We start from the raw sequence: 57,671 nt of genomic DNA on the forward strand, positions 1-57,671 counted from the left end.
GCTGACGCAACGCTCAGCACCAGTAGCACCGAAGCGGTGAGCGGCAAGCAGCTCAATGCGACGAACGTGGAAGTGGCGTCGGTTCGCACCACGGCCACCAGCGCGCAGACGACGGCCAACGCTGCCAAGACGACCGCCGATAATGCGCTGGGGAAAGCGGATGTGCTCGGTGGATTGGTCAGTCAGGTGTCGGCCACGGGCAACGTGCGCTTGGGTGGCGAAAACACGGGTACGGTGCTGGACGTGCGCAACAAGTCCAATGCAAATCGCAAGGTGACAGGCGTGGCTGATGCAACGCTTAGCACAAGCAGCACCGAGGTGGTGACGGGCAGGCAGTTGTTTGCCGTCGATCAGAAGGTCACTGCGAATCAGTCTCTGCTGGCCAGCCACGCCACCGAGCTGGCCGGACACGAGGCGCGTATCGCCGGTAACCGGCGGGATCTGGATGACCTGCGTACCGAGTTTGACAACTTCGATCCCGACCTGGAAGGCGTGGTCCGTTACGCAGCCGACGGTTCGGTCGATATGGACGGCGGCAAGGTAAGGGGCGTGGCGGCGGGTGATATCAGCTCGGCGGGGAGTAGTGATGCTGTGAACGGTGGGCAATTGTTTGCCACTAATCAGCGGATGGAGGCCATTGAACACCAACGTCGATTCTTCAAGATTGGAACGGATTCGCTCAGTGAGAATGCAGATGCAGGGTGGTTCGGCGTTGCTATCGGTGAGTCTGCAGAGGCATCGCCTGCGCCCGGAAAGGAGGGAGGCACCGCGGTGGGGAGCTTCTCCAAGGCAATGGGTACCAATTCCGTGGCGCTTGGCAGAGCGGCCCACGTTCTTGTGAATGCCACAGAGGGGTTTGCCCTCGGACCCAGCTCACGGGTCGAAATTGAGGGCGGTGTGGCCTTGGGCGCGCACGCTCAGGTCAAGGCAACGGCTACCAACGGGGTCGCGTTGGGCTATGGCTCTTATGTAGACCAGCCCAACACTGTGTCAGTGGGTAGTGAATGGGTGAAGCGTCGTATCGTCAATGTCGGCCGCGGCTTGGGGAGTGGAGACGCATCGACCGTAGAACAGTTGCACGAAGCGCTGGGTACGTTGGGTGGCGGTGCAGGAATGGATGCAAGCGGCAACGTGGTTGCGCCTACCTATCGCATGCAAGGAGCTACGCAGAACAACGTGTCCGACGCGTTGGCCGTCCTCGATGGTGCAGTGATCACCGCTGGCACCCGGGTTGATCAGGTCGAGAACCAACTGCGCTCGGTCTTCCAGGAAAGCCCCGCCACCCGCAGCGATGGTCTGGGCCAGCTCAACCTCGCCGGCGCCAACGGCATGGTCCTCGGCAACGTGGCCAACGGCCTGATTGCTCCGGGCAGCCGTGATGCGGTCAACGGTGGTCAGCTGCATGCCATGGAGCAGCGCCTGGACGGTCGCATCGATGGGCTGGAACAGCGCGTTGGTGCCACGCCAGAGGGTCGGGCGCTGGCATCTGCCAGTGCACCCACGTCGCCGGCCGCGCCGGAGGCCGAGGGCCCTGCCGGCGCATCGGGTGAACCGGCGGCGGCCTCCGCAGGCCGTGCCGGTGGCGGCATCGCCAGTGCTGACGGCGGTGGCACGCCTGCGCCGGTCGACGCGCCGGCGCCGACCCCGCAGGTGAACACCGCCGATCTGGAGAAGATGCTGGCCCGCGCCAACGAGTACACCGATGGGGCGATCAGCAATTTTGAACGTCGACTGGACAAGATGGACAAGCGCTTCAACCGCATGGCGGCGATGAGCAGTGCGCAGACGGCGATGGCGATGAACACGGCGGGCCTCGCGACGTACAACCGCCTGGGCGCTGGCGTGGGCTACGCCGAGGGCGAGTCCGCCATGGCGGTGGGTTACCAGCGCGTACTCAACGACAAGGGCTCAGCCACCTTCAGCCTCAATGGTGCGTTCACCAACAGCGGTGAACGCAGCATGGGCGTGGGTGTGGGCATCGGCTGGTAAGGCATGACGCCCCGGCGTGGTGCGCGTAACGAGCCCCGCCGCGCCGGGGCCATTGCAGAGGAGGTTGCGATGTACAACTTCATGAGCCGTTTCATGAGCTACCGGCGCTACTACCTGTGGCGCGCCCGCATCCGCTACGTCACCCACGACATGGATACGTGGACGCTGGCGTGTCTGGTGCTGATGATCTGCATGGGGCTGATGGTCTGGGGATTCTGGCGTGTGGTGAACGTGCCGCAGCCGCGCATCCATCCGGAGGCTGCAGCGGTGCGTGTGGAAATGCTCACCGACGAGGCGATCCATCGCATCGTGCTGGTACGCCATGGCGGCATGACGCCAGGTGAGCCCTTCTACAGTGCCGCAGAGATCCGCGGCAGCACCCAGCGCACGCTGCGGGTCCGGCAGACGTTGCAGGACCCGGTAGCAATGAAACTGCAGGCGGACATGTACGCCGACGTCGCCGACTACATCAACGCGACGGGCACCTGCATGCCCTTTCCCTGCCGCCGCGTGAGTCTGCGCATCGAACAGCTGCAGCGGTCGGGACGCGAAAGTGCCGTACGCAACAAGGCCCTGAGCGAGATCCTGCAGGTGCCGTGGTACCTGGTGCCGAACCTTGACGGCGAACGCATGCGGGTGCGCAGTGGCTGGGCGGATGATTTCCAGGACGTGTACTCGCACACCTGGCACTTGCACGACATGCAGAAGATGCATGCGCGCATGATGGCCGAGTATCCACACCGTGCGGCGGTGCCGTGGCTGGCGCGATTGGCGAGCCCGTCCGAGGAAAAGCTGATCTTCCCGTAGAGCCGAGCCATGCTCGGCTCTAGGCCGGTCAACAGCCGATGTAGGCGGTGATCTCCATCTCTGCCAACAACTGCCGCAGCTGCGTGGCCGATGCCCGGCGCATGGGTTTTTCATCCACCGGCGACAGTGGCGCCTGACGCAGGGCGTCGTAGGGCAGGACTGCCAGGTCGAAGGTCAGTTCTTCGGCACTGAACACCCATACCGGCACATCCAGGTTGCGTTCGCGGTCCATCCGCAGGCGCCGCGTACGCGATTCCGCGGGGATGCGATGTTCGTCCAGGAAGCGATGCACGGCTTCCGGGTCGTCACTGTGCAGGTGCAATTGCACGGGGCTGTTGGCATCGGCGGTGCCGTCCAGCACCGGTCCGGCCAGGCGCGGCGAAAACCCGTGCAGGAACTCCAGCGCCCGCAACGCAGATTCGCGCCGCCGCTGCAGCTCGCTGCCGTGCTGTGGGCCGGAGAACAGCCGCTGGTACTCGCGCAGGGCCTGTTCGATCTCGACGTTGCGGGGCAGGGAGGCATCGTCGTGGATGCCAAGGCGGCTGGCGGCCTTGAGTTTGGCTTGGTGGAAGTCGCGGATTCCGCCTTCGGCCATCAGCCGGGCGGCTTCGTGGGCGAGGCGATGACGCCGTTCGCGGGTCTGGCTGGCAGCATGCTGGTGAGCGCGGTGCATGCGATGACTCCCTGTTGCGACCTGGCTACAGACTAGCGCAGGCATGTGACATCTGCGTGGGTATTTGACGCGTGCCCGTGCGCCTGCCAGATGCGAACCGCTCTGGTAGATGCCGACCTTGGTCGGCACAGGGCGTCAACCAAGGTTGGCGACTACCCAAGCAGCGCCGGGCCATGCTCGTCGGAGCACTGCGCCTGTCGGATGCCATCGTCTTGGTAGATGCCGACCTTGGTCGGCACAGGGCGCCAACCAAGGTTGGCATTTACCAAAGCAGGGCAGGGCCAACCGGGGTTGGCACCCACCGATCCTGCGGCCTTAGAAGATATCGAACGCGGCCGCGTCCGCCTGCGGGGTGCTCTGCAGGTTGAGGTCGTAGTCGGTCAGGCGGTCCATGTCTTCCACCTTCACCCACTCCACCGCACCGTTGAGGGTGGCCTGGACCATGCCGCTCGGGGGTTCGTTCTGCGCGATCGGGGTGTCCTTCAGCGCGGTGCGCATGTAGTCGATCCAGATCGGCAGGGCCGCCTTGCCACCGTATTCGCGGTAGCCCAGCGAGCGGAAGTCGTCGCGGCCCACCCACACGGTGGTCACGTACGGGCCGCCGAAGCCGGAGAACCAGGCGTCACGGTGGTCGTTGGTGGAGCCGGTCTTGCCGCCCACGTCCTCGCGGCCGAGCACCTTGGCCTGCGCGCCGGTGCCGCGCTGGACCACGTCGCGCATCATCGACACCAGCTGGTAGGCGGTACGGGCGTCGATCGCACGCGGTGCGGTACGCGCATCCGGGTTGACCGGTGCGGCCGGCGTTTCGGTCTTGGCTTCCGCCTTGGCGGCGGCGGTGGCGTCAACCTTGGGTGGCGGGGCGCCGAAGTTGAAGCCATCCACCACCTGGTTCACCGGCTGGTCGCTGCTGCCAGCGCAGTCGCGGCAGGCCATCGCCGGGTTTTCCTTGAACACCAGGTTGCCATCGCGGTCGAGCACCTGATCGATCAGCCAGGTGTCCACGCGCGAGCCGCCATTGGCGAACACGGCATAGCCACGGGCCACCGATAGCGGGGTCAGCGAGGCGGTACCCAGCGACATCGACAGGTTCGGCGGAAGCTCGGATTCGGCAAAGCCGAACTGGCTGATGTACTTGCGCGCGTAGTCCACGCCCATGCCATCCAGCAGGCGCACCGAGACCAGGTTGCGCGACTGCACGAGCGCTTCACGCAGGCGCATCGGGCCACGGAAGCCACCGCCGTCGTTCTGCGGCGCCCAGGTCTTGCCGCGGCGGTCGCGGAACACGACCGGGGCGTCGAGCACGATCGAGGCCGGGTTGTAACCCTTGTCGAAGGCGGCCGCATAGACGAACGGCTTGAAGCTCGAACCCGGCTGGCGACGGGCCTGGGTGGCACGGTTGAACTTGTTGCCGGAGAAGCTGAAACCGCCGACCAGGGCCTTCAGTGCACCGCTGTGGGCGTCCAGCGAGACCAGCGCGGACTGGCCGCGCGGCAGCTGGTCGAGCAGCCATTCGCCTTCCTTGGCACCGGCGCGCACGCGCACGATGTCGCCGCGCTGTACCAGCTTGGCCGGGCTCTTGTTGGCCCACTTGGCGGCACCGGCCGGCAGCACGATCTCGCTGCGGTTGGCCAGCACCACGGTGGCACTGCCATCGGCACCGGTGCTGGCGACGATCGCCGGCAGCAGGCCAGACTGCGAGAACGTGCCGCGCAGATGCTCGGCCAATGCCGCGGCATCATCGCCCGCACCCAGCTGCACCTGCTTCTCCACGCCGTGCCAGCCATGGCGGTGGTCATACAGCAGCAGGCCGTCGCGCACCGACAGGTTGGCCGCGGTCTGAAGCGTCGCGTCGATGGTGGTGGTGACGTGGTAGCCCTTGTTGACCACGTCGCCGCCGAAGCGGGCGATCATTTCCTGGCGCACCAGTTCGGCTACGTAGGGCGCATCGACCTGCACCGGCGGCTCATGCGCGGTGGCGTGCATCGGCACGGCCTTGGCCGCGTCGGCCTCGGCCTGGCTGACGAACTTCAGGTCGGCCATGCGCTGCAGCACATAGTTGTCACGGCGCTGACGGGCGCGCTCCGGGTTGGAGATCGGGTTGCCCGAGGACGGGAACTTGGGGATGCCGGCCAGCGAGGCCATCTCGTCCAGGTCCAGTTCGCCCAGCTTCTTGCCGTAGTAGAACTCGGCGGCGGCGGCCACGCCGTAGGCGCGGTTGCCGAAGAAACTCTTGTTCAGGTACAGCTCGAAGATCTCGTCCTTGCTCAGCTCGGACTCGATCTTGCGCGCCAGCAGGATCTCGGCCAGCTTGCGGGTGTAGCTGTACTCGGAGCTGAGGAAGAACTGGCGGGCCACCTGCTGGGTGATGGTGGAACCGCCGGGCACGCGCTTGTCGTTGGTGGTGGCCAGCAGCCACACCGCGCGACCGATGCCCTTGTAGTCCACGCCGCCGTGCTCGTAGAAGCGGGCATCCTCTGTGGCCAGGAACGCCTGCTTCAGCTTCTCCGGCACGTCCTTCATGGTGATGGGGGTACGCCGGGTCTCACCGAACACCGCCATCAGCTTGCCATCGGCAGCGTAGACGTACATCGGCTCCTGCATTTCCACGTCGCGCAGGGTCTGCACGTCGGGAAGCTTGGAAGAAACGGCGTAGTACAGGCCGCCAACGGCGGCAGCTCCGACCAGCGCCAGGACCAGGACAACAAGGAAGATCCAGCGCAGCCAGCGGCGGAGACGGGTCATCGGTGTCAGATTCCGATTGCGAATTTCGTGGTCGCAGAGTATAGATTACGCAAGGTGGCGGCTGGGGCCGGCACTGGGGAGTGCAAGGGGACGCCAGGGGCTGCGTGTTCATCCTGTGAGGGATGTCACAGCAGGGCGGTTGCCATTTGCTAAGAATACGTTATTAATGCGCGGACGCAGCTCTTGCGTCCAAGTGCCCGTCGGCAGGGGAGAAACCGTGGGGCTCATCCCAAAAAGTCAGTCGCCGCTCATTGGCGTCGACATCAGTTCGACTGCGGTAAAGCTGCTGCAGCTTTCCCGCAGCGGCAACCGTTTCCGTGTGGAACATTACGCCGTGGAACCGCTGCCGCCGAACGCGGTGGTAGAGAAGAACATCGTCGAAGTGGAGGCCGTGGGAGAGGCCATCCGCCGGGCGATGAACCGTTCCGGCAGCAAGGCCAAGCTGGCCGCTGCGGCCGTGGCCGGTTCGGCGGTGATCACCAAGGTGATCCCGATGCCGGCCGACCTGGACGAGAACGACATGGAAGCCCAGATCGAGCTGGAAGCGGTCAACTACATTCCGTATCCGATCGAGGAAGTGAACCTGGACTTCGAGGTGATCGGGGCGATCCCGAACAACCCGGAAATGGTCCAGGTGCTGCTGGCTGCCTCGCGTTCGGAAAATGTGGAGCTGCGCCAGTCCGCGCTGGAACTGGGTGGCCTTCAGGCCAAGGTGATGGACGTGGAGGCCTTCGCGGTCGAGAACGCCTTTGCCCTGGTGGCCAGCGAGCTGCCGGTTTCGGCTGAGGGCGTGGTTGCGCTGGTCGATATCGGCGCCACCATGACCACCCTCAACGTGTTGCGCGGTGGCCGTAGCCTGTACAGCCGCGAACAGGTGTTCGGTGGCAAGCAGCTGACCGACGAGATCATGCGCCGCTATGGCCTGAGCTACGAGGAAGCCGGTCTGGCCAAGCGCCAGGGCGGGTTGCCGGAAAGCTACGAGATGGAAGTGCTGGAGCCGTTCAAGGAAGCCACGGTCCAGCAGATCAGCCGTCTGCTGCAGTTCTTCTACGCAGGCAGCGAATTCAACCGGGTCGATCACATCGTGCTGGCTGGCGGCTGTGCCGCCCTTGCAGGCCTGCCGGAGATGGTCGAGGAACAGCTGGGCGTGCCGACCGTGGTCGCCAACCCGCTGGCACAGATGACCCTGGGGCCGAAGGTGCAGGCGCACGCGCTGGCCCAGGACGCCCCCGCGCTGATGATCGCGACCGGTCTGGCGCTGAGGAGCTTTGACTGATGGCACGCATCAATCTATTGCCCTGGCGCGCCGAACGGCGCAAGCAACGCCAGCGCGAGTTCGGCATCATGCTGGGCATGGCCGGCCTGGGTGGCCTGCTGCTGTCGCTGTTGATCTGGTTTTACTACGACATGCAGGTCAGTGGGCAGAGCGATCGCAACGCCTACCTGCAGACCGAGATCGAGAAGGTCAAGGAGCAGAACAAGGAAATCGACCGCCTTGACGAGCAGAAGAATCGACTGCTTGCCCGCAAGGCCGTGATCGAGCAGTTGCAGGCCAAGCGTTCGCAGATGGTCCACCTGTTCGATGCACTGGTCCGCACCATCCCCGATGGCGTGGTGCTCACCGCCCTGCAGCAGGAAGGCGACGTGCTGACGCTGGAGGGCCGCACCCAATCCAACGCCCGTGTCTCGGCCTACATGCGCAACCTCGAAGTCTCTGGCTGGATGACCAATCCGGAGCTGGCGATCATCGAGGCGCGTGAGCCTGACAAGGACAAGGATGGGCGCGCGACCGGACCGGTAGCCGACATCAAGGCATTGCCGTACGTGTTCAAGGTCAAGGTCAAGCTGCCTGCGCAGAGCGAGGAAGCGGCGGCCACGCCGGGCCTGAACCCTGATGGCAGTGTGGCCAGCACCGCGCCGGCTGCACCGACGGTCGCACCGCTCAGTGCCGGGCCCGACGCCGCAGCGCCTGCCGCTTCCGCACCGCAGCCGGGGACGGCTCCGGCACCGGCTGTCACGCCTGCATCGGCACCGGCGCCGGCGGCAACACCTGCGCCGGCCAAGCCCGCCGCACCGGCAACCAAGCCTGAGGGCAGCCGCCTGGCGCAGCCGCCGCAGGCCTTCCACGCCCCGCTGCAGGGGGATCGCGCATGAGCAAGAAAGTCGACATCAAGAACCTCGATTTCAACGACATCGGCAATTGGCCGCAGAAGGCCAAGATCGTTTTCTGCGCATTGCTGGCGGTGGTGATCATGTTCGTGGCGTGGATGCTGCTGATCAGTGGCAAGCGCGATGAACTGGCCGGTCTGGAGTCGCAGGAAACCACGCTGCGCGAGGAGTTCACCAAGGAACAGAAGCGCGCGGTCAACCTGGAGCCGCTGAAACAGCAGCTGGCACAGATGGAGCAGGTGCTGCAGCAGATGCTGCGGCAGCTGCCCAGCAAGACCGAAATGCCCGACCTGATCATCGACATCTCGCAGACCGCGTTGTCCAGCGGCCTGTCCAACGAGCTGTTCGAGCCGGAGCAGGAGCAGATCAAGGAGTTCTACGCCGAAAAGCCGATCAAGCTGCGGATGGTGGGCAGTTACCACCAGTTCGGCGCCTTCGTCAGTGGCGTGGCCTCGTTGCCGCGGGTGGTGATCCTGACCATGCACGACATCAACCTCAAGCCGAAGGACAAGACCAGTGGCAATGTCCGCGCCGGTGCGCTGGAGTTGTCCGGTACGGTCAAGACCTACCGTTACCTGGATGAGGCCGAGGTCGAGGAACAGCAGAAGGCTGAAGCGGGCAAGGAGGAGAAGAAGTGACCGGTTCCTTCATTGCACGCGGTGGGGTGGTATTGACGGTGTTGCTGCTGGCCGCCTGCGGTCGCGGCGTGACCAGCACGCCGGGTGATGCACCCAACCTGGAAAAATGGGTCGAGAGCGAGCGCGCACGACCGGCGGAGTCGATTGAGGCCCTGCCGGTGATGCAGCAGTTCGAGACCTTCGAATACTCCGCGCAGGGCATGCGCGATCCGTTCACCGATGCCTGGACCAACCCGCAGCAGGGGAATGGGGGACTGCGGCCAGATCCGAACCGGCGCAAGGAGCCGATGGAAGGCTTCCCGCTGGACGCGCTGGACATGGTCGGCACCATCGGAACAGGCGCCGGCACCGTGGCGCTGGTGATGGGGCCGGACAAGGTGACCTATCGGGTGCGTCCCGGCGGTTACCTGGGACAGAGCGACGGGCGGGTCACCGCGGTCTTCGAAGACCGTGTGGAGCTGATCGAACTGGTGCCGGATGGCGCGGGTGGCTGGCTGGAACGTCCAGCAACGCTCGCGCTGGAAGATCAATGATCGTTTACTGGGGATAGCACGATGACCTTTCACCAAGCCAAGGGGCTGCGTCCCATCCGGCGCTCTACCTTGAACCGCATCAGCGCGCTGGGAGTCGCGTTGATGTTGGCCTGCGCTCCGGCGCTGGCTGCCGCACCGTCGGAAAAGCCGACCGGCACGGCGCTGGCGGCCACGCCAGCCGCTGCACCGGCAGGCCTGTCGGTCGCACGCATCGACTTCAAGCGCGGCGATGACGGCGCGGGCCGTCTGATCCTGCAGTTCGACGGCCAGGGCGCCATGCCCGACCTGCGCAGCCAAGGCAACAGCGTGGTGGTCGATGTCGGCAACGCGCGCCTGCCGGCCAACCTGCAGAAGCCGATGAACGTCACCGACTTCGCCACCCCGGTGCAGCGCATCGACGCCAAGCCGTCCGGGGCCGGCACCCAGCTTGTGCTGAGCACGGGCGGTCCGGTCGAGTCGCTGGCCTACCAGAGCGGCAACGAGTATGTGGTGGAGATCAGCCCGCGGCAGGCCCAGGCCGCCGTTGGCGCAGTCACTGCCGGCAGCGTGACCCAGGCTGCAAAGGGCGTCCCGCAGCGCGGCTTCGCCGGCAAGCCGGTGACGTTCAACTTCCAGGACGTGCCCGTGCGCACCGTGCTGCAGCTGATCGCCGAAGAGTCGAATCTGAACGTGGTGGCCTCTGATTCGGTGCAGGGCAATGTGACCCTGCGTCTGGTCAACGTGCCGTGGGATCAGGCACTGGATATCGTGCTGCGTGCCAAGGGCCTGGACAAGCGTCGTGACGGCAGCGTCGTGTGGGTTGCGCCGCAATCCGAGCTGGCCAAGTTCGAGCAGGAGAAGGAAGACGCGCGCATCGCGATCGAGAACCGCGAAGACCTGATGACCGACTATGTCCAGATCAACTACCACAGCGCCACGCAGATCTTCAAAGCGCTGACCGAGGCCAAGGGCATCGGCGGTGGCGGCGGCGGCGGTGGTGGCGCTGGTGGTGGCAGTTCACAGGAAGAAAGTGGCTTCCTGTCGGCACGCGGCCGCATCGTCGCCGACGAGCGCACCAACACGCTGATGATCAGCGACATTCCGAAGAAGATCGCGCGGATGCGCGAGTTGATCAGTGTCATCGACCGCCCGGTCGACCAGGTACTGATTGAAGCGCGCATCGTCATCGCTACCGACACGTTCGCGCGTGAGCTGGGCGCCAAGTTCGGCATCAGCGGCAGCCGTGACAACGTCTACTTCAGCGGTGACCTCGCATCCAATGCGAAGAACCGCGAGTCGGAAGTGACTACGTCCATCGCCAACCAGACCGCATTCAACCAATGGGTGGCCGGTGGCAGGACCGGGCCGGCACCGGTGCCGGTGGGTCCGACGATCACCCGTGGCCTGAACTGGAACCTGCCGGTGGCAGCGGCCAGCAACCCGGGTTCGCTGGCACTGTCGATCCTCAACGCGGGCTATCTGCTTGATGTGGAATTGTCGGCCATGCAGGAAGAGTCGCGTGGTGAAGTGATTTCCAACCCGCGCGTGGTGACCACCAACCAGCGCGAGGCGCTGATCAAGCAGGGCAAGGAAATCGGCTATGTGACCATCAGTGGCGGCGGTACTGGCGGCGCACAGACCCCGAACGTGCAGTTCAAGGAAGTGGTGCTGGAGCTGAAGGTCACTCCGACCATCACCAACGACAACCGCGTGTTCCTCAACATGGCGGTGAAGAAGGACGAAGTCGATCAGCTGATCCAGTTGCAGGGCTACGGCACCGTGCCGTCCATCAACCGCCGCGAGGTCAATACCGCCGTGCTGGTGGAAGATGGCCAGACCGTGGTGATCGGTGGCGTGTATGAGTTCACCGACCGCAACAGCGTCAGCAAGGTGCCGTTCCTGGGCGATGTGCCGTTCCTCGGTAACCTGTTCAAGAAGCGTGGTCGCAACAAGGACAAGGCCGAACTGCTGGTGTTCGTGACCCCGAAGGTCCTGCGCGTGGCCCGCCAGAACTGAGGCGCCGGAACTGCTGTATCCGACGCGGGGCCGCCACGTGCGGCCCCGCGTCGTTTGCGCCAGTAGATCCACGCCATGCGTGGATGCTGTTCAGCCGTTCTTGATGCCAGCAGCCGGGCGGCCTGCGATGATGTGGGGAACCCGAGCCATCCTGCGCCGGTCAAAGGCCCCCATGAACCTGCCTCCGCCGATGCCCGAATCCATTTCTCCACCGCCTGCCCCCGTCACCTCGCGCCTGCATGCGGCCTTCAGCAACCTGCGCGACGCGCTGTCGGCCGAGATCGTTGGCCAGGCGGCGCTGGTCGAACGCCTGCTGATCGCCTTGCTGGCCGATGGCCACCTGCTGGTGGAAGGTGCCCCGGGCCTGGCCAAGACCACGGCCATCCGGGCCTTGGCGGCACGGTTGGAAGCGGACTTCGCGCGTGTGCAGTTCACTCCGGATCTGCTGCCTTCGGACCTGACCGGCACCGAGATCTGGCGCCCGCAGGAAGGGCGTTTTGAGTTCGTGCCGGGGCCGATCTTCCACCCGATCCTGCTGGCCGACGAAATCAACCGTGCACCGGCCAAAGTGCAGTCCGCGCTGCTGGAAGCGATGGGCGAACGCCAGGTCACCGTCGGCCGTCACACCTACGCGCTGCCGTCGCTGTTCCTGGTGATGGCCACGCAGAATCCGATCGAGCAGGAAGGCACCTTCCCGCTGCCGGAAGCGCAGCTGGATCGTTTCCTGATGCATGTACGCATTGGTTATCCGGACCAGGCGGCCGAGTCGGAGATCCTGCGGCTGGCCCGCGAGCGTGCCCGGGGTGCGCTTGGTGAGGCCGCAGCGGCGCCGGAAAAGCTGCCGATGCAGGATGTCTTCGACGCGCGCCGCGAGGTGCTGGAGCTGCACATGGCCCCCGCGCTGGAGCGCTATCTGATCGAACTGGTGCTGGCCTCGCGCGACCCCTCGCGCTACGACTCCTCGCTGGCGCGCCGCATCGCGTGGGGCGCCAGCCCCCGTGGCTCCATCGCACTGGAACGGTGCGCACGGGCGCGGGCGTGGTTGGCTGGGCGTGATTTCGTCACCCCCGACGACGTGCGTGCCGTGGCTGCCGATGTACTGCGCCACCGGGTCCTGCCCAGCTATGAAGCCGTCGCCGAAGGGTGGGATGGTGAGCGCCTGGTGCAGGAGCTGCTGGCCCGGGTACCGGCACCCTGAGTGCGCGCATGAGCGGCACGACCAACGGACCTGCTCCGGGTACCAGCGATGGCGATGGTCTGCGACCGCAGCTGGCCGAGCTGGTGGCATTGCGCTGCTTGGCACAGCGCCCGCCGCCGCCTCGTCGAGGGCGCGCGGGCAGCGCAGGCCAGGCACCTTCGCCGCTGCGCGGACGCGGCATGGAATATGCAGAATCGCGCGAATACGTGGCGGGCGACGACGCGCGCCACATCGACTGGCGCGTCACCGCGCGCACGGGTCGCACGCACACCAAGCTGTTCCAGGCAGAACGCGAGCGGGTCACCCTGATCGTTGCCGATACGTCGCCTGCGCTGTACTTCGGTACCCGCGTGCGCTTCAAGTCGGTGCAGGCGGCGCGCGCCGGCGCCGTCGCGGCATGGTCTGCACAGCGTCGCGGCGACCGCATCGGTGCATTGCGCGGCAGTGATCGTGAGGCGCCGATCGCACCGGCCGGCGGTGCGCGCGGTGTACTGCGCGTACTCGACGCCCTCACGCGCTGGTACGCGCAGCCACCCGCCGATGATCTCGGCCTGGAGCGCGCGCTGGATCATGCCGGACGGGTGCTGCGCCCCGGCGCGCGGATGCTGGTGCTGGCCGATCCGCAGCAGGCGATCCGCATTCCGCCCGCGCGCTGGAGCGCATTGGCCCAGCACCATGACCTGAGTCTGCTGCTGCTGGTGGACCCGCTGGAGCTGCAGCCGCCAGCGTCTCCTCTGCAGTTTCTCGCCGCACAGCAGCGCATCGGTTTGGACCTGCGCCGCAGCGATGTGCAGGCGCACTGGCAAGCGCATTTCGTCGAACCGCTGCAGCAGCTGCGCACCCAGCTTGCTGCGCGTCGCGTCGATGTGCAGGTGCTCTCCACCGATGCGGCGAGCGACGCCTGGCTGGCACCGGTACCGACGGAGGTGCCGGCATGAGCGCCTCCCTGCCGCTGCGTGATGTGCAGTTGCCGGCCTCGCCAACGTGGTGGCCGCCGGCACCGGGCTGGCTGATGCTGATCGCAGCGGTTCTGCTGTTGCTGGCAATCGTTGCTGCGGTGGCATGGCGTCGTCGCCGCCGCCGGCAACAGTGGTTGCATGTGTTCGACCAGGAGATTGCAGCAGTGACCGGCGCGCCGTCGGAACTGGCGGTCATCGCCAGCCTGCTGCGGCGTGCAGCACGTCAGGCACGCCCCGGCAGTGAAGCACTGCGCGATGACGCGTGGTGGCAGTACGTCGACCCCAAGGACACACTTCCGGCTGCGCAGCGCCATCTGCTGGCCGAGGGGGCCTATCGTCCACACGTGGATGCCGCCGCCGTGGCCGATGTCCGCACGTGGGCGCGGGCGCGCTACCTGGCGTTGCTGCAGGAGCGCCGTCGATGAGCGCGCTGGCAGCTTACTGGCCCTGGCCGGATCTGCAGCTGGCGTGGCCGCTGGCACTGCTGGCACTGCCGTTGCCGATCCTGATGTACGCGTGGAAACGGCGTGCCGACCCCGGCGCCGCGCTGCGCGTGCCTTATGCCGCTGCCGAACTGGAAGCACTGGCCGGTGGCGGTCGCATCGGGGTTTCCTGGCTGCGCAGCAGCTTGCTGTGGTTGGCCTGGCTGGCGCTGTGCGTGGCGATGGCGCGGCCGCAGCAACTGGGTGAGGCGATCACCCCGCCGCAGGAAGGCCGGCAGATGATGCTGGCGATGGACGTTTCCGGCAGCATGAGCGAGCCGGACATGGTGCTCGGCGCACAGGCGGTGGAGCGGCTGACCGCTGCCAAGGCGGTATTGGCTGATTTCCTCGACCGTCGTGCCGGCGATCGCGTCGGCCTGCTGGTGTTCGGCGACCGTGCCTACACCCTCACGCCGTTGACCGCGGATCTGTCCACCGTGCGCGATCAACTGCGCGACAGCGTGGTCGGCCTGGCCGGGCGCGAGACGGCCATTGGTGATGCCATCGCGCTGGCGGTCAAACGCCTGCGCAATCAGCCCGAAGGGCAGCGTGTACTGATTTTGCTGACCGACGGTGTCAGCAACGCCGGTGTGCTGGAACCCCTGCGCGCGGCCGAGCTGGCACGTGCCGAAGGCGTGCGCGTGCACACCGTGGCCTTTGGCAGCGACGGTAGTGCGCGGTTCTTCGGCATTCCCGTGGCCGCCGACCGCGACCCGGTGGATGAGGCAACGTTGCGCAGGATCGCCGAGATGACCGGCGGCCGCTTCTTCCGCGCGCGTGACACCGACCAGCTGGTCGGCATCTATGCCGAACTGGACAGGCTGGAGCCGATCGCCGCGAAGGGACCGACACTGCGTCCGCGCAACGAGCGCTATGCGTGGCCGCTGGCTGTCGCGTTGCTGCTGGGTGCGTTGGCGTGGGTATGGCCGGAGCGTCGCCGATGAGCGCCACTTTCCTGAAGATGCCCGACTGGAGTGCGTTCGACCTGAGCGCGTTCGATTGGAGCGCGCTGCATTTCCTGCGCCCGGACTGGTTGTGGATGCTGGCGGTACTGCCGCTGATCGTGGCGGTGGCCGTATACCGGCAACGGCGCAGCGATGCGTGGCGGCAGGCGGTCGATGCTCACCTGTTGTCGCACTTGCTGGCTGGCGAGGGAAAGCGACGCGCGCGCCTGCCATGGGCGTTGCTGCTGGGCTGGACCCTGGCTGCACTGGCGATGGCGGGCCCCAGCTGGCGGCAGCAAGCGCAGCCGGTCTATCAGGCCAGCGCGCCGCTGGTGGTCGTGATGGATCTCTCCAGCCGCATCACCGCGACCGATCTTCCTCCCTCGCGCCTGCTGCAGGCGCGGGCAAAGATCGGTGCTCTGCTGCGCGCCCGCCAAGGCGGGCAGGTGGCTCTGGTGGTGTATGCCGAAGATGCCTATACCGTGGCGCCGTTGACTGACGACGCTGCAAACGTGGCGCTGTACCTGGATGCGCTGGCGCCGGAGGTGATGCCGCGCGATGGCCAGCGCGCTGACCGCGGCATCGACTGGGCGGTGCGGTTGCTGCGGCAGACCGGTGCCCTGCGCGGCCGGATTCTCCTGGTCAGCGACCAGGCTGACAGCGAAGCGGTGCTTGCGGCAACGCAGGCGCGCGGCCTCGGCCTGCAGGTGTCGGTGCTGGGCCTGGGCACGCCGTCCGGTGCCGCCTATCGCGATGGTCAAGGCCAGATCGCACAGGCCGCTCTGGATGAAACCAGCCTGCGTGCCGTCGCCACTGCAGGCGGCGGGCGCTACCAGCGCATCGCCAGCGATGATCGCGATCTGCAGGCACTGGACGTGCTGGATGCCAGCGAAGGCGGCGCACTGGAGCGGCCCGGGCAGGCCCGGCAATGGCAGGACGAAGGCTATTGGTTGTTGCCGCCGGTGATGCTGTTGGCACTGCTGGCATTCCGTCGTCGCGCGGTACTGGCGGCGGTGCTGGCCGTGGGTCTTCTGCCTTTGAGCGGGCAGTTGCAGGCGCAGCCGCGCGTGCCGACACCTGCACCGGCACCTGCAGCCGGCACGTTGTGGGAACGTGCCGACCAGCGTGAGCATGCGCGCCTGGCTGCGGGCGTGCAGGCCTACCGTCAAGGTGATTTCGCTACTGCCCGCAAGCAGTTCGAAGGCATCGACAGCGACGCTGGCTGGTACAACCTCGGCAACGTGCTTGCCCGTCAGGGCGACTACGACGGCGCCATCGCCGCCTACGACAAGGCCCTGACGCGCCACCCGCAGATGGCCGACGCCGTCGCCAACCGTGCCGTGGTCGATGCTGCGCGCAAGCGCAAACCGCCACCGAGCAACAGCCCGGGGCAGGGCAAAGGGCAGCAGAAGCCGCAGCAGGGCCAGCAGCAGAATCAGCAGGGCCAGCAGGGCCAGCAGGGTCAGCAGGGTCAGCAAGGCCAGCAGCAGAACCAGCAAGGCCAGCAAGGCCAGCAGAACCCGCCGCAGCAAGGCACGCAGAGTCCGCAACAAGGCCAGCAGCAACCGCAGGACCAGAAGGGCCAGCAGAACCCGACATCTGCAGGTTCCGGCCAGCAGGGTGCGAAGCAGGAGCCGCCGCAGGCGTCCGACGCGCAGGCCCAGGCTCAGGCCGATGCCCAGCAGCGACAGCGGATGCAGCAGGCCCTGCAGCAGGCGCGCGCCGGAGAAGCCGGCAAGGCAGCAGCACGCGGCGACGGCGGCACGCCGCAACAGCGCGAGGAACAGCAAGCCGTCGAGGCGTGGATGCGGCGCGTACCGGATGATCCGGGGGCATTGCTGCGGGCCAAGTTCCAGTTGGAAAAAGAACGTAGAAAGAGGGAAGGGCGATGACAGGCATGGCGAGCAGGCAATTCCCGTGGCCTCTGCCTGTGCTGGCGATGCTGTTGATGTGGCTGCCGATGGTGGCTATGGCGCAGACGCGTGCCTGGCTGGAACAGGACAGCATCGCCGCCGGTGATGCCGTCACCCTGCACATCGAGACCGACCAGGGGGCGCCGGACTATGCACCGTTGAATGCCGATTTCGCACTCAGCGCGCAGAGCAGCAATCGCCAGGTGCAGTGGAGCAACGGCGGCGTCCAGCAGCGCAACCTTTATACGGTTGCGTTGACACCGCGCCGCACCGGTACGTTGCAGGTGCCCTCGTTGCAGGTCGGCAGTGCACGCACGGTGCCTCTGGTGCTGCAGGTCAGTGATGCCGTGGTGGCTACCCCGCAGAGCAACGCCACCGCCTTCATCGAAACCGAGGTGGATGACCCGACGCCCTACGTGCAGCAGAGCGTGGGCGTGGTGGTCAGGCTGTACTTTGCGTCGCAGCTGGCGTCGGGCGAACTGGTGCTCGACACGCCCAGTGGCGCTTCGCTGCAGCGGGTGGGGGAGGATCGCAGCGACGTGCGCCAGGTCAACGGGCGTCGCTACAACGTGGTCGAACGTCGCTTCCTGCTGATTCCCGAGCGCAGCGGTGCGTTGCGTGTGCCTGGCGCGCGCTTCACCGGCCGCAGTGCCGGGGGCTTCTTCGATGACTTCTTCGGCAGCGGTGGCGATGGCCGCATGAATGCTGTCGGTGCCGAACGCACGCTGCAGGTGCGGGCACAACCGGCACAGGCCGTGCAGCCATGGTTGCCGCTGCACAGCCTGCAGTTGCGCTACACCACGGCGCCCAGCAGTGCGCGCACGGGCGAAGCGGCCACCGTGATGGTCGAAGCAATCGCCAACGGCGCTACCCGGGCCCAGTTCACCGATCTGCCCGTGCCCGACCTCGGCGACGCCGCACAGGTATTCGCCGAACCGGCCCAGTACGAAGAGACCTTCAACGGCAGCACCCCACGCCTGAAGATCACCCGGCGCTATTCGATCGTGCCGCGGCAGGTTGGATCGCTGCGTGTGCCCGGGCCGCGCGTGGCGTGGTGGAATGTGGACAGCGGCAGTGCCCAGCAGGCCAGCCTGCCGGATCTGGAGCTGGCCGTGGCCGCAGGCCGGGCCGGCGCGCCCGTGGCACAACCGATCGATACCGATTCCGCGCTGCCGGGCACCGCCGCACCTGCCGTTGCATCCTCTGTTGCACCGACCGCAGCCGGCACCCGGCCGTGGCCGTGGATGGCCGCCGCCGCAGGGCTGGCCCTGCTGTGGCTGTTGACCCTGGCATGGGGATGGCGACGTGGTCGCCGTGCTGTCGCCCACACCCGCCCGGTTCCCCGGCCAGGGGCCATAGCACCTGCGACGTCCTCGCGTGCCAGTGTGGCCGAGCTGCGCCGGGCCATCGATGGCGAGGGCTTCGACCAGGTGGAGGCGCTGCTGTGTTCGATGGCGGGCGTGGAGCGCCTGGAACAGGTGATCGAGCGGTTGGCCGATCCGGCCCAGCAGCAGACCTTGCAGGCGTTGCAGCAGGCGCGCTGGGGCGGAATGGGCGATGTCACCGCGCTGCGGGCCCGTCTGCGCGAGAGCTTCCGTGACGGACCGCACTGGTCGGCCGCCACCGGCGCCGTCGACACTGGGCTGCCGCCGCTGTATCCGCCGCGGCAACCCTGAACCGGCGCGGCTTGCGCGCTTTGTTAGAGTAGATTCATTTTTCGAGGAATCCCGCGCATGACAGCAGCTGCTGCCGACAAGAAGAAGTTGCCCCTGCATTGGAAGATGGGCATCGGCTTTGCGATCGGCCTGGTCCTGGGCCTGATCGTGCATGCCCTGGGCGGCAGCGTCGAAGGCCTGCAGACCGGCGCCAAGTGGGTAATGGACTACATCACCACCCCGGCTTCGGGGCTGTTCCTCAACCTGATCTTCATGTTGATCGTGCCGCTGATCTTCTCGGCGCTGATCATGGGCGTGTCGGAGATGGGCGACATCCGCGCCCTTGGCCGCATCGGCTGGAAGACGTTGGCCTATACCGTGCTGCTGTCCGGCATCGCCGTGGGTATCGGCCTGGTGCTGGTCAACCTGCTCAAGCCCGGTGCCGGCGTCGACCCGCAGGTGGCCGCGCTGATGCTGTCGGAGAACGCCGAGCGCAGCAAGGAAATCGTGGCTGGCATCCATGGCACGCCGAAGGGCATGGACATGCTGCTGTCGATCGTGCCGAGCAACGTGCTGCAGGCCGCTTCGGACAATGGCGCGATCCTGTCGCTGATGTTCTTCGCGCTGATGTTCGGCATTGGCATGGTGCTGACCGACGAGGCCAAGGTGGCTCCGCTGCGTCGCGCCATCGAAGGCGTGTTCGAAATCTCGATGACCCTGATCAACCTGGTCATCCGCCTGGCGCCGTATGCAGTGGCCTGCTTCATGTTCAACCTGGCCGCGCTGTTCGGCTTCGACCTGATCATCCGCCTCGGTGCCTACGTGGGCGTGGTGGTGCTGGCGTTGGGCCTGCACATGGTGGTGACCTACGGCACTGCGGTATGGCTGTCGGGGCGTTCGCCGCTGGCGTTCTTCCGCCAGACCCAGGAGGCCACGGTGATGGCCTTCTCCACCGCCTCCAGCAACGCCACACTGCCGACCGCGCTGCGCGTGGCCGACCAGATGGGCCTGCCGCAGCGCGTGTCGCGCTTCGTGCTGACCGTGGGCGCCACCGCCAACCAGAACGGCACCGCGCTGTTCGAGGGAGTGACGGTGATCTTCCTGGCCCAGTTCTTCGGTGTCGACCTGAGCATCGGCCAGCAGGTCATGGTGATGGCGGTCTGCATCCTTGGTGGTATCGGTACCGCCGGTGTGCCGTCCGGCTCGCTGCCGGTGGTGGCGATGATCTGTGCGATGGTCGGCGTCAATCCGCTGGGCATCGGCCTGATCCTGGGCGTGAACCACTTCCTGGACATGTGCCGCACCGCGCTGAACGTGACCGGCGACCTGGCCCTGACCACCCTGGTGGCCAAGGGCGAAGCCGCGGACACCCCGGCCGAGATCGCTGCCGCCGCGGCCCGTCTGGACAACTGACCCAGGCAATACCTGATCGGGGTCGGAGCCCTTTCCGCAGGAAAGGGCTCTGATCCCTTTTCATATGCGGAATCCAGCGGAAATCATGAAGTTGCCGGCCAGCGGCCGGCACTACCGCCTTGTTGGCCTGACCCCGCCCGGCGTCTGTGGGACAATAGGCCGCCCGCAGTTCCGCGGCCGCCTCCCGATTCCGACAGAACCATGACGCAGCCTACCCGTCGCCAGTTGGCCAACGCCATCCGCTTCCTCGCCGCCGATGCGGTTGAAACCGCAAAGTCCGGCCACCCCGGCATGCCCATGGGCATGGCCGACATCGCCGAAGTCCTCTGGAACGACTACCACCGTCACAACCCGAACAACCCGCAGTGGTTCAACCGCGACCGCTTCGTGCTGTCCAACGGCCACGGCTCGATGCTGCAGTACGCGCTGCTGCACCTGAGCGGCTATGACCTGCCGATCGAGCAGCTGAAGGCATTCCGCCAGCTGGGCAGCCACACCGCTGGCCATCCGGAGCGTCACGAGACCCCGGGCGTGGAGACCACCACCGGTCCGCTGGGCCAGGGTTTCGCCAATGCCGTCGGTTTTGCCTTGGCCGAGAAGCTGCTGGCACAGCGCTTCAACCGCCCGGAGCTGGAAATCGTCGACCACCGTACCTGGGTATTCATGGGTGACGGCTGCCTGATGGAAGGCATTTCCCACGAAGCCGCCTCGCTGGCCGGTACCTGGGGCCTGCACAAGCTGGTCTGCTTCTGGGATGACAACCACATCTCCATCGACGGCAACACCGAAGGCTGGTTCACCGACAACACCCCGGAGCGTTTCGAGGCCTATGGCTGGAACGTGGTCCGTGGCGTCGATGGCCACGATCCGGAAAGCATCAAGGCCGGTATCGAAGCGGCCCTGTCGCAGGACGGCAAGCCGACCCTGATCTGCTGCCGCACCACGATCGGTTTTGGTTCGCCGAACAAGGCCGGCAAGGAATCCAGCCACGGCGCACCGCTGGGCAAGGACGAACTGGAAGCCACCCGCAAGGCGCTGGACTGGAACTACGGCCCGTTCGAGATTCCGGAAGAGATCTACGCCGGCTGGCGTGCTGGCGGTACCGGCACTCTGCGCCAGGCCGAGTGGGAGCAGCAGTTCGACAAGTACGCTGCGCAGTACCCGGCTGAAGCCGCTGAACTGACCCGTCGCTCGCATGGCGATCTGCCGGCCGACTTCGTCGCCAAGGCCGACGCCTACATCGCCCAGGTTGCCGCCGAAGGCCAGACCATCGCTTCGCGCAAGGCGTCGCAGCTGGCCATCGAAGCGTTCGCACCGCTGCTGCCGGAAATCGTTGGCGGTTCGGCTGACCTGGCGCACTCGAACCTGACCCTGTGGAAGGGCAGCAAATCCGTCGCCACCGACGATGCCAATGCCAACTACGTGTACTACGGTGTGCGCGAGTTCGGCATGACCGCGATCGCCAATGGCCTGGCCCTGCACGGTGGTTTCATTCCGTTCGATGCCACCTTCCTGGTGTTCAGCGATTACGCCCGCAATGCCGTGCGCATGAGCGCGCTGATCCCGGCCCACGCCATCCACGTCTACACCCACGACTCGATCGGCCTGGGCGAAGACGGCCCGACCCACCAGCCGGTGGAGCATCTGGCCTCGCTGCGCTACATCCCGAACAACGACGTGTGGCGTCCGTGCGACGCGGTCGAGTCGGCAGTGAGCTGGAAGGCTGCGATCACCCGCCAGGACGGCCCGAGCTGCCTGGTGTTCAGCCGCCAGAACCTGCCGCACCAGCCGCGCGACGCCGAGCAGATCGCACAGATCGAGCGTGGCGGCTATGTGCTGGCCGATGCTGCCGGCACCCCGGACGTGATCCTGATCGCGACCGGTTCGGAAGTCTCGCTGGCGACCGAAGCGAAGGCGCAGCTGGATGCGGCCGGCCTGAAGACCCGCGTGGTCTCGATGCCGTCCACCGATGTGTTCCTGCGCCAGGATGCGGCCTACCGCGAATCGGTGCTGCCGAACGCCGTGCGCAAGCGCGTGGCGATCGAAGCCGGCATCACCGGCTTCTGGCGCCAGTTCGTCGGCCTGGACGGTGCAGTGATCGGTATCGACACGTTCGGTGCCTCGGCCCCGGCCGACAAGCTGTACCAGCACTTCGGCGTCACCACCGCGCACGTGGTGGAAGCAGCCAAGGCGCTGTAAGCCTCGCGGCAATGGAATACGGAAAGGCCGGCGCAAGCCGGCCTTTCTCGTTTGTCGGACGAGACGAATCGTCCGCCGCGCCAGTAGATCCACGCCATGCGTGGATAGGCGTTACATCGCGTCCCGCACTTCCATCAGCGCAAACCCCAGAAGATTCAGTCCGCGCCACTGCGCCGGATTGTGTGCGTCGACGTGATCCTTGGCCAAGCCGATGCCCCAGACGAAATCCACCGGACTGGCTTCCACCAGCACCTGATCTTCCGTGGCGCGCAGGAAATCGCCCAGCGCCGCATTCTGCGAGAACTTGGCCCGATTGCCTTCGACCACCAAGGCGTAGCGCGCCTGCGCCCACAGAGCCTCATCGAAGCCCTCGATCTTCCGGCCCAGCGCTTTCACTTTGTCGGGCGTGCGGCTGGTGAGCACCTGTTCGAGGATGTCGGTGGCACCAAACAGACGCGCTTTGCCGGCCATCATGAAGTGCTCGGCGGTAGGGTAGTGCACGCCGTCGATGCTGAAGCCCACGTCATACCATTGGCTGAAACACGACGCCGCCACGCCTGTGCGCGGCGGCTGGTGGCCCCAGAAGCAGAGATAACGCAGGTGCTCGCCATCGGCCTGGCGGCGTTGCAGGTCATGCAGGAAACGGGAATCGTCGTTCATCCGCACAGGATAGCGTGCCGCGCGACTGCGGTAGGTGCCAACCTTGGTTGGCACTGATCGTTATCCGCCGGGCGTGGCCCGGCGCTACCATCCGCGCGATTACGCGGTACGTGCCAGGGCCAGCCTCAACAACCGTGCATTGAGCCGTTCGCCGAAGTCCTTGGGCGACTGCAGCTCCATCCGCTGCAGGTACACGGCATCTCCGTCACCAGCAGGCTGCCACAGCGCGTCCCACACGGTGCGCAGCTTGCTGCCGCGCGTCTGCGTGTTGACCTTCAGCCAGCCCAGTGCCTTCACCAGTACCTGTTCGATCTCGGTGAAGTCGCTGCCCAACGGGTAATCGGGCAGGGTGCCATCGTTGCGGAACGGCGCCAGCGCAGCCGCCAGTGCCTGCGGTGTATTGCGCTGCTGCCGCTGCACATCAGGTTGTGCCGTTGCTGCCAGCTTGCGCGCCGCGAAGGCCTGCTGCAGCAGCGCGCCCTGGAATGGCGTCTCGGTGATTGCCGCCATCGCGTGCACGCAGTCGTCGTCGGTCAGGCCGCGCACATCGGCGATGCCGTACTCGTTGAGATAGATGTCACGCAGGTGGCGCGGAATGGTCGTGTGCCCGTAGTTCCAGCGCACATTGGAGTCGCGCTGGCCCTTGTCATCGCGCGCGGCGCGGAACATCAATACGCTGCGGGCTTCCGGCAGCGCATGCGCCATCGCCACGAAGTTGTACTGGCCGCCCACACCGGAGACCACGCGTCCGTCTTCCAGTGCATCAGACACCGCTGCGCCCAGTGCGGTGGCCATCATGCAGGAGTTGAAGAAGCGGGCGTGCCGGCGCTGCAGGCGTTCCAGTGTTTCGTTGCCACCGTAAAGCTGGTTGATCTCGCTGATGCGGCGCATGCCGATCGCCCGGCATTCGTCCTCGGGCAGGGTGCGCAGCCATTCGTAGAATTCGGATGAGCCCAGGTAGAACGCGCCGTGCAGATACTCGCCCTCCGCCTCCAACGTGGCGTGGTCGATGGACAGCGTGCTGCCGTTCTCGATGCGCTGCATCAGCGCCAGGTCATCATGCACCTTGCGCTTGATCACGCCGGTCTGCACCAGGCGGCGGAAGCCCTCGTTGAGCATTTCGCTGCAGCCGTACAGGCCGATCTCGAACGGCTCCAGCCCGCCGACCTCCTGTACCAGCGGATGGCTGGCCAGTTGCGGGTCCAGTGCGTCCAGCACGCGCCGGTAGCGCGCGTTGTCGGTGTGGCGCAGTACCAGTGCATGGCTGAGTGCATCTGCCAGGGTGCCGATGCCGATCTGCAGCGTGCCGCCGTCGCGCACCAGAGTACTGGCATACAGACCGATGGCGTAGTCGGCGTCGGCCACCGGTTGCCGTGGCAACCCGAACAATGCCGGATACGGCGGGGGCGGGGTGATGACCAGATCGAAGAAGGACACGTCGACCGTGGCCGTGCCGCCCAGATACGGCAGCTGCGGATCGATCTCGGCGACCAGCAGAGGGCGCGGCAGGCCGCGCGCGGTCATCGCGTCCAGCGTGTCCTGGGTGATGTCGTTGTTGCAGGACAGCGAAAGGCGCCGGTCGCCCGGGCGCATCGCTACTTTCTGCACGATCACCTGCGGCGCGCGCTGGGCCACGGCGTCGGCAGCATGGGTGTAGTTGAGGCTGGTGTAGCTGGACTGTGCCTGCCGCGAGCCGAGCAGGGCACCGGACTGCATGTAGAACTCTTCCACCTGCACGTGTGCCGGCAGCGCGTCGCGGGCGATCGCATCGGCATAGGCCAGGCGCGGGAAGTCTTCACCGAAATGGCGGGCCGCGAACGGCGCCATGAAGCGCGCCTCCAGGCCGTCTCCCTTTGCCTGCGGCGGGTTCAACGACAGCGCGGTGTACAGCTGCAGCGGCCGCGACGGGTCCTGCTCGACACGCGCGTACAGGGCGTTGAGCAGGCGGTGGGGCTTGCCCAGCGCCAGCGGCGCACCGATCCGCAGCGGCCCGTCCACGCGCGCGAACAGCCAGTCAACGGCGGCGTCGAGGTCGGTGAGGTGTTCGGTCATCCGGGGCGGTCCTGCTTGGGGGAGTGCTGGCATTACAGCATGTCGGGCTTGAACCGCCGTCGACGCGAGACTTCGGCACCGGCCACCATGAACCGGCCATCGCCGCGGTAATGCACCGTGCGTGGCAGCTTCGGCCGTGGCGCCACGTGTGCGCGCACGATTTCCCAGATGAAGAGATTGCTCGACTCGACCTGGCTGTCGTCATGCAGGCGGCACTCGAAACTGGAATGGCACTGGTCCACCAGCGGTGCCCCCACGTCCCGCGCCGGCAGCGCATCCAGGCCGAACCGTTCGAACTTGTCCATGTCGCGGCCGCTGCAGTTGCCGATGTCGACCACGGTGTCCAGCAGTTCGACCCCCGGCACGTTGATCACGCATTCGCCGCTGCCGCGCGCCAGGCCGAAGCTGTGGTTCTCATTCCACAGGTAGGTGGCGACCAGTGAGGGCGAAAAGCCCATCACCATGTGCCAGCCCATCGTCATCAGGTTGCGCTGGCCACGCCAGGCAGTGCTGACCAGCACGATGGGGCCGGGTTCGAGGAAGCGGCGGGCCTGCTCGACCGGGAAATCACGTTTGCGCAAGGGCTTCATGCCGGTACCTGCGGTAGAGGCCCCCATGCTGGCGCAGGTGCGATGAAATACGGGTCGAGGGGTTGACAGTCGATTCGATTACGCGCGTAATCATATTGTCGATTACGGATGTAAACCATGACCCCGATCAGCGAAGCCGAGGCCGTAGTGATGGAGGTGCTGTGGCAGCAGGCGCCGCGCACCGCCGATGAGGTCGTGGCTGCTCTGGCCCACCGCAACTGGGCCGAGCCAACCATCAAGACCCTGCTCAACCGTCTGCTGACCAAGGGCGCGATCGCCGCCGAGCGCGACGGCCGGCGCTATCTGTACCGGCCGCTGCTGCAGCGCCAGGCATGGGTCGAGACGCAGAGCCAAGACTTCCTCGGGCGTGTGTTTGAAGGCCGTGTGGCGCCGCTGGTGGCGCATTTCAGCGAACGCGGCCAGCTGAGCGCGCAGGACATCGCCGAACTGAAGAAGCTGATCCAGGAGCTGGACCATGACTGAGCTGCTCGACGGATTGTGGCGGGCCAGTCTGTGGCTGGCGCTGGGCGTGGTCCTGCTGGCGGTACTGCGGCCGTTGCTGATGCGACTGGGCGGCGCCGCGCTGGCTTACCGCAGCTGGTGGCTGCTGCCCCTGCTTTTGGTCACGCTGCTGCTTCCCCTGCCACAGGTTGCGCTGTTGCAGCATGTGCCGACCTTGCCGCTGAAGGTGGTGCCCGGAACAGCGGAAGGCCTGCCAACCGCGTCGCTGCAATGGCCCTTGGTGCTGCTGCTGACATGGGCACTCGGCATGGGCCTCTGCCTGCTGCGCGACCTGCGCGCACAGCGCCGCTTCGAGCGGAACCTGGGCGGGCTGCATGAGCGTGCCGATGGCAGCTGGCAGGCCAGCGGCGATCCCGGGCTGCCGGCGCTGGTGGGCCTGTGGCGGCCGCGCATCGTGGTCGGCCCGGATTTCGACCAGCAGTTCAGCGCGCAGGAGCAGCGCCTGATCCTGCAGCACGAGCGCGGCCATCGTCGCAACGGCGATCACTGGGCCAACGGCGCGCTGTTGCTGATGCGCGCGATGTTCTGGTTCCACCCGCTGCTGCCATGGGCCGCACGTCGATTCCTGCGTGACCAGGAACTGGCCTGCGATGCCCGCACCATTGCCCCGCAGCCCGCGCTGCGCGGCCTGTACGCCAGCACGCTGCTGAAGGCGCAGTTGGTCCACCCGGTTGCGCCAGCGGTCTGCCATTGGCGCAGCCAACCTGTGTTGAAGGAGCGTATCGCCATGTTGAAGCAGTCCAAGCGGAAGGCATTGCCGTGGGTGTCGGGTCAGGTGCTGGTGGTCGGGTTGTGTCTGGGGATGGGGGCAGTGGCGTGGGCCAGCCAGAGTGGCGCAATGGCGGTCGGCCCAGCGGTAGCCGTCATGGATCGGGAGATCCGGGTCGACAAGATGCCGCCGCCGAGCTACCCGAAGAGCGCGTTCGAGCAGAGCCAGACAGGCGTGGTGGTGCTCCGCGTCGACGTTGATGCGCAGGGCGCGGTCAGCGATGTGCGTGTAGTGAGCGCCACCAATCCGGGCGTGTTCGAAGCGGTATCGATCGCAGCAGCGCGCAGCTGGACCTACCGCCCGGCGCTGAAGAACGGCAAGCCGGTGGCGGGCGCCGTGCGCATTCCGATCACCTTCGCCATGGATGAGAACGACGACGTGACGGAGACCGCCAGGTGATGCGCATCGCACTGCTGATGGCAGCGGGGATGCTTGTCGGCTGCGCTACCCGGGAACGGCTGACCACCGTCGATACCCGCAATGAAAGCGTCGGCCATCAACGCCTGCACGCGGAAGGAAAAGGTGGCAGCGGCCAAGTGCAGGCGTACACGCTGGGAGCAACCGAAGGCTATCGGATGCCGCAGCTGTATGCAGCGCCGGAGCCGCAGATCGGTGACCGTGACCCACGCACCGAGCTGGCCCCGACCACGATCTGCCTGCAGGTGGTGGTTGATGCCGAAGGCGCTGTCGAGCGCAGCATGGCGCTGGCCGACCGCAGCGAATGCGCAGCAGGCGCGGCAAGCGAGAATGCGCCTCTGCTGCAGGCGGCGCAGGAGGCGGTGGCGATGTGGAAGTATTCACCCGCCGCCGTCTGCCACTTCGCACCCGGCAAGGTGCCGAGCGACCGTGGCGACTGCGAAGGCGCCGAGCGCGTCGAACCGGTGCCGGTGAGTCTGCTGTATGCCTTCACCTTCGAGATCGTGAAGGGTCAGCATGTGGTGCGCACTCGGGGAAAATGAATGGGGTGGGCCGGCGCTCGTCCATCTGCAACGTTTCCAATTGCCTCGGACCTCGCCCCCTCATGGGCTGTTCTTGCTCTTGACAGGTCTGAACAAGATGCGTATCTCAGCGATTTGCAGGCCTATGTCATCGTGAGGGGGTGCGGCTGTGCGAGCCAACAGGACAACGGTGATTCTCCTGGCCAGCGTGGGCTGCATCGGTGCCTGTAGGCATCACGGAGGTGACGTTCCAACTCCGATGAGCCGCGAGTTCGGGGTATGCATTTTCCTTCAGGCCGGTGACAGCTACCACGTGAAAGCCCCGGGACTGGATTTTGAACAGGGATTGTTGAAGCTGGCTGGCAAGGACGTTGATGTCTATATCGGGAATCATCCTTCCTACGATGGCATTCGATGGAATCGAGACCTGAGCCCGACCCGTGGATTCGTGCTGGTTGGCACGGAGCACTCAAGGGGTAAGGACCGGGTGCTGCTCGGCAACAAACGCGCAGACCAGAAAGGCTTGATCTACGTGCAGTTCATGGGGACTGACCTCGAAGCGAAGCTTCCCGTTCTGACGCGCAGTGATCTGGTGGTGGATTGCGAACTGGATTTAGGGAAGCGGATCTTCAAAGGTTGAGAATCCCATACCGGCCATTGTTCCGTTCTTCTCACCTTGGGATCTCAAATGAAGCGCTCGCTTTTACTTTTTCTGCTGATGCTGGTATCCGGATCGACAGCTGCGGCGGTTTCAGTGCATATCGGGCGCAAGCCAACGGAGCTTGTGACGGCGCAATCCGCGGGCATGAAGGTCGAAGTGCGACTGGGCATCCACGCGACAACTGCCGACGATCCTCGCTACGTAGTCTGCGAGGGCGCGCGCCCCTGTAAAGGAGTGCAATCGCTGCAGATCAGGGTAAATGGTGCTGCCTTGGCTGTCCCGCGTTCTGCCTATTTTGATCTGGTGGATCTTTCCAGTGCGAAGATCGATCTCGGCCCTAAGGACGGCAGCCTGATATTGCAGGGCGGGGACGCCTCAGAGAGTTACAACGTGCGTATTCGGTTCAATAAGAACAGGGTCCTGTCGAGAGAGATCTTTGTTGGAACGTCGCAGGATGACCTGTTGGAGGAAACCACCTACCACGAGGTGAGTATCGGATAGCCGCCTCTCTCTGATGACTGTCCCCCGGACCTCACGCTCCGCCCTGGATGTTCGCCTTCACCGCCGGCTGCATCAGCGTTGGCTCTGCCAGGGTCGCATCACGCGCCTGACGCACGCTGACGAACTCGGCTTCGGCCACACCGTCATGCACATGGATGTTGTGCGCGCGCTGTTCACCGATGGTGGTTTCATTGGCGAAATCGCGGCCGCCCGGGCCGTAGTCGTGGCAGACGAACACGCGGGTGGCATCGGGCAGGGCAAGCAGACGCTGGATCGAGCGGTACAGCTGCGCGGCGTCGCCGCCGGGGAAATCGCAGCGCGCGGTGCCGCCATCGGGCATGAACAGCGAATCGCCGGTGAAGACAGCATCGTCGATCAGATAGGCGATGCTGTCGCTGGTGTGGCCGGGCACGGCGATGATGCGCCCCTGCAACTCACCCAGTGCAAAGGTCTCGCCATCGGCGAACAGGTGATCGAAGACCGCATGTTGATCGGGCAGCTGCAGACCATAACGCGGTGCGAACGTGGCTTGCACCGCGCGGATGCCTTCGCCGATGGCCAACGTCGCTTGCGGGAACCGCTGCTTCAGTCGGCGCCCCGCCGACACGTGGTCGGCATGGGCATGGGTTTCCAGCAACCAGCGTACGTGCAGCTGCTGTTGCGCGATGACATCAAGCATCGCGCGTATCGGCGATTCGCTGCTGGCGTCGGTATCCGGGTCGTAATCCAGTACCGGGTCGATCAGCGCTGCCTCCCTGCTGGCCGGGTCGCTGACCAGGTAGCTGAAGGTATTGCTGTCACGGTGGAAGAACGATTGCACCTGGACCGACATCGGATACTCCTCAGCGTGTGGCGAGCACGCGGTTCAGCAACTGCGCCAGGTTTTCACCGGCCAGTCGCAGCTGCGCTTCGGCCACTGGCCGGTAACGCGTGGTGTAGTCGTCGCCGATCTTACGCGAGGCAGGGTAAACGCCAGGTTGCACGGAAATGCGGCAGCTGGCTTCGGCCCAGCTGACCGGGTCGCGCTGCGGGTTGGACTGGCGTGCCAACTTCGGCGCCGGCAGCGCGCGCAGCACCGGCAGGTAACCGGCATCGTCGACCTTGCGGGTATTGAGCATGCCGCTGTCCCACAGCGAGTGCAGGTTGGTGCCGCGGTTGCCGAACTGCAGCTGGAAATCGTTGCCGCCCTTGTCATGGCCGTAGCCGGCGTGCATCGGCTGATGGATGTCACCGACCAGATGCACGACGAACTTCAGCGCCTGCAGGCGCTCGCCATCGGTCAGGCTGCGGTCGCCGAGGATCGCGCTCTGCGCCTTCAGGGCTTCGACGATGCAGTTGCCGCCCTTGCAGTGCTTCGGCGCCTCGTAATGGCAGCCATCTTCGGCGATGTTGACGTAGTGCCAGCCGGCCGAGCGACGGCCCAGGCCGGGGTCCTTGGCGCGCAGCTGGTCGGCCCAGGGCGCGATGCTGGCGAGGGTGGCACCGGGTTCGGTGGCCAGCAGGCGATCGACTTCGGTGCGTGCGGTCGGATTGAGGCGGCTGTCGGCCACTTCGGCGACCAGGCGGTGGCCTTGCGCGCCCCAGGCGTGGGCGGGTGCGGACAGGGCCAGCAGGGCCGGCGCGAGGGCGGCGGCGAGGAATAGGGAGTGCAGTGCTTTCATCCGCTCATTCTAGCCAGCGGGGGAGATGGGTGGTTGATGGAAAGCGGTGCGTTCCTGTTCGCTGGGCAGCTGGCTGCAGGGGCAGGCGCTGCGGGACACGCCGCAAGTACGTCCCTGTAGGCTCGTCCGCGGCATCCATGCCGCGGACGGTCCCGCAGCGCCCGCCCCTGCAGCCACCATCCAACATGGCCGCGTTGGCGGATGCAAAGGTCAAGTGCAGAATCAGACTCAAATGCAGGATCACATCCTGCGGCGCGCAATCGCATCCGGCCGATGGCAACTGCGCCATGCGGGAGCCGGCTTCTGCTTGCGCTTGCGCGCGCGCGGAGAATGGAAGGGCGGGGCAGGGGGAGGGGACGGGACCGTTGGCGCCATGGATGGCGCCATCGAGCCCCCATGGATGGGTTTACGGCGTGTCCCGGCCCCTCCCCCTGCCTCGGCCCACACCGGTACCTTCGCCCGTCGCGCAAACAAAAAAGCCCCGGCACACACATACCGGGGCAACATGCTGCGAGGGTTTTGCCTGTAGCGGGGGAGCGGGGGCGAAGCCCCCGCCAAACAACCCCTTAGAACTTGAAGACGTAGGAAGCGCCGTAGACCAGCGGATCGATGTTGACCGTGCCGATCTTCTCGCCGTCCAGCTTTACCTTGCTGTCGATGTCGATCCAGCGCATGTCCACGCGCAGGGCGCCCTTCTCGCCAATCGCGAAGTCGATGCCCGCATGCGCGGCCAGGCCCCACGAATCCTGCAGCTTCAGCTTGCTGTTGGCCAGCGCACCGGTGGTGTCTTCGCTGAAGAAGGTCGTGTAGTTCAGGCCGGCGCCCACGAACGGCGACACCTTGCCCTTGCTGTTGAAGTGGTACTGCAGGGTGACCACCGGCGGCAGCTGCTTGGTGCTGCCCACACGGCCCAGCCCGTTGATGTTGATGTCGTGCTTGAACGGCAGCGCCGCCAGCACTTCGATGCCCAGGTTGTCGGCGATGAAGTACTCACCGGTGATGGTCGGCTTGACGTCGTTGTCGACATCGACCTTCAGGGTGCCACCGGCCAGCCAGCCGTTGTTCGACTTCGGGGCGACCTGGTGCACGCCAGCGGAAAGGGTCCAGTCGCCCTTGGACTGGGCCATGGCCGGGGCAGCGGCCAGCGACAGGGCGGCGGCCAAGCTGGCCACGATCAGGGGGGAGGTCTTGCGCATGGGGGTGATCTCGTTGCTGGGTGGATGTGGCCAGTCTCGGCCTCACGCCGCGCTAACGCTTTGATCCGGATCAAATCCTGTCCGGCCCCCTTCCCGGGGGGCGGCCTTGGCCGGCGGTGGTCAAGGCCGGCCTGCTAGACTTGTGGGCCCTATCCACCCCGCCGCACCTGTCGCGGCTGCAGGAGCTTGAGAACATGGCAATCAAGGTTGGTATCAACGGTTTCGGTCGCATCGGTCGTAACGTCCTGCGCTCGGCGGTGCTGAACTTCGGCGACGACATCGAAATCGTGGCCATCAACGATCTGCTGGAGCCGGATTACCTGGCCTACATGCTCAAGTACGACTCCGTGCACGGTCGTTTCAAGGCCGACGTCGCCGTCGATGGCAAGGATCTGCTGGTCAACGGCAAGAAGATCCGCCTGACCCAGGAGCGCGATCCGTCCAACCTGAAGTGGGACGAAGTCGGTGTCGACGTCGTGCTCGAAGCCACCGGCCTGTTCCTGGACAAGGTCAGCGCGCAGAAGCACATCGATGCCGGCGCCAAGAAGGTCATCCTGTCGGCACCGTCGAAGGACGACACGCCGATGTTCGTGTTCGGCGTGAACGACAAGACCTACGCTGGCCAGGCGATCATCTCCAACGCCTCCTGCACCACCAACTGCCTGGCGCCGCTGGCCAAGGTCATCAATGACAAGTGGGGCATCAAGCGCGGCCTGATGACCACCGTGCATGCGGCCACCGCCACCCAGAAGACCGTCGATGGCCCGTCCAACAAGGACTGGCGCGGCGGCCGCGGCATCCTGGAGAACATCATTCCGTCCTCCACCGGTGCGGCCAAGGCGGTCGGCGTGGTCATTCCGGAACTGAACAAGAAGCTGACCGGCATGAGCTTCCGCGTCCCGACCTCGGACGTGTCGGTGGTCGACCTGACCGTCGAGCTGGAAAAGGAAGCCACCTACGCCGAGATCTGCGCCGAAGTGAAGGCACAGAGCGAAGGCGCGCTGAAGGGCATCCTGGGCTACACCGAAGACAAGGTGGTGGCCACCGATTTCCGCGGTGAAACCCACACCTCGGTGTTCGACGCCGACGCCGGCATCGCCCTCGACGGCACCTTCGTCAAGCTCGTGTCGTGGTACGACAACGAGTGGGGCTATTCCAACAAGTGCCTGGAAATGGCCAAGGTCGTCGCAGCCAAGTAAGGCTCGCGAAGATCGTTGCGCGAACCCCGGCCTGGCCGGGGTTCGTCGTTTATGGGGCCCGGCCTGACGTAGCATGGGCCCGTCGACCGCCGCCATCGTGGCGCGGGATCGCATTGGAAGGCGAGGAATGGAAGCACTCTTGGTCCTGGCAGTACTGGTCCTGCTGGCGATACCGCTGCTGCTGGTGGTGGCGCTGGTGATGATTGCCGGTCTGCGCCGGCGGGTCGCCGCGCTGGAGGCCGCACAGACCGTGCAGGTCGCGCCCACTCCGGCAGGGACGGTCCGCCGTGCGCCCTCGGCCGTGGCCGAGCCGCCGCGCGCGCCTGCGGCAACACGCGAGCCCAGCAGCGAACCCTCGTTCCTGCGGCCCACGGCAATCCCGGCATCGGCGCCGGTCGCCGCCCGCGAGGAGCTGCCGACACCGGCCCAGCCCGCGCGTCCGCTGCCGCCACCGCCGTTGCCACCGGAGCCGACATTGCCGCCGCTGCCGGCCGAACCGGCCCTGCCGAACCTGGTGGAGCGCGCGATTGGCGCGGTCAAACACTGGTTCACCCAGGGCAACGTACCGGTGAAGATCGGCATGCTGGTGCTGCTGGCCGGTGTCGCCGCGCTGCTCAAGTACGTCAGCGACCAGGGCTGGCTGGTGGTGCCGGTCGAACTGCGGCTGGCGGGCATCACCGTCGGTGCGCTGGGCCTGCTGGCCTTCGGCTGGCACCAGCGCGAGCGCCGGCGGATGTTCGCGCTGGCCTTGCAGGGCGGCGCCATCGGCGTGCTGCTGCTGACCATCTTCGCTGCCTTCAAGCGTTTCGATCTGCTCGCGCCCGGTTTCGCTTTTGCCAGCTCGATCGCGCTGGTCGCGGGGCTGTGCGTGCTGGCGGTGGTGCAGAACTCGCGCACGTTGGCGGTGCTGGGCATCCTTGCAGGCTTCATGGCACCGCTGTGGCTGTCCACCGGCAGTGGCAACCACGTCGGGCTGTTCAGCTACTACGCCGTGCTCAACGCGGGCATTTTCGCCATCGCCTGGTATCGCCCGTGGCGTGTGCTGAACCTGCTCGGTTTCGCGTTCACCTTCGGCATCGGCACGTTCTGGGGCGTGCTGCAGTACGACGCGGCCAAGTTCGCAAGCACTGAGCCGTTCCTGCTGCTGTTCTTCACCTTCTACCTGCTGATTCCGCTGTTGTATGCGCGCCGGCAGCCGGCCGGGCGTCGCGATCTGGTCGACGGCAGCCTGGTGTTCGGCACGCCGCTGATCGCCTTCTCGCTGCAGGCTGGCATGCTGCACGAACAGCCGATGACGCTGGCCCTGTGTGCGCTGGGCCTGGCCGCGATCTATGCATTGCTGGCACGCGCTCTGATCGCGCGCGCGTCTTACACGGTGCTGGCGCAGTCGCATGCGGTACTGGCCGTGGGCTTTGCGACGCTGGCAGTGCCGTTGGCCTTCTCGGCGCGTGCCACCGGCGCGGTATTCGCGCTGGAAGGTGCCGGCCTGGCGTGGCTGGGGTTGCGCCAGAAGCGCTGGTTGCCGCAGGTGACCGGAGCGCTGCTGCAGCTCGCTGCCGCATTCGCGTTTGTGGTGGGGGCCGACCATTGGCACCAGGACCAGCGCTTCCTGCTCAACCCGACCGCGATCGGCGCGCTGCTGCTGGCCGTGGCAGGTTTCGCGGCGGCGTGGAGCTATCAGCGCAGACAGCGGCATGACATCGCCCTGGCGTACTACCTGTGGGGCCTGCTGTGGTGGTTGGGCGGTCTGGTGCATGAAATCGGCCGCTTCTTCCAGCATTCGGTGCAGGCCGACGCGGTGTTGGTGCTGGCCGCCGTCACCGCCTGGTTGGCGTCGGAAGTACAGCGCCGCATGCCGGCACGTGCGCTGGGCGTGACCGCGCTGGTGATGCTGGCAGCGGGCTTCCCGTTGGCGCTGCTGCAGAGCGACGCGCACCAGCAGCCGTTTGCCGGCTATGGCGCATTGGCGTGGGCAGTGTTCGCGGTGCTCGGCGTGCGCAGCCTGCTGTGCCTGCGTCAGGGCAGTGGCGGCGTGGCCCGCATCGCGCAGTTCTTGTGGTGGCTGCTGTGGCCATCGCTGCTTTCGCTGCTGGCCCTGTGGGGCGGCGGTGATGCGCGCCTGGCGCAGGGCTGGACCGCATTGCTGGTGACCCTGCCGTGGTTGCTGCTGGCGGCGCTGTCGCTGTGGCGCTGGAACGTGCTGCGATGGCCGCTGGGTGCAACGTTTGATCCGGTGCGCCTGCCGCTGCAGAGCGTGATTTTCGCGGTGCTGGCGTTGGCCTGGTTGTTCGGCCTGACCCTGGCGGGCGACGCCACGCCGTTGCCGTGGTTGCCGCTGATCAATCCTGCCGAACTGGCACAGTGGGTCAGCCTGTTGCTGATCGCGCGCTGGCTGTATGGCGCACAGGGACCGGCGCCGCTGCAGCGGTTGCGTGTACCGGTGCTGGCCGTGGCCGGTTTCATCGCGTTGACCAGCACCGTGCTGCATGGCGTGCACCATTGGGGCGGGGTGGTATGGGATCCGTCGATGGCCCGCTTCAGCCTGGCCCAGACCAGCCTGACCGTGTTGTGGAGCGTGCTTGGCGTGATCGCCTGGGTGTGGGGCTCGCGTCGCGGCCAGCGTGTGCTGTGGATGGTCGGCGCCGTGTTGATGGCCGTGGTGCTGGCCAAGCTGGTGCTGATCGACCGACAGCACCTGGGCAACCTGCTGGGAATCGCATCGTTCATCGCCTACGGCCTGCTGTGCACCGTGGTGGGCTACCTGGCGCCCGCGCCGCCGAGCGCGCCGCCAACCGTGGAGGAAAACCAATGAGGAAGTGGAGCCGAGCGTTGCTGCCGGTATTGTTCGGCGTGGCCGGTGCAGTTGCTGCACAGGCCACGGACTACCGCGCGCAGTACGCCGAACAATGGCCGCTGAGCCTGTCCAGCGCGCAGTCCGGTGCCTACCGCGTGGTGCTGGAGCCGGCGATCTATCGCCGTGCAGGCGCAGCCGATCTGGGCGACCTGCAGGTGTTCAACGCCGCTGGCCAGGCATTGCCGTCGGCGCTGCTGGCACCGGACCAGCCGTTGGCGCAACCACCGGTGCAGCGCGAGCTGCCGTGGTTCCCGCTGCCGCCGCTGGCCGAGGCCCAGCGCAACGATCTGCAGCTGCTGACCGAGCGCGACACCGACGGCCGTGTGCGCCGGGTCGAGGCTCGGCTCGGTGGTGGTGCAGTGGCGAACGGGCAGGGCGGCTGGTTGATCGATGCCAGCGTGCTCGGTCAGCAACCGTTGGCAGCGCTGGTGCTGGACTGGGCTGAAAGTGGCCAGCCGCTGCAGGCGCAGGTGCAGCTTGATGCCAGTGACGATCTGCAGCGCTGGCAGTCGATCGCCCGCGATGTACCCCTGGTGGACCTGCAGCGCGCGGGCAAGCGCCTGCTGCAGCGTCGCCTGCAGGTCGACAGCAACGTGCGCTACCTGCGGATCCTGCCGCAGGGCGAGGCGCGCCTGCCGGAGCTGCGCAGCGTATTGGCGGAACTGCCGCCGGCGCCGGCAACGGTGCCTTGGGAGTGGCTGTCGCTGACGCCGACCGCGCAGGGCAAGGGTGAATTCACCTTCGAACTGGATGGTCGATTCCCGGTGACCCGGGCCGATGTGGCCAGCACCGACAACAGCCTGGTGCAGTGGACCCTGTTCAGTCGCGATGATGCTGCCGCCGAATGGCAGCGCCGCAGTGCGCCGTGGATCGCTTACCAGTTGCAGCAGGGTGCACCGGGTCAGCGCCAGCAATCGGCGGCACAGCCGTTGGGCGGCATGTACCGCGACCGCTACTGGAAGCTGGTAGCGAGCCCGGTGGAGACCACCAGCGCCCCGACCCTGCGCCTGGGCTATCAGCCGGAAGTGATGGTGTTCCTCAGCCAGGGCGCAGCGCCCTACGCACTGGCCGTGGGCAGTACGACCGCGCGCCGTGCCGAGGCGCCGATCACGGTGCTGATCGAGGAACTGCGCCAGCGCAATGATCCGTCGTGGCAGCCGACGCTGGCACGCTTGGAAGGCAGTCCGGAGACGCTGGCCGGTGATGCGGCGCTGAAGCCGCAGCACGACTGGAAGGCGTGGCTGCTGTGGGCGTTGCTGGGACTGGGCGTGCTGGTTGTCGGCGGACTGGCGTTGAGCCTGCTGAAGCAGAAGCCGTCGCCTTCGGCGTAGTTTGCGGCGAACGGCAGAGCCCCTCGTGGGTGGCGGTTGGTCGCATGGAGCAAAAGCCGCGCTTGGCCGGGCGGGGTGGGTTCGCGGGGGACGCCGTGAATCCGTCCATGGAGGCTTGGCCGCGGCATCCATGCCGCGGACACCCCCGCGAACCCACCCCGCCCGGCCTCTGACAATTTCCGTGTGCGTCCACCCACGGAAGAGAAAAAAAGAGCAAGAGCCAAAGCCAAAGCGGGTCGCTTCGCTCGAGGGCCGTCGGGGTCGGATCCGTTTTCCGCAGGAAAACGGCTCCGACCCCTTCTTCCTTCATCCGACACCAGAAAACGCTCTTGCTTCCGCCTTTGCCATCCGCTCCGCCTCATGAACCTGTCGAGGCCGGGGCGGTGTGGGTTGGCAGGGGTGTGAGCCGCATGGATGCGGCGACCAAGCCTCCATGGACGGATTCACGGCGTCCCCTGCCAACCCACACCGCCCCGGCCCACCCACAGCGCCACGAAGCGCCAGCGCTCTGGCCGTTGCTGTTGCCGTTGCCGTTGCCGTTGGCCTCTGCCTGCCGCAGGCATCGCCACCCGATACAATGACCTTCTGCCGCAAACCGGCATCCCATCTCCAGAGCCAAAGAGTTGCCCATGTCCATCGTCCGCATGACCGACCTCGACCTCTCCGGCAAGCGCGTGCTGATCCGCCAGGATCTGAACGTGCCGATCGAGAATGGCCGCATCACCTCCGAACAGCGCATCACCGCTTCCCTGCCGACGCTCAAACGCGCGCTGGAGCAGGGCGCGGCGGTGATGGTCACCTCGCACCTGGGCCGCCCGAAGGAAGGCGTGTGGAGCGAAGCCGATTCGCTGGCGCCGGTGGCCGAGCGCCTGTCGGTGCTGCTGGGCCGCGAAGTGCCGCTGGTGCGTGACTGGGTCGACGGCGTCGACGTGCAGCCGGGCCAGCTGGTGCTGCTGGAAAACTGCCGCATGAACGTTGGCGAGGGCAAGGATGATGAAGCCCTGTCGAAGAAGTACGCCGCCCTCTGCGATGTGTTCGTGATGGATGCGTTCGGTACCGCGCACCGTGCGCAGGCGTCCACCCATGGCGTGATCCGTTTTGCCCCGGTTGCTGCCGGTGGCCCGCTGCTGATGGCCGAGCTGGATGCGCTGGCACTGGCACTGGATGCACCGGCCAAGCCGCTGCTGGCCATCGTCGCCGGCAGCAAGGTCAGCACCAAGCTGGAACTGCTGGCCAACCTGGTCGGCAAGGTCGACCAGCTGATCGTCGGTGGCGGCATCGCCAACACCTTCATCGCGGCGGCCGGCTACAAGGTCGGCAAGTCGCTGTACGAACCGGACCTGCTGGATACCGCCAGGAAGATCGTGGCCGACGCCAAGGCGCGCGGTGCGGACATCCCGCTGCCGGTGGACGTGGTCACCGCCAGGCAGTTCCTGCCCGACGCGGTTGCCGAAGTGAAGGCAGTCGATGCGGTGGCCGAGGACGACCTGATCCTGGACATCGGCCCGCAGACCGCGGCGCAGTACGCGCAGCTGATCCAGAAGGCCGGCACCGTGGTCTGGAACGGCCCGGTGGGTGTGTTCGAGTTCGAAGCCTTCAGCAAGGGCACCGAAGCGCTGGCCCGCGCCATCGCCAGCTCGCCGGCGTTCTCCATCGCCGGTGGCGGCGATACCCTGGCCGCGGTCGACAAGTTCGATATCGCCCAGCAGGTCAGCTACATCTCCACCGGTGGCGGCGCGTTCCTGGAATTCCTGGAAGGCAAGACGCTGCCGGCAGTGGCTGCCCTGGCCGCGCGCGGCGCATGAGCGTCGACCTGCGGGTGGATGGAGAAGAGCGTGCAACGCTCTTCTTCGACATGGACGGCACGCTGATCGATTCGGAAGTGGGCATCACCACCTGCATCGCCTATGCGCTGCAGAAGATGGACCATCCGGTGCCTTCGCAGGAAACGCTGCTGGGCTGGATCGGCCCGTCGCTGCGCACCACGTTCGCGCCGCTGTTCGGGGATGCCGAACGGGTGGAGCAGGCCGTGGCCTTCTATCGCGAGCGCTTCGACGTGGAAGGCTGGCGCGAGCACACGATCTATCCGGACATTGAAGCGGCGGTGCGCGCGCTGCACGCACGCGGCCATCGTCTTGCGGTGGTCACCGCCAAGAACGAACCCCATGCACGCCGCATCGTCGAGCATCTGCCGTTCGGTGAGCTGTTCGAGGACGTGATCGGTTCAACGCCGGATGGTTCGCGCAGCAGCAAGCCGCAGCTGGTGGGCGAGGCGCTGCATCGGCTGCAGCTGGCGCCGGAACGCTGCTGGATGATCGGCGACCGCCGCATGGACATCGAAGGCGCCCGTCACCACGGCCTGCGCAGCGTGGGCGTGCTATGGGGCTTTGGCGGCGAGCAGGAGCTGACCGAGGCCGGTGCCGGGCAACTGGCCCGTGATCCGGCACACCTGCTGGCACTGCTGGCCTGAGGTAGACGATGGCGCGCGCCGGGCCTTGCCCGGCGGCGTTTCCGCTGCCATCGACCGGCGTATGTCCGGAACATGTCCGTGCGATGTCCCGCAGAGTCAGGCAGCACAAGGCTGTAACCGTATACATGGGACGTGAAGGATGTGCTAATTTCCGTCCTTTAACGGGAGAGGCCCATCCATCATGTTCGAGCGTCAGCGTCGCACCAAGATCCTTGCCACCCTCGGTCCGGCTACCGATCCGCCGGGCGTGCTGGAGGATCTGTTCCGCGCCGGCGTCAATGTGGTGCGCCTCAACTTCAGCCACGGTGACCCGTCCGGCCAGGCCAAGCGCGCCGCCGATGTGCGTGCCGCCGCGCAGCGGGTGGGCGTGGAAGTGGGCATCCTGGCCGACCTGCCGGGCCCGAAGATCCGCATCGAGCGCTTTACCGAAGGCAAGATCAAGCTCAAAGCGGGCGACCGCTTCGACCTGGTCGCCTCGGCGACCCCGCCGCCGGGCGACACCACCCAGGTGGGCGTGAGCTACCTCGGCCTGCCGCAGGACGTGACCGCCGGCGACGTGCTGCTGCTCGACGATGGCCTGATGCAGCTGCAGGTCGTGGAAGTGGATGGCGAGCGCATCATCAACACCGTGCTCAACGACGGCGTGCTGTCCGATCGCAAGGGCCTGAACAAGCAGGGCGGTGGCCTGTCGCTGGGCGCGCTGACCGAGCGCGACAAGGAGCTGATCGGCATCGTCGCCAAGATCGGCGTGGACTTCATCGCCGTGTCGTTCTGCCGCAATGCGCAGGACATGAACGATGCGCGCGAGATCGCCGAGTCGCACGGCTGCTACGCCGCGCTGGTGTCCAAGATCGAGCGCACCGAAGCCATCGAGAACCTGGAAGAGATCGTCGACGCCAGTGACGTGGTGATGGTGGCGCGTGGTGACCTTGGCGTGGAAATCGGCGATGCCGAGCTGCCGGGCCTGCAGAAGAAGATCATCAAGGCCTCGCTGGCGCAGAACAAGGTGGTGATCACCGCCACCCAGATGCTGCAGTCGATGGTCGAAAGCCCGATCCCGACCCGCGCCGAAGTGCTGGACGTGGCCAACTCGGTCATCGACGGTACCGATGCGGTGATGCTGTCGGCCGAAACCGCCGCTGGTATGTACCCGGTCAAGGCGGTCGAAGCGATGGCGCGTATCTGCCTCGGTGCCGAACGCCAGTTCCAGACCGAGACCGATTTCGGCGCCTCGCCGCGCAACCTGGAACGCGCCGACCAGGCCATTGCCATGGCCACCATGTTCCTGTCCCAGCACGTGGGCGTGCGCGCGATCGTGGCGATGACCGAATCCGGTGGCACCGCCCGCTACCTGTCGCGTTTCCGTGCCTCGGCACCGGTGTTCGCGGTTACCCGCCACGATGGCGCTCGCCGGCAGATGGCGCTGATGCGCGACGTGTTCCCGATCAACTTCGACAGCCGTGGCTTCACCCCGCGCGAAGCCGCACGCGGCAGCATCCGCCTGCTGGTGGAAGGCGGCATGCTGCAGGCCGGCGACCGTGTGGTGTTCACCAGCGGTGAGCACATGGAAACCCACGGCGCGACCAATACCCTGCGCCTGCTGGAAGTGGGCGACGACGGCCGCGCCAGCGGTCTCGGCGACCTGTAAGACGTGTCGCGTCGGGTCGGAGCCGCTGCGCGGGTCCGACCCCGGGGTCAGATCCCCGAAGGGGCTCTGACCCGATCCGGCAGGACATTTCCTGACCCGCACAGACAGTGGAACCGGTTCCATCCGAGCCTCCACGTCGGGGCAACGGGTAGCGGGGCTATACTTACATTTTTCCCGCACCCGCCACAGGAAGTACATGAGCATCGAACAGCTGGCTGAAACCGCCCAGGCCATGGTTGCCCCGGGCAAGGGCATCATCGCGATCGACGAATCCACCGGTACCATCGCCAAGCGCTTTGCCAGCGTCGGCATCGAGAACACCGAAGAGAACCGTCGCGCCTACCGCGAACTGCTGCTGACCACGCCGAAGCTCAACGAGCATATTTCCGGCGCCATCCTGTACGACGAGACCATCCGTCAGTCGACCAAGGACGGCGTGCCGTTCGCCAAGTACATGACCGACCACGGCATGATTCCGGGCATCAAGGTGGACAAGGGTGCGCACCCGCTGGCCGGTTGCCCGGGCGAGCTGGTCACCGAAGGCCTGGACGGCCTGCGTGAGCGGCTGCAGGAGTACTACAAGCTGGGCGCGCGCTTCGCCAAGTGGCGTGCGGTCATCAACATCGGCGAGAGCATTCCGTCGGGCACCTGCATCGAGTCCAACGCGCATGCGCTGGCCCGCTATGCCGCGCTGTGCCAGGAATGCGGCCTGGTGCCGATGGTCGAGCCGGAAGTGATCATGGACGGCGAGCACGACATCGAGACCTGCTACGAAGTCACCGAAGCCACCCTGCGCTCGCTGTTCGACGCGCTGTACCAGCAGAACGTGCTGCTGGAAGGCACCATCCTGAAGGCTTCGATGGTCATCTCCGGCAAGGGCTGCGACGAGCAGGCCGACGTCGAGGAAGTGGCCGAGTCGACCGTGATGTGCCTGAAGAGCACCGTGCCGGCGATCCTGCCGGGCGTGGTGTTCCTGTCCGGTGGCCAGGGCGATGAGCAGTCCACCGCCCACCTCAATGCCATGAACCAGATGGGTCACCTGCCGTGGCCGCTGAGCTTCTCCTATGGCCGTGCCATGCAGCAGGCGGCACTGAAGCTGTGGGGCAAGGACATGAAGGGCAACTACGCCGCCGCGCAGAAGACCGTCTACGAGCGTGCCAAGGAAAACGGCCAGGCCGCCCTGGGCAAGTGGAACGGCTGATCCGCTGTTTCGCAGCATGAACTGAACAAGGCAGCGCCGGCATCACGCCGGCGTTTGCTTTTGCCGGTATCGTTGCCGCCTCCCGCACGCCAGGCCAGTGCGTGGGGCATACATGGAAGGCCAAGGAGAAAAAGCATGCGTATCACCGCAATCACGCTGGCCGTTGCCACGGTGCTGGCTGTCGGCGGCTGCAACCGGATGGGTGGCAGCACGGACGTGGGCAAGGCCCCCTCGCTGGAGTTCGACAAGCCGGTATCCGGCGAAATCACCTCGCGCAGCGGCGTCAATTTCAATGATGGCAGCCACCATCAGCTGTACCAGCTGAAGCTGGACGACAAGCAGCTGGTCGGCATCAAGTTGACCGGCGCGCTGCGCGGCTCGATCGCCGTGTTCAACAACGGCGTGCTGGTGGCCAGCAGCAGCTCGGGCTACGAGCGCGGCGACGACGTCTCGCTGGCATTCCGCGCCAATGGCACCGGCAGCTACCAGGTGGCCATCAATGCCGACGGCCCCTCCGCCTTCGGCCCGTACCGCCTGCGTGCCGAGAAGCTGGTGCCGTATGACGGCAAGCCGATGGTGGCCGAAGGCGAGATCGTCGACCTGCTGGTCTCCAAGTCGCAGGATTACACCCTGCAGGTGGACAAGGCGGGCATGTACGAGATCCGCCTGGAATCGGATGCGTTCGATACCGTGCTGAAGCTGGACGGCAACGGCGCACAGTCAGAGAACGACGACGGCGGTGACGGCACCAATTCGCGCATCGGCATGCCGCTGGAACCGGGCAAGTACACCCTGCGTGTGCGCAGCCTGGGCGAAGACGGTACCGGCGCCTTCAAGCTGACCGCCAAGCGCACCGAGCTGCCGGCCAACATGGTCATGCGTGACGGCACCACCCTGCCGAACTCCGGCAGCGTGTTCGCCATGCTCGATGGCGAAGGTCGCCGCCGCTTCCTGCTGAGCCTGCCGCGTCCGGCCGATGTGCGCCTGGATGCGATTTCCAGCCAGGTGGATACGGTGCTGCGCGTGGTCGGTTCGAACGTGGAGCTGGTGGACGACGATGGTGGCAATGGCACAAACGCGCGCCTGGAAGAATCGCTGCCGGCCGGCCACTACACCGTGGACGTGACCAGCCTGAGCGACGAAGCGGGCATGGTGGAAGTACGCGTGCAGGTCGACGGCGCCGCTTCGGCCGCCGCATCGGCTGCTGCTACGGCGGCGGCCGACGCTGCCGCCGAAGTAACGAACTGACGCTGTCGCGGCGGATGTAAACGAAAAGGCCGGGCAATGCCCGGCCTTTTTTCTTCCACGCCCCGCATTGTTTCAATGCGCCGGCACGAATCCGGTATCGCCCAGTGGTGGCAGCAGCGACCCGCGTCCACTGTCGGCGACCTGGCCTGCGGCCGACAGCGCCTGCTGGTAGGCCTTGGCGGTTGCCGTGTTGAATGCCACCAGCACGATCCGCATCGGCTGAGCGTGGCTGCGCTGCCAGGCCAGTGTTTCGGTCACCGCGATCTGCGCCGCCTGGTACAGCGGATAGCCATACACCCCGCAGCTGATGGCCGGGAACGCGATCGACTGCAGGTTCAGCGATTCGGCCAGCTGCAGCGACTTCCAGTAGCAGTTCGCCAGCAGTGCCGGCTCGTCGCGCTGGCCGTCGTGCCAGACCGGGCCGACGGTGTGCAGTACGTGCCGTGCCGGAAGTGCATGGGCATCGGTTGCGCGCACCTCACCGGTCGGGCAGCGCACGCCGGGGCGCAGCTCCGGCAGACGCTCGCACTCGGCCAACAGGCCGGGGCCGGCCGCACGATGGATCGCGCCGTCGACACCGCCGCCGCCGAGCAGTGATTCATTGGCCGCGTTGACGATCGCATCCACCGCCAGGGCCGTGATGTCGCCCTGCCACACTTCGATCTTCATGCGTCCGTCTCCTGCCTGTAGTTGTTGCGCGCCGTGCCCACGCTGGCTGCACCCGCATCTTGCGGGACAGGGCATCGATGCTGCGTCATGACCGTCTCACGCACTGCGATCCGCGCTGTTCATGCACGATGGCCGGCAGCGCCTTCACGCAGGCTGAAGCGAGCGCCGCGCGCAGGCAAAACGAAAGTTCCTGAAGTGGATTGCTTCTGATTTGCTGGGGAAACGGTCCGCTTCCAGCAGCAATGCCCAGTCAGGATTGCCCAAATGGAAACGCCCACCGCTAGGGTGGGCGTCATCCTGCTGTCATCGACAACGCGGCGATCAGGGCAGACCGGCCAACCAGTCGTCGTCGGAACCTTCATTGACGTCGGCGAACAGCGGCGTGGAGAAGTAGCGTTCACCCGTGTCCGGCAACATCGCCAGGATCACCGCGCCCGGTTCAGCGCGATCTGCCACGTCCAATGCGCTGGCCACGGTGGCCCCGGCGGAGATACCGACGAAGATGCCTTCCTCTGCCGCCAGCCGGCGGGCGGTGGCGATCGCGCGGTCATCCTCCACCGTCACCAGTTCGTCCACCACATTGCGGTTGAGCACATCGGGCACGAAGTCCGGGGTCCAGCCCTGGATCTTGTGCGGCTTCCAGTCGTCGCCCTTCAGCAATGCGGCACCTGCCGGTTCGGTGGCGATGATGCGGGTGTCGGGGCGGGCGACCTTCAGCACCTCGCCGACGCCGGTCAGCGTGCCGCCGGTGCCCCAGCCGCTGACGAAGTAGTCCAGGCGCTTGCCGGCGAAATCACGCAGGATCTCCGCGGCGGTGGTGTTGCGGTGGTAGGCCGGGTTGGCCGGGTTGGCGAACTGGCTGGCCAGGAACCAGCCGTGCTCCTCGGCCAGCTCACGCGCCTTGCGCACCATGCCACTGCCGCGCTCGGCGGCCGGGGTCAGGATGACCTTCGCGCCGTAGGCGCGCATCAGCTTGCGGCGTTCCACCGAGAAGGTCTCGACCATGGTCGCCACGAACTTGTAGCCGCGTGCGGCGGCCACCATCGCCAAGGCGACGCCGGTGTTGCCCGAGGTGGCTTCGACGATGGTGTCGCCCGGCTTGAGCAGGCCACGCTGTTCGGCATCGAGGATGATCGCCAGCGCCAGGCGATCCTTCACCGAGCCGCCCGGATTGAAGGATTCAACCTTGGCGTAGACGGTCACGCCCTGCGGCGCCAAACGCTGCAGCTTGACGATGGGGGTATTGCCGATGGTGTCGAGGATGGAGTCGTACAGGGCCATGGGAGCGCTCCAGGAGCAGGCCGCGCCGGGCTCGGCGGGCAGAAGGGAAGAGGGCTGGCTGTTCAGGCCAGCGGCTGCCGGCTGACCGTAGCGCCGGCATATGACGCCCGGAAATGACCAGATACCTTTCTTAAACAACCTTTGGTTATAAGCTGGTGACGGCAATTGACCCTAGAGTGGACCTCCGCCCCCACATCGCCCGCCTGCCATGACGCTGACCCAGCTGCGCTATCTGGTTGCCATCGCCGACGCCGAGCTGAACATCACGCTCGCCGCCTCGCGCGTGCATGCCACCCAGCCTGGCCTGTCCAAGCAGCTCAAGCAGCTGGAGGACGAACTGGGCTTCCTGCTGTTCGTGCGCAAGGGGCGCAGCCTGGAGTCGGTCACCCCGGCCGGCACCGAAGTGATCAGCCGCGCCCGCGCCGTGCTGTCCGAAGCCAACAACATCCGCACCTACGCGGCCAACCAGCGCCGCGAGAGCCAGGGCCAGCTGATTCTGACCACCACCCACACCCAGGCCCGCTTCGTACTGCCGCCGGCCGTGGCGCGCATCAAACAGGCCTATCCGCAGGTCAGCGTGCACCTGCAGCAGGCGGGTGAGGCCGATGCGCTGGACCGGCTGAACCAGGGCGATGCCGATATCGCGATCATCAGTACCGCCGGCAGCGAACCCAGCGACGGCATCGCCGTGCCGCTGTTCCGCTGGCGGCGGCTGGTGGTGGTGCCCAAGGGCCATCCGCTGGACCGCGCCGGCCGCGTACCGGACCTGGCAGCATTGGCCCGCCAGCCGCTGATCAGCTATGAATCCTCCACCCGACCCAACTCCTCCCTGCAGCGCGCTTTTGCCGCGCAGAGCCTGGTACCCGATCTGGCGCTGACCGCTCTGGACGCCGACCTGATCAAGACCTATGTGCGCACGGGTCTGGGGGTGGGGCTGCTGGCCGAGATGGCGATCAGCGCCAACGATGAGGACCTGCGGGTATGGCCGGCGCCGGCGCCGATCACCGAGTGCGTCGCCTGGGCGGTGCTGCCGCGCGACCGGGTGCTGCGCGATTACGCGTTGGAACTGGTGCACGTGCTGGCCCCGCAGATCGACCCGCGCGATCTGCGGCGGGTGCTGGACGGCAACCAGGCCGCGTCCTGGCCGGTGCCGCCGACCTGGGAATCGCTGACGCAGACGATCACAGTCTGAGGCGGGGGCGAGCAGGGCTGCGCCCTGCACCCGCCGAATCAACGGCAAAGCCGGAGCAACGGCAATAGCTGGCTTCCGTGGGGTGGCAGGGCGGTGTGGGCAGGCAGGACACGCCGTAAACCCATCCCTGGGGGCTCGATGGCGCCATCCATGGCGCCAACGGTCCTGCCTGCCCACACCGCCCCGCCTCTGACAGATTCCGACGGCTGTTGGTAGGTGTCGACCTTGGTCGACACGGTAGATCCACGCCATGCGTGGATGAATCTCTTTCAGATATCGAAATCAATCTGGGGTCAGATCCGTTTTCCTAAAGAAAACGGATCTGACCCCAAGAGCGATTCCAACAGATCGCGCAAATCTGTCGAAGGCGGGGTGGGTCCGGTTGCGGGGGCGTGAGCCGCATGGATGCGGCGACCGAGCTTACATGGACGTACTTGCAGCGGCCCCCGCAACCGGACCCACCCCGCCATCCCACGGAATGCCCGCTGTTGCCGTTGCCGTTGCCGTCGATTCGGCGGGTGCAGGGCGCAGCCCTGCCGATAACCCCTCTCCTGCGACGGTTCGTCGCACGGCGCCCCCGGGGGGCACCTCTACACTAGCGCGGTGATCCGCACCGTCCAGCTGCATCGAGCGCTGCTCCAGCTCGCCTTCATGGCGACGCTGCTGATGGTGCTCGCGCCGCTGGTCAGCCGCGCGCTGCAGGCGCCTCAGGGTCAGATCCCTTCACCACAGGGAAGGGCTCTGACCCCATCCACAATGCATGGCGGCATGGACCATGCCCACATGCATCACGGCGATATGGCTGAGGGTCAGATCCCTTTGACAGGGCAAAGGGATCCGACCCCGCCCGCCGATCCGCACGCCATGCATGGCGAGGCCTGCGAGTACTGCGTGCTGGCCATGCGCCTGCTGCCGTGGCTGGCAGTGCTGGTGCTGCTGCTGCCCCTGCTGTGGCGGCCGACGCTGGTGTTCCCATGGTCACAGCTGCGACTGCCGCTGCTGCATTGGCCGGCACACGCCGCGCGTGGCCCGCCGCCGATCTCCACCGTCCGCTGATTTCCCTATCGAATCCGTCGCACGATGCCTGCAAGGGCGTCGTGCGCGCGTGCGTACCTTGGAGCTGTTCCCATGAAAATGACTTTCCCCGGTGCGGGCGCCCGTGCGCGCCTGCCGTTTGCCCTTGGCGTTGCCTTGACCGCGCCCTTTGCCCATGCCGCGCCCGCTGAAGATGCGCGGACGCTGGATACGCTGGTGGTCACCGCCGCTGCACCGTCCTCACCCTTGCACTGGGTGACCGATCCGCGCCTGCCGCGACAGCCGGTGCCGGCCAGCGATGGCGCCGATTACCTGAAGACCGTTCCCGGCTTTTCCGCCATCCGCAACGGCGGCACCAACGGCGATCCGGTGCTGCGTGGCATGTTCGGTTCGCGGCTGAACATCCTCAGCAACGATGGCAATCTTATTGGTGCGTGTCCCTCGCGCATGGACAACCCGTTGTCGTACATCTCGCCGGAGAGCTTTGGCCGGCTGACCATCATCAAGGGCCCGCAGAGCGTGCGCTGGGGCGCGGGTGCGTCTGCGGGCACGGTGCGCTTCGAACGGGATACCCCGCGTTTCGACGAGCCGGGACTGCGTGCCGACGCCAGCGCGCTGGTCGGTTCGCGCAACCGCAACGACCAGGTGTTGGACCTGACGTTGGGCAATCCGACGGGTTATGTGCGTGCCAGCGGCAATCGTTCCGAAGCTGATGACTACAAGGACGGCAACGGTGATGTGGTTCCGTCGAAATGGCGCAAGTGGAATGGCGACGTAGCCGTTGGCTGGACGCCTGATGCCGATACCCTGCTTGAAGTGTCCGCCGGTGCCGGCGATGCGATCGCGCGCTATGCCGGGCGCGGCATGGACGGTGCCGCGTTCGAGCGCACCAGCTACGCCGCGCGTTTCGAGAAGCGCAACCTGCCCGGGGCATGGGACACGCTGCAGGCCAACGTGTACTACAACGAAGCCGATCACGTGATGGACAACTACACGCTGCGTACGCCGAACCCGCACAGCATGATGCCGATGCCCATGGCATCGAACGTGGATCGCCGCACGCAGGGTGGGCGCATCAGTTCCGAATGGCGCTGGCAGGACGTGCAGCTGGTGGCCGGCGTGGATGGCGAGGACAGCCGTCACCGCGGCCGCATGGGCATGGGCCGCAACACTTACAAGCAAGCGGACTGGAACACCGACGCCAACTTCCGCCGCTTCGGTGCGTTCACCGAATTGACCCTCGGCGCTGGCACCGAGCAGCGCTGGATCGGCGGCCTGCGCATCGATCGCGCCAGCGTGCGCGATGAGCGTGCCGACATCGGCGGCATGATGATGGCCATGCCCAATCCGACCGCCGGCCAGCGCCGCAGGGAATGGCTGGGCAGTGGTTTCCTGCGCTACGAACAGGATCTCGCCGACGGCCTGACATGGTATGCCGGGCTGGGCCACAGCCAGCGCATGCCCGACTACTGGGAACTGTTCTCGCCCGACCATGGCCCGACCGGCGCGACCAACGCCTTCGCTGGCATCCAGCCCGAGCGCACCACCCAGCTCGACGTCGGCATGCAGTACAAGGGCCCGCGCGTGCAGGCCTGGGTCTCGGCCTATGCGGGGCAGATCCAGGACTACATCCTGTTCACCTATCGCGGCAGCGGCATGATGGGCATGAGCCAGGCCGACAACGTGCAGGCGCGCATTGCAGGGGCCGAGGCCGGCCTGCAGGTGCAGCTGGACGAGCAGTGGAAGCTGGGTGGCACCCTGGCCTATGCCTGGGGCGAGAACCGCGACCAGCATCGCCCGTTGCCGCAGATGCCGCCGCTGGAAGCGCGCTTGAGCGCTGACTGGGAAGGCCAGCGCTGGAGTGCTGGCGCGCTGGCGCGCGCGGTCACCCATCAGCATCGGGTCGCGGACGGGCAGGGCAACGTGGTGGCGCAGGACCTTGGGCCGAGCAGCGGCTTTGCCACGCTGGCGCTCAATGCCGCCTATCGTTTCAGTTCGCAGCTGCAGCTCAGCGCCGGCGTCGACAACCTGTTCGACCGGGCCTACAGCGAGCATCTGAATCTGGCCGGTAGTGCCGACTTCGGTTTCCCGGCCGATCCGGTGCGCATCAACGAGCCCGGCCGCAGCCTGTGGATGAAGGTGAATTACCGGTACTGACCCCGCAGGCCAGGGCGGATTGCCGGGGTAAAAGAAACGGGGTCGGATCCCCGCCAGGTTCCGACCCCGCCCGGCGCCCTCTGGCCGGGCTTCCCGACTCTACGACGGCATCGCCCTCTGCAGCGCGCCGGGATACATCCCGACATACGCCGACACTGTGCGGCGCACCCTTGCATGGAAGAGGCTCACGGCGCTATCGCAGCGCCGGTTCCACGCCGGTAAACGCTTGGCACATACCGCTTTTGCGGGGCCTTGCCTACACTCGGCGGCCGTGGATCACTCTGGATTGTTCATGCTGGCTCGTATCGCTTCGACCCTGGCCCTTGGCCTCAGCCTGGCCGTGCTGGCCGGGTGCGCAGGCAAACAGGAGGCCGCCGCACGTCGGCAGGGCGAAGCCGTGCCGGTCACTGCGCAGATCGTGCAGGCGATGCAGTGGAACGACACGCTGCAGGCGCTGGGTACGGCCAAGGCGCGCGAATCGATCAGCGTCACCGCCAAGGTGAGCGAGATCGTCGAGCGCGTGCATTTCGAAAGTGGCCAGCAGGTCGCCGCCGGCGCGCCGCTGGTGACCCTGCGCGGTCAGGCCCAGGAGGCCGCACTGGTGCAGGCGCAGGCGACCTTCCGCGAAGCCGACCAGTTGTACAAGCGCCAGCGCGAACTGGCAGCACAGCGGTTGGTGTCCAGCGCGACACTGGATACGCAGAAGTCGATCCGCGACGCCGCCGAAGCACGCGTAGCGCAGATGCAGTCGGACATCGGTGATCGTCGTGTGCGCGCGCCATTTGCCGGCGTCCTCGGCATCCGCCAGATCAGCCCGGGCACGCTGCTGACGCCGACCACGGTGATCGCCACCCTCGACGACGTCGAGCGCATGCACATCGATTTCCAGGTGCCGGAAGTGGAGCTGGCCGCGCTGACCATCGGTGATAAGGTGCAGGCCACCAGCGTGGCCTGGCCAGGCCGCACCTTCGAAGGCGAGGTCAGCACCATCGATGCACGCATCGATCCGGCCACCCGCGCGGTGACCGTACGTGCCGACTTCGCCAATGGCGACCATGCACTGCGTCCGGGCATGTTGCTCGATGTGCGCCTGTTCCATCCCGATCGACCCGCCCTGGTGGTGCCGGAAATCGCCGTGGTGCAGGTCGGTCGCGACAGCTTCATGTACCGCATCAAGGCCGATGACACCGTCGAACGCGTGGACGTGGTCACCGGCGCACGTCGCGCTGGCGTGGTCGAGATCAAGCAGGGCCTGCAGGCAGGCCAGCGCATCGTGGTGGACGGCACCGGCAAGTTGCGTGCAGGCCTGAAGGTGGCGGCCAGCGACGCCGCGCCCGCCAGTGGCGCGCAGCCGGCGACGGTTGAAGCACCGGCGGCTGCCGAGGGTCACGGCGGATGAAGCTGTCCGACATCTCCATCCAGCGGCCGGTGTTTGCCGTGGTGATGAGCCTGCTGTTGCTGGTGCTGGGCGTGATGTCCTTCACCCGCTTGACCCTGCGTGAACTGCCGGCCATCGACCCGCCGATCGTCTCGGTCTCGGTGGACTACACCGGTGCCTCGGCAGCGGTCATCGAAAGCCGCATCACCCAGGTACTGGAAGATGCGCTGGCCGGTATCGAAGGCATCGATACGATCAACGCGCGCAGCACCAACGGCCGTTCGCAGGTCAGCATTGAATTCACCTCCAACCGTGACATCGAAGCGGCGGCCAACGACGTGCGCGATGCCGTCAGCCGCGTGGCCGACCGCATGCCCGAAGAGGCACGGCCACCGGAGATCGCCAAGGTCGAGAGCGATGCCGATCCGATCATCTGGTTCAACATGGTGTCCTCGACCATGGACACGCTGGAACTGAGCGACTACGCCGACCGCTACGTGGTGGACCGTTTTTCCAGTCTCGATGGCGTGGCCCAGGTCCGCATCGGTGGCCGCCAGCGCTATGCGATGCGCATCTGGCTGGACCGCGACCAGCTGGCTGCACGCGGCCTCACCACCGGCGACATCGAAACCGCGCTGCGCAACGAGAACGTGGAACTGCCGGCCGGCCGCATCGAATCCACCGACCGCGATTTCACCCTGCGCGTGGAGCGCAACTACATCAAGCCCGAAGACTTCGCGACCATCCCGCTGGGCAAGGGCAGTGACGGCTACGTGGTGCGCATGGGCGATGTGGCGAAGATCGAGCTGGCCTCGGCCGAACGTCGCGCGTACTACCGCAGCAACGGCGAGCCCGGCATCGGCCTGGGCATCGTCAAGACCTCCACCGCCAACTCGCTGGACGTGGCGCGTACCGCGCGCGCCGAGGCCGAACGTGTCGCACTGACCCTGCCCAAGGGCACGCAGATCTTCGTAGCCTTCGACAACACCACCTTCATCGAGGCCGCTGTCGACCGTGTGTACGCCACGCTGGTGGAGGCGATGATCCTGGTGCTGGCGGTGATCTGGTTGTTCCTCGGCAGCTTCCGTGCCGCGTTGATTCCTGCGGTAACGGTGCCGGTGTGTCTGGTGGCGGCCTTCATCGCGCTGTATGCGTTCGACTTCTCCATCAACCTGCTGACCCTGCTCGCGCTGGTGCTGTGCATCGGCCTGGTGGTGGATGATGCGATCGTGGTGGTGGAAAACGTGCAGCGCCGCATCGACCTGGGAGAACCACCGCTGGTGGCGTCCAAGCGCGGCACCGCACAGGTGGCGTTCGCGGTGATCGCCACCACCGCCGTGCTGGTGGCGGTGTTCCTGCCGGTCGGTTTCCTGGAAGGCAATACCGGGCGCCTGTTCCGCGAACTGGCGGTGGCCCTGGCCGCAGCGGTCGCGCTGTCAGCGTTCGTCGCGCTGACGCTGACCCCGATGATGGCCTCCAAGCTGCTCAAGCCGCATACCGGGCAGGCACCGCGCGGGCTGCACGGTTTCATCAACCGCAATCTGGAACGCCTGTCCGGCGCTTACGGTCGCGTGCTCGATCATCATGTCGATCGCACGTGGATCTACCTGCTGGTGATGGTCGCTGCGTTGGCGGCCAGTTGGCTGCTGATCAAAGTGCTGCCTTCGGAACTGGCCCCTGCCGAAGACCGTGGTTCGTTCCAGATCATGATCGACGGCCCGGAAGGCGCTGGCTACGACTACACCGTGCAGCAGGTACAGCAGGTGGAAGCGCTGCTGGCACCGCATGTGGGCGCGGACAAGCCGATCGTGCGCGCCAACCCGCGCGTGCCCGGCGGCTTCGGCGCAAGCGAGGAAATGCACACCGGCCGCGTCAGCGTGTTCCTGCAGCCGTGGCGCCAGCGCAGTGAAGGCACGCCCGAAGTAGCCAACGAACTGCAGAAGGAACTGGACACCATCCGTGGCGTGCGCGTACGCACCCAGGTCGGTGGCGGACTGGTGCGCAGTGGCGGGCAGCCGTTCCAGATCGTGCTGGGCGGCCCGGAATACGCCGAGATCGCGCAGTGGCGCGATCGCATCCTGCTGCGCATGGCCGACAACCCCGGCCTGGTCGGCCCGGACTCGGACTACAAGGAAACCCGGCCGCAGATGCGGGTGAACATCGACCGCCAGCGTGCCGCCGACCTCGGCGTGCCGGTTACCGCGATCGGTTCGGCGCTGGAAACGATGATGGGCTCGCGCCGCGTCACCACCTTTGTCGACAACGGCGAGGAGTACGACGTGCTGGTCCAGGCCGGCCGTGATGGCCGCGCAAGCCCGGCCGACCTCGCCGCGATCCGCGTGCGTGCAACCTCCGGCGAACTGGTGCCGTTGTCCAACCTGGTCACGCTGAGCGAAGTGGCCGAAGCCGGTACCTTGAACCGCTTCAACCGGCTGCGCTCGATCACCATCAATGCCGGCCTGGCACCGGGGTATCCGCTGGGCGAGGCCATCGCCTGGGCGCAGCAGGTGACGCGCGAAGAGCTGCCGCAGTACGCGCAGGTGAACTGGAAGGGCGAATCGCGCGAGTACCAGAGCGCGGGTGGCGCGGTGCTGCTGACCTTCGCCATGGCCCTGCTGGTGGTGTACCTGGTGCTGGCCGCACAGTTCGAGAGCTTCATCCACCCGCTGACGATCATGCTGACCGTGCCGCTGGGCGTACTCGGTGCGCTGGTGGGGCTGTGGCTGAGCGGGGGCACGGTGAACCTGTTCAGCCAGATCGGCATCGTCATGCTGGTCGGCCTGGCGGCCAAGAACGGCATCCTGATCGTCGAATTCGCCAACCAGCTGCGCGACGACGGGCGAACCGTGCGCGAAGCGATCATCGAATCGGCGATGGTGCGCCTGCGTCCGATCCTGATGACCTCGATCGCCACCGTGGTCGGCGCCATCCCGCTGGTGGTGGCCGGTGGCCCGGGTTCGGCCAGCCGTGGCACCATCGGCATCGTGATCATCTTCGGCGTCACCCTCTCCACCTTCCTGTCGCTGTTCGTGGTGCCGGCGTTCTACGCGCGGCTGGCCCCGTATACCCGTTCGCCGGAAGCAGTGAAGCGCGAGCTGGAGAAGCAGGAGGCCGACTCGCCGTCGGTGGGTGGTCATGCCTGACCATCGCGCCGACGGGGTCGGATCCCTTTCCCAAAGGGCAAGGGCTCTGACCCCGCGCTTGCAAGGCAACGGATTCGTCCTGCGCCCTTGGCGTCCTGACGACCTCGAATCCCTGCTGCGCCATGCCAACGACGCGGACGTCTCGCGTGGGCTGCGTGACCGCTTCCCGTACCCGTACACCCGCGAGGATGGCGAAGCCTTCCTGGGCGGGCGCGTGCTGGCCCCCGGCACGCTGAACCTGGCCATCGAGATAGACGGCCAGGCCTGCGGCAGCGTGGGCGCCCAGCAGGGCGTGGCCGAGCGCGGGCATACCGCTGAACTGGGCTACTGGCTTGGCCAGGCCCATTGGGGGCGGGGCCTGATGACCGGTGTGGTCGGTCTGTTCGCGCCCTGGGTGATGGACGAGCTGCGCCTGTTCAGGCTGCAGGCTACGGTGGTCGACTTCAACCTGGGCTCGGCCCGGGTACTGGAAAAGAACGGTTTCCAGGAAGAGGGCGTGGAGCGCTGCGCCGTCTACAAACGCGGCGTCCTGCATGACCTGCGCCGGTTTGCCCGGGTGCGCACGCAGCTGCCCTGAAAGGCCGCCGGGCATGGCCCGGTGCTACAACACGCCCCGGGTCGGATCCCTTTTCGCAAGAAAAGGGCTCTGACCCCTTTTCACAGGCATCGGGGGTCAGAGCCCCCGCGCGTTGCGCAAGGGATCCGACCCCATTCTTCTGGCGCTATCGCAGCGACCTTCGATCAGGGAGAATCGACCGGTCCCTTCCAGCCGACGGGACGTCCTCACAACCCGCCGACTGGAGAGAGCGCGCGTGGAAGCTACCGTACATTTCATCAACAGCATCATCTGGAGCAAGGCGCTGATCTTCATGTGCCTGGCCGCCGGCCTGTTCTTCAGCCTGCGCACCCGCTTCATGCAGATCCGTGGTTTCGTCGAGATGTGCCGCCTCACCGTGTCCGGTGAGAAATCCGACGCCGGCGTGTCCTCGTTCCAGGCCCTGGCCATGTCGATGGCCGGCCGCATGGGCATCGGCAACATCGCCGGCGTGGCCACCGCCATCGCCTTCGGTGGCCCCGGCGCGATCTTCTGGATGTGGGTGATGGGCTTCCTCGGCGCATCCACTTCGTACGTGGAATGCACCCTGGCGCAGATCTACAAGACCAAGGATGCCGAAGGCCGCTACCGCGGTGGCCCGGCCTACTACATCGAAAAGGCGATGGGCCTGAAGTGGTACGCCATGGCCTTCGCCATCGCCACGATCATCGCCGCCGGCTTCCTGATGCCGGGTGTGCAGGCCAACGCGATCGCCGACAGCATCATCAATGCCTGCCGTGGCACCGCGCTGTGCGGTCCGCTCGATGGCCAGTCCTTCGGCATGGAATCGGTGCAGGCGCTGAAGCTGGGCATCGGTATCGTCGTCGCCCTGCTGCTGGGCGTGGTGATCTTCGGTGGCGTCAAGCGCATCGCCAACTTCGCCGAAGTGGTGGTGCCGTTCATGGCGGCCGGCTTCATCCTGATGGCCATCGTCATCATGATCATCAACTACGACCGCGTGCCGGAAATGTTCGGCATCATCTTCAAGAGTGCCTTCGGCACCCATGCCGCGTTCGGCGCGATGATGGGCCTGGCGGTGGAGTGGGGCATCAAGCGCGGCATCTACGCCAACGAGGCCGGCCAGGGCTCGGGTCCGCACGCTGCAGCGGCTTCGGAGGTCTCGCACCCGGCCAAGCAGGGTTACGTGCAGGCCTTCGCCATCTACTTCGACACCATGATGGTGTGCACTGCCACCGCCTTCCTGATCCTGGCCAGCGGCACCTACAACGTGTATTCGCCGGTGGCCGGCGCTGAGCCGATCTTCCAGGGCCTGGCCGGCATTCCCGAAGGCGCGGGCTACGCGCAGGCGGGTGTGGAAGCTGTGCTGCCGGGCTGGGGCTCGGCCTTCGTGTCGGTGGCGATCTTCTTCTTCGCCTTCACCACGATCATGGCCTATTACTACATGGCCGAAACCAACCTGACCTACGTCAACCACAACAGGAAGCGCCCGTTCACCGTGCTGCTGCTGCGCCTGGGCATCATCGGCATGGTCGTGTTCGGTGCTTTCCACAACGCCACCCTGGCCTGGGCGTTGGGTGATATCGGCGTGGGCCTGATGGCCTGGCTGAACATCATCGCCATCCTCATCGTGCAGAAGCCGGCCATGCTGGCCCTGCGTGATTACGAACGACAGAAGAAGCTCGGCCTCGATCCGACCTTCGACCCCGATGCCCTGGGCATCAAGAACGCCGATTTCTGGCGTCAACGCAAGCTGGAGTTGTCCCGTAGTGAATGATCCCTGGAAGAATGCCCGCCGCCCGTCGTCGCGACCGCCGCGGGCCACCCCGCTGCCACCGCGCGAGGGTGGCACCCCGCCGCCACCGGGGCGTGGCAACGACGAACTTCGCCTGTATGGCTGGAACGCCGTGCAGGCCCTGTTCGCCAAGCGTCCGCAGGCACTGCGCAAGCTGTACCTGGTGGAGTCGCTGATTCCGCGCATGCAGCCGGTGCTGAAGTGGTGCGTGGCCAACCGCGTGGGCTATCGCGTGGTGGAAGAGGGCGACCTCAACAAGCTGGCCGCTACCACCCACCACGAAGGCCTGGTGGCCGACGTGCTGCGCGCGCCGGTGTTGCCGCTGGCGCAGTGGCTGGCCGAACTGGGCGAAGGCCCGGCGCTGGCACTGTGGCTGGATGGCGTCGGCAATCCGCACAACTTCGGTGCGATCCTGCGTTCGGCCGCGCACTTCGGTGCCAAGGCACTGCTGCTGCCTGCCAGCAGCACGCTGGCACTGTCCGGCGCGGCCGCACGCGTGGCCGAGGGCGGTGCAGAGTCGGTGCCGCTGGTGCAGCTGCCTGAAGACGCAGAAGCGATGGCGCAGCTGCGCGCGGCCGGTTTCGGCCTTGCCGCGACCCTGGTCGACGGTGGCGATGACGTGTTCCGCGCGTCGTTGCCGGCCCGCCTGGTCTACGTG

At 66.4% G+C, this 57,671-nt stretch carries 46 protein-coding genes (1 of these 46 running past the window's edge); 36 read left to right on the forward strand and 10 right to left on the reverse strand.

Going from position 1 to position 57,671, the window contains the following annotated elements; genetic code table 11:
- Positions 1-1,989: YadA-like family protein (locus ACQ5SA_RS11020; protein ID WP_499314249.1), on the forward strand; the 1,989-nt coding region annotated here is incomplete at its 5' end.
- A 69-nt stretch (positions 1,990-2,058) separates the two neighbouring features.
- On the forward strand, positions 2,059-2,796 hold the full coding sequence (locus tag ACQ5SA_RS11025; protein ID WP_353099065.1) for a hypothetical protein: 738 nt from the start codon (positions 2,059-2,061) through the stop codon (positions 2,794-2,796).
- A gap of 28 nt (positions 2,797-2,824) precedes the next feature.
- On the opposite strand, the gene ACQ5SA_RS11030 is transcribed toward ACQ5SA_RS11025, so the two are convergent.
- Complete coding sequence (locus ACQ5SA_RS11030) at positions 2,825-3,469, reverse strand: hypothetical protein (protein WP_353099064.1); 645 nt, start codon at positions 3,467-3,469, stop codon at positions 2,825-2,827.
- Between the two features lie 315 nt (positions 3,470-3,784).
- Positions 3,785-6,211, reverse strand: a complete 2,427-nt coding sequence (locus ACQ5SA_RS11035) for a penicillin-binding protein 1A (RefSeq protein ID WP_499314250.1) — start codon at positions 6,209-6,211, stop codon at positions 3,785-3,787.
- A gap of 217 nt (positions 6,212-6,428) precedes the next feature.
- Here ACQ5SA_RS11035 and ACQ5SA_RS11040 point away from each other — a divergent pair, with 217 nt between their 5' ends.
- The 13 genes from ACQ5SA_RS11040 to tkt all read left to right on the forward strand — a co-directional run bounded on the left by ACQ5SA_RS11040 (position 6,429) and on the right by tkt (position 22,309).
- Positions 6,429-7,487: a pilus assembly protein PilM gene (locus ACQ5SA_RS11040; RefSeq protein ID WP_032951624.1), complete on the forward strand. Its 1,059-nt coding sequence runs from the start codon at positions 6,429-6,431 to the stop codon at positions 7,485-7,487.
- A complete protein-coding gene (locus tag ACQ5SA_RS11045) occupies positions 7,487-8,365 on the forward strand; it encodes a PilN domain-containing protein (RefSeq protein WP_499314251.1) in 879 nt (292 codons plus the stop codon). The genes ACQ5SA_RS11040 and ACQ5SA_RS11045 overlap by 1 nt, the downstream gene beginning before the upstream one ends.
- A complete protein-coding gene (locus ACQ5SA_RS11050; RefSeq protein ID WP_353102106.1) occupies positions 8,362-9,018 on the forward strand; it encodes a type IV pilus inner membrane component PilO in 657 nt (218 codons plus the stop codon). Before ACQ5SA_RS11045 ends, ACQ5SA_RS11050 begins: the two co-directional genes overlap by 4 nt.
- The gene (locus ACQ5SA_RS11055; protein ID WP_230113000.1) at positions 9,015-9,551 is read left to right on the forward strand and encodes a pilus assembly protein PilP; all 537 of its coding nucleotides are present in this window, start codon (positions 9,015-9,017) and stop codon (positions 9,549-9,551) included. Before ACQ5SA_RS11050 ends, ACQ5SA_RS11055 begins: the two co-directional genes overlap by 4 nt.
- A gap of 21 nt (positions 9,552-9,572) precedes the next feature.
- Positions 9,573-11,546 (forward strand): type IV pilus secretin PilQ, encoded by a 1,974-nt coding sequence (locus ACQ5SA_RS11060; RefSeq protein ID WP_499314252.1) that lies wholly within the window; start codon positions 9,573-9,575, stop codon positions 11,544-11,546.
- 172 nt (positions 11,547-11,718) lie between these two features.
- Complete coding sequence (locus tag ACQ5SA_RS11065) at positions 11,719-12,744, forward strand: AAA family ATPase (RefSeq protein ID WP_353101669.1); 1,026 nt, start codon at positions 11,719-11,721, stop codon at positions 12,742-12,744.
- Between the two features lie 8 nt (positions 12,745-12,752).
- A complete protein-coding gene (locus tag ACQ5SA_RS11070) occupies positions 12,753-13,682 on the forward strand; it encodes a DUF58 domain-containing protein (protein ID WP_353101670.1) in 930 nt (309 codons plus the stop codon).
- Positions 13,679-14,128 carry a DUF4381 domain-containing protein gene (locus tag ACQ5SA_RS11075; protein ID WP_353101672.1) on the forward strand — a complete coding sequence of 150 codons (450 nt, stop codon included), beginning with the start codon at positions 13,679-13,681 and terminating at the stop codon, positions 14,126-14,128. Before ACQ5SA_RS11070 ends, ACQ5SA_RS11075 begins: the two co-directional genes overlap by 4 nt.
- Entirely contained in the window at positions 14,125-15,129 is a 1,005-nt protein-coding gene (locus ACQ5SA_RS11080) for a vWA domain-containing protein (protein ID WP_353101674.1), read from the forward strand. Before ACQ5SA_RS11075 ends, ACQ5SA_RS11080 begins: the two co-directional genes overlap by 4 nt.
- A 17-nt stretch (positions 15,130-15,146) precedes the next feature.
- Complete coding sequence (locus ACQ5SA_RS11085; protein WP_499314395.1) at positions 15,147-17,021, forward strand: tetratricopeptide repeat protein; 1,875 nt, start codon at positions 15,147-15,149, stop codon at positions 17,019-17,021.
- Between the two features lie 5 nt (positions 17,022-17,026).
- On the forward strand, positions 17,027-18,718 hold the full coding sequence (locus ACQ5SA_RS11090) for a BatD family protein (RefSeq protein ID WP_499314253.1): 1,692 nt from the start codon (positions 17,027-17,029) through the stop codon (positions 18,716-18,718).
- Positions 18,719-18,775: 57 nt separating this feature from the next.
- Positions 18,776-20,110 (forward strand): dicarboxylate/amino acid:cation symporter, encoded by a 1,335-nt coding sequence (locus ACQ5SA_RS11095; protein ID WP_499314254.1) that lies wholly within the window; start codon positions 18,776-18,778, stop codon positions 20,108-20,110.
- 201 nt (positions 20,111-20,311) lie between these two features.
- Positions 20,312-22,309 (forward strand): transketolase, encoded by a 1,998-nt coding sequence (gene tkt / locus ACQ5SA_RS11100; protein ID WP_499314255.1) that lies wholly within the window; start codon positions 20,312-20,314, stop codon positions 22,307-22,309.
- Positions 22,310-22,420: 111 nt separating this feature from the next.
- Here the strand turns inward: tkt and ybiA are convergent, their stop codons facing one another.
- From ybiA to ACQ5SA_RS11115, 3 genes are all read right to left on the reverse strand, one after another.
- A complete protein-coding gene (ybiA, locus tag ACQ5SA_RS11105) occupies positions 22,421-22,969 on the reverse strand; it encodes a riboflavin biosynthesis intermediates N-glycosidase (protein WP_499314256.1) in 549 nt (182 codons plus the stop codon).
- A 99-nt stretch (positions 22,970-23,068) separates the two neighbouring features.
- Positions 23,069-25,021: an acetyl-CoA hydrolase/transferase C-terminal domain-containing protein gene (locus ACQ5SA_RS11110; protein WP_499314257.1), complete on the reverse strand. Its 1,953-nt coding sequence runs from the start codon at positions 25,019-25,021 to the stop codon at positions 23,069-23,071.
- 32 nt (positions 25,022-25,053) lie between these two features.
- Positions 25,054-25,611, reverse strand: coding sequence for a flavin reductase family protein (locus ACQ5SA_RS11115; RefSeq protein WP_499314258.1), 558 nt, complete (start codon positions 25,609-25,611; stop codon positions 25,054-25,056).
- Positions 25,612-25,728: 117 nt separating this feature from the next.
- On the opposite strand from ACQ5SA_RS11115, the gene ACQ5SA_RS11120 reads away from it, so the two are divergent.
- The 5 genes from ACQ5SA_RS11120 to ACQ5SA_RS11140 all read left to right on the forward strand — a co-directional run bounded on the left by ACQ5SA_RS11120 (position 25,729) and on the right by ACQ5SA_RS11140 (position 29,002).
- A complete protein-coding gene (locus ACQ5SA_RS11120) occupies positions 25,729-26,094 on the forward strand; it encodes a BlaI/MecI/CopY family transcriptional regulator (RefSeq protein ID WP_499314259.1) in 366 nt (121 codons plus the stop codon).
- Positions 26,087-27,301 (forward strand): M56 family metallopeptidase, encoded by a 1,215-nt coding sequence (locus tag ACQ5SA_RS11125; protein WP_499314260.1) that lies wholly within the window; start codon positions 26,087-26,089, stop codon positions 27,299-27,301. The genes ACQ5SA_RS11120 and ACQ5SA_RS11125 overlap by 8 nt, the downstream gene beginning before the upstream one ends.
- Positions 27,301-27,861, forward strand: a complete 561-nt coding sequence (locus tag ACQ5SA_RS11130) for a hypothetical protein (protein WP_499314261.1) — start codon at positions 27,301-27,303, stop codon at positions 27,859-27,861. Before ACQ5SA_RS11125 ends, ACQ5SA_RS11130 begins: the two co-directional genes overlap by 1 nt.
- 238 nt (positions 27,862-28,099) lie before the next feature.
- Positions 28,100-28,480 carry a hypothetical protein gene (locus tag ACQ5SA_RS11135; protein ID WP_499314262.1) on the forward strand — a complete coding sequence of 127 codons (381 nt, stop codon included), beginning with the start codon at positions 28,100-28,102 and terminating at the stop codon, positions 28,478-28,480.
- A 48-nt stretch (positions 28,481-28,528) separates the two neighbouring features.
- Positions 28,529-29,002 (forward strand): hypothetical protein, encoded by a 474-nt coding sequence (locus tag ACQ5SA_RS11140; protein WP_499314263.1) that lies wholly within the window; start codon positions 28,529-28,531, stop codon positions 29,000-29,002.
- 31 nt (positions 29,003-29,033) lie between these two features.
- Here the strand turns inward: ACQ5SA_RS11140 and ACQ5SA_RS11145 are convergent, their stop codons facing one another.
- The 3 genes from ACQ5SA_RS11145 to ACQ5SA_RS11155 all read right to left on the reverse strand — a co-directional run bounded on the left by ACQ5SA_RS11145 (position 29,034) and on the right by ACQ5SA_RS11155 (position 31,859).
- Complete coding sequence (locus ACQ5SA_RS11145) at positions 29,034-29,834, reverse strand: MBL fold metallo-hydrolase (RefSeq protein WP_499314264.1); 801 nt, start codon at positions 29,832-29,834, stop codon at positions 29,034-29,036.
- A 10-nt stretch (positions 29,835-29,844) separates the two neighbouring features.
- Positions 29,845-30,663, reverse strand: coding sequence for a S1/P1 nuclease (locus tag ACQ5SA_RS11150; RefSeq protein WP_499314265.1), 819 nt, complete (start codon positions 30,661-30,663; stop codon positions 29,845-29,847).
- A gap of 566 nt (positions 30,664-31,229) precedes the next feature.
- A complete protein-coding gene (locus ACQ5SA_RS11155; RefSeq protein WP_279208871.1) occupies positions 31,230-31,859 on the reverse strand; it encodes an OmpW/AlkL family protein in 630 nt (209 codons plus the stop codon).
- Between the two features lie 194 nt (positions 31,860-32,053).
- Here ACQ5SA_RS11155 and gap point away from each other — a divergent pair, with 194 nt between their 5' ends.
- The 8 genes from gap (at position 32,054) to ACQ5SA_RS11195 (ending at position 43,810) form a co-directional block, all read left to right on the forward strand.
- Complete coding sequence (gene gap, locus ACQ5SA_RS11160) at positions 32,054-33,058, forward strand: type I glyceraldehyde-3-phosphate dehydrogenase (RefSeq protein WP_025874252.1); 1,005 nt, start codon at positions 32,054-32,056, stop codon at positions 33,056-33,058.
- Between the two features lie 127 nt (positions 33,059-33,185).
- Positions 33,186-35,870, forward strand: a complete 2,685-nt coding sequence (locus tag ACQ5SA_RS11165; RefSeq protein ID WP_499314266.1) for a DUF2339 domain-containing protein — start codon at positions 33,186-33,188, stop codon at positions 35,868-35,870.
- Complete coding sequence (locus ACQ5SA_RS11170) at positions 35,867-37,243, forward strand: DUF3999 domain-containing protein (RefSeq protein WP_499314267.1); 1,377 nt, start codon at positions 35,867-35,869, stop codon at positions 37,241-37,243. The genes ACQ5SA_RS11165 and ACQ5SA_RS11170 overlap by 4 nt, the downstream gene beginning before the upstream one ends.
- A 629-nt stretch (positions 37,244-37,872) precedes the next feature.
- The gene (locus ACQ5SA_RS11175) at positions 37,873-39,048 is read left to right on the forward strand and encodes a phosphoglycerate kinase (RefSeq protein ID WP_499314268.1); all 1,176 of its coding nucleotides are present in this window, start codon (positions 37,873-37,875) and stop codon (positions 39,046-39,048) included.
- A complete protein-coding gene (locus tag ACQ5SA_RS11180; protein ID WP_499314269.1) occupies positions 39,045-39,713 on the forward strand; it encodes an HAD hydrolase-like protein in 669 nt (222 codons plus the stop codon). Before ACQ5SA_RS11175 ends, ACQ5SA_RS11180 begins: the two co-directional genes overlap by 4 nt.
- A 181-nt stretch (positions 39,714-39,894) precedes the next feature.
- The gene (gene pyk, locus ACQ5SA_RS11185; protein ID WP_499314270.1) at positions 39,895-41,361 is read left to right on the forward strand and encodes a pyruvate kinase; all 1,467 of its coding nucleotides are present in this window, start codon (positions 39,895-39,897) and stop codon (positions 41,359-41,361) included.
- A 196-nt stretch (positions 41,362-41,557) separates the two neighbouring features.
- Complete coding sequence (locus ACQ5SA_RS11190; protein ID WP_499314271.1) at positions 41,558-42,562, forward strand: class I fructose-bisphosphate aldolase; 1,005 nt, start codon at positions 41,558-41,560, stop codon at positions 42,560-42,562.
- Positions 42,563-42,697: 135 nt separating this feature from the next.
- A complete protein-coding gene (locus ACQ5SA_RS11195) occupies positions 42,698-43,810 on the forward strand; it encodes a copper resistance CopC family protein (protein ID WP_353101959.1) in 1,113 nt (370 codons plus the stop codon).
- A gap of 72 nt (positions 43,811-43,882) precedes the next feature.
- Here the strand turns inward: ACQ5SA_RS11195 and ACQ5SA_RS11200 are convergent, their stop codons facing one another.
- Positions 43,883-44,479, reverse strand: coding sequence for an O-acetyl-ADP-ribose deacetylase (locus ACQ5SA_RS11200; RefSeq protein WP_100460196.1), 597 nt, complete (start codon positions 44,477-44,479; stop codon positions 43,883-43,885).
- A 321-nt stretch (positions 44,480-44,800) separates the two neighbouring features.
- A complete protein-coding gene (gene cysK / locus ACQ5SA_RS11205; protein WP_499314272.1) occupies positions 44,801-45,760 on the reverse strand; it encodes a cysteine synthase A in 960 nt (319 codons plus the stop codon).
- A gap of 208 nt (positions 45,761-45,968) precedes the next feature.
- Between cysK and ACQ5SA_RS11210 the strand changes: the two genes are divergently transcribed.
- From ACQ5SA_RS11210 to ACQ5SA_RS11245, 8 genes are all read left to right on the forward strand, one after another.
- Positions 45,969-46,952, forward strand: coding sequence for a LysR family transcriptional regulator (locus tag ACQ5SA_RS11210; RefSeq protein ID WP_089236625.1), 984 nt, complete (start codon positions 45,969-45,971; stop codon positions 46,950-46,952).
- Between the two features lie 603 nt (positions 46,953-47,555).
- Entirely contained in the window at positions 47,556-48,008 is a 453-nt protein-coding gene (locus ACQ5SA_RS11215; protein ID WP_499314273.1) for a DUF2946 family protein, read from the forward strand.
- 72 nt (positions 48,009-48,080) lie between these two features.
- Positions 48,081-50,144 (forward strand): TonB-dependent copper receptor, encoded by a 2,064-nt coding sequence (locus tag ACQ5SA_RS11220; protein WP_499314274.1) that lies wholly within the window; start codon positions 48,081-48,083, stop codon positions 50,142-50,144.
- 292 nt (positions 50,145-50,436) lie between these two features.
- Positions 50,437-51,543, forward strand: coding sequence for an efflux RND transporter periplasmic adaptor subunit (locus ACQ5SA_RS11225; RefSeq protein WP_499314275.1), 1,107 nt, complete (start codon positions 50,437-50,439; stop codon positions 51,541-51,543).
- On the forward strand, positions 51,540-54,665 hold the full coding sequence (locus tag ACQ5SA_RS11230; RefSeq protein ID WP_499314276.1) for an efflux RND transporter permease subunit: 3,126 nt from the start codon (positions 51,540-51,542) through the stop codon (positions 54,663-54,665). Before ACQ5SA_RS11225 ends, ACQ5SA_RS11230 begins: the two co-directional genes overlap by 4 nt.
- Positions 54,658-55,242 (forward strand): GNAT family N-acetyltransferase, encoded by a 585-nt coding sequence (locus ACQ5SA_RS11235; RefSeq protein ID WP_499314277.1) that lies wholly within the window; start codon positions 54,658-54,660, stop codon positions 55,240-55,242. Before ACQ5SA_RS11230 ends, ACQ5SA_RS11235 begins: the two co-directional genes overlap by 8 nt.
- A 235-nt stretch (positions 55,243-55,477) precedes the next feature.
- On the forward strand, positions 55,478-56,995 hold the full coding sequence (locus ACQ5SA_RS11240) for an alanine/glycine:cation symporter family protein (RefSeq protein WP_499314278.1): 1,518 nt from the start codon (positions 55,478-55,480) through the stop codon (positions 56,993-56,995).
- Positions 56,988-57,671: the 5' portion of a TrmH family RNA methyltransferase gene (locus ACQ5SA_RS11245; protein ID WP_499314279.1), read on the forward strand. Its footprint extends 150 nt past the window's final position; the window shows 684 of its 834 coding nt (coding positions 1-684); it begins with the start codon at positions 56,988-56,990; the stop codon falls past the right edge of the window. The genes ACQ5SA_RS11240 and ACQ5SA_RS11245 overlap by 8 nt, the downstream gene beginning before the upstream one ends.

The sequence above is a fragment of the Stenotrophomonas indicatrix genome (assembly GCF_050573115.1).
In the GTDB taxonomy this organism is placed as follows: domain Bacteria; phylum Pseudomonadota; class Gammaproteobacteria; order Xanthomonadales; family Xanthomonadaceae; genus Stenotrophomonas; species Stenotrophomonas lactitubi_A.

Excerpts from the sequence above, each read along its gene's own strand:
- ACQ5SA_RS11140 (WP_499314263.1), top strand. The coding sequence starts at position 28,529 with ATGAAGCGCTCGCTTTTACTTTTTCTGCTGATGCTGGTATCCGGATCG.
- ACQ5SA_RS11060 (WP_499314252.1), top strand. The coding sequence starts at position 9,573 with ATGACCTTTCACCAAGCCAAGGGGCTGCGTCCCATCCGGCGCTCTACC.
- ACQ5SA_RS11050 (WP_353102106.1), top strand. The coding sequence starts at position 8,362 with ATGAGCAAGAAAGTCGACATCAAGAACCTCGATTTCAACGACATCGGC.
- ACQ5SA_RS11090 (WP_499314253.1), top strand. The coding sequence starts at position 17,027 with ATGGCGAGCAGGCAATTCCCGTGGCCTCTGCCTGTGCTGGCGATGCTG.
- ACQ5SA_RS11075 (WP_353101672.1), top strand. The coding sequence starts at position 13,679 with ATGAGCGCCTCCCTGCCGCTGCGTGATGTGCAGTTGCCGGCCTCGCCA.
- ACQ5SA_RS11085 (WP_499314395.1), top strand. The coding sequence starts at position 15,147 with ATGCCCGACTGGAGTGCGTTCGACCTGAGCGCGTTCGATTGGAGCGCG.
- ACQ5SA_RS11080 (WP_353101674.1), top strand. The coding sequence starts at position 14,125 with ATGAGCGCGCTGGCAGCTTACTGGCCCTGGCCGGATCTGCAGCTGGCG.
- tkt (WP_499314255.1), top strand. The coding sequence starts at position 20,312 with ATGACGCAGCCTACCCGTCGCCAGTTGGCCAACGCCATCCGCTTCCTC.
- ACQ5SA_RS11210 (WP_089236625.1), top strand. The coding sequence starts at position 45,969 with ATGACGCTGACCCAGCTGCGCTATCTGGTTGCCATCGCCGACGCCGAG.
- ACQ5SA_RS11135 (WP_499314262.1), top strand. The coding sequence starts at position 28,100 with ATGAGCCGCGAGTTCGGGGTATGCATTTTCCTTCAGGCCGGTGACAGC.
- ACQ5SA_RS11225 (WP_499314275.1), top strand. The coding sequence starts at position 50,437 with ATGCTGGCTCGTATCGCTTCGACCCTGGCCCTTGGCCTCAGCCTGGCC.
- ACQ5SA_RS11110 (WP_499314257.1), bottom strand. The coding sequence starts at position 25,021 with ATGACCGAACACCTCACCGACCTCGACGCCGCCGTTGACTGGCTGTTC.
- ACQ5SA_RS11095 (WP_499314254.1), top strand. The coding sequence starts at position 18,776 with ATGACAGCAGCTGCTGCCGACAAGAAGAAGTTGCCCCTGCATTGGAAG.
- ACQ5SA_RS11230 (WP_499314276.1), top strand. The coding sequence starts at position 51,540 with ATGAAGCTGTCCGACATCTCCATCCAGCGGCCGGTGTTTGCCGTGGTG.
- ACQ5SA_RS11125 (WP_499314260.1), top strand. The coding sequence starts at position 26,087 with ATGACTGAGCTGCTCGACGGATTGTGGCGGGCCAGTCTGTGGCTGGCG.
- ACQ5SA_RS11180 (WP_499314269.1), top strand. The coding sequence starts at position 39,045 with ATGAGCGTCGACCTGCGGGTGGATGGAGAAGAGCGTGCAACGCTCTTC.
- ACQ5SA_RS11150 (WP_499314265.1), bottom strand. The coding sequence starts at position 30,663 with ATGAAAGCACTGCACTCCCTATTCCTCGCCGCCGCCCTCGCGCCGGCC.
- ACQ5SA_RS11120 (WP_499314259.1), top strand. The coding sequence starts at position 25,729 with ATGACCCCGATCAGCGAAGCCGAGGCCGTAGTGATGGAGGTGCTGTGG.
- ACQ5SA_RS11145 (WP_499314264.1), bottom strand. The coding sequence starts at position 29,834 with ATGTCGGTCCAGGTGCAATCGTTCTTCCACCGTGACAGCAATACCTTC.
- ACQ5SA_RS11200 (WP_100460196.1), bottom strand. The coding sequence starts at position 44,479 with ATGAAGATCGAAGTGTGGCAGGGCGACATCACGGCCCTGGCGGTGGAT.
- cysK (WP_499314272.1), bottom strand. The coding sequence starts at position 45,760 with ATGGCCCTGTACGACTCCATCCTCGACACCATCGGCAATACCCCCATC.
- ACQ5SA_RS11165 (WP_499314266.1), top strand. The coding sequence starts at position 33,186 with ATGGAAGCACTCTTGGTCCTGGCAGTACTGGTCCTGCTGGCGATACCG.
- ACQ5SA_RS11195 (WP_353101959.1), top strand. The coding sequence starts at position 42,698 with ATGCGTATCACCGCAATCACGCTGGCCGTTGCCACGGTGCTGGCTGTC.
- ybiA (WP_499314256.1), bottom strand. The coding sequence starts at position 22,969 with ATGAACGACGATTCCCGTTTCCTGCATGACCTGCAACGCCGCCAGGCC.
- pyk (WP_499314270.1), top strand. The coding sequence starts at position 39,895 with ATGTTCGAGCGTCAGCGTCGCACCAAGATCCTTGCCACCCTCGGTCCG.
- ACQ5SA_RS11030 (WP_353099064.1), bottom strand. The coding sequence starts at position 3,469 with ATGCACCGCGCTCACCAGCATGCTGCCAGCCAGACCCGCGAACGGCGT.
- ACQ5SA_RS11175 (WP_499314268.1), top strand. The coding sequence starts at position 37,873 with ATGTCCATCGTCCGCATGACCGACCTCGACCTCTCCGGCAAGCGCGTG.
- ACQ5SA_RS11045 (WP_499314251.1), top strand. The coding sequence starts at position 7,487 with ATGGCACGCATCAATCTATTGCCCTGGCGCGCCGAACGGCGCAAGCAA.
- ACQ5SA_RS11220 (WP_499314274.1), top strand. The coding sequence starts at position 48,081 with ATGAAAATGACTTTCCCCGGTGCGGGCGCCCGTGCGCGCCTGCCGTTT.
- ACQ5SA_RS11170 (WP_499314267.1), top strand. The coding sequence starts at position 35,867 with ATGAGGAAGTGGAGCCGAGCGTTGCTGCCGGTATTGTTCGGCGTGGCC.
- ACQ5SA_RS11070 (WP_353101670.1), top strand. The coding sequence starts at position 12,753 with ATGAGCGGCACGACCAACGGACCTGCTCCGGGTACCAGCGATGGCGAT.
- ACQ5SA_RS11025 (WP_353099065.1), top strand. The coding sequence starts at position 2,059 with ATGTACAACTTCATGAGCCGTTTCATGAGCTACCGGCGCTACTACCTG.
- ACQ5SA_RS11235 (WP_499314277.1), top strand. The coding sequence starts at position 54,658 with ATGCCTGACCATCGCGCCGACGGGGTCGGATCCCTTTCCCAAAGGGCA.
- ACQ5SA_RS11115 (WP_499314258.1), bottom strand. The coding sequence starts at position 25,611 with ATGAAGCCCTTGCGCAAACGTGATTTCCCGGTCGAGCAGGCCCGCCGC.
- ACQ5SA_RS11190 (WP_499314271.1), top strand. The coding sequence starts at position 41,558 with ATGAGCATCGAACAGCTGGCTGAAACCGCCCAGGCCATGGTTGCCCCG.
- gap (WP_025874252.1), top strand. The coding sequence starts at position 32,054 with ATGGCAATCAAGGTTGGTATCAACGGTTTCGGTCGCATCGGTCGTAAC.
- ACQ5SA_RS11130 (WP_499314261.1), top strand. The coding sequence starts at position 27,301 with ATGCGCATCGCACTGCTGATGGCAGCGGGGATGCTTGTCGGCTGCGCT.
- ACQ5SA_RS11035 (WP_499314250.1), bottom strand. The coding sequence starts at position 6,211 with ATGACCCGTCTCCGCCGCTGGCTGCGCTGGATCTTCCTTGTTGTCCTG.
- ACQ5SA_RS11155 (WP_279208871.1), bottom strand. The coding sequence starts at position 31,859 with ATGCGCAAGACCTCCCCCCTGATCGTGGCCAGCTTGGCCGCCGCCCTG.
- ACQ5SA_RS11065 (WP_353101669.1), top strand. The coding sequence starts at position 11,719 with ATGAACCTGCCTCCGCCGATGCCCGAATCCATTTCTCCACCGCCTGCC.